This window comes from Streptomyces sp. NPDC047085 (genome assembly GCF_040643735.1).
Classification (GTDB): Bacteria; Actinomycetota; Actinomycetes; order Streptomycetales; family Streptomycetaceae; genus Streptomyces.
In genome coordinates this window covers 451,574-508,026 of record NZ_JBEYUW010000005.1, presented here as the reverse complement: position 1 = coordinate 508,026, position 56,453 = coordinate 451,574, and the positions used below count along the sequence as shown (strand labels likewise).

Below are 56,453 nucleotides of genomic sequence, written 5' to 3'. Positions count from 1 at the left end.
ACCTCGAAGCCGTCCTGGAGGAGCTGCGCCGGCTCCGGACCCGAGTGCCGCAGCTCACCGGCGCCGTCGCCGCCGGTGTCGACGGTCTCGTCGTCGCCCACGACACCCCGGGTGTCGACCCGGAGGGGCTGGCGGCACTCACCGCGGCCGCGCTCGGTGTCGCCGTCCGGATGGCCGACGCCACCGGGAACGGCGGCTTCCGGGAGCTGCTGGTGCGCGGCGAGGGCGGCTACGTCGCCACCTACGCGGCCGGGCGCACCGCCGTGCTGACACTGCTGGCCCAGGACCGGGTCAACGTCGGCCGGCTGCACCTGGAGGGCCGCCGCGCCGGCGCCCGCGTCGGGGACGTGCTCGACGCCGCCGAGGCCGCCGCACAGGCCTCCCGGGCGACCACCAGGACCACACCCGCACGGACCAGATCAACGCGCGCGGCTCGCACCACGACCGCCGAAGCGCGCACCGCAACCGACAGCTGAAAGGACCATCATGGCCAACCCCGAGACCTCGCTGAAAGAGGCGCTGACCTCCATCGAGGGCGCCACCGGCGTCGCGCTCGTCGACTACACCAGCGGGATGGCGCTGGGCACGATGGGCGGCAGCAAGAGCTTCGACCTGAACGTGGCCGCCGCCGGCAACACCGACGTCATCCGGGCCAAGATGCGCACGATGGAACACCTGAACCTCAAGGGCGAGATCGAGGACATCCTGATCACGCTGACGGACCAGTACCACCTGATCCGCCTGCTCAAGGGCCGTGGCGGCAACGGCCTGTTCCTCTACCTGGTCCTCGACTCGAGCCGGGCCAACCTCGCGATGGCCCGGCACCAGCTCAAGAAGATCGAGGAGGACCTCGAGGTCTAGGGCCTCCCTAGACGAGGGCGGCGGTACGGCGGCGGGTCCCGCCCGGGGCCGCGTCGCCGGCCGCGATGCCCGTAGCGCGCAGGCCCTTCACGGTCCTGCCCGCCGGGCGCCCGCCCCGCCCGTCCAGCCAGTCGACGCGCACCCACAGCAGCGCGTCCTGCTCCCGCTCCCGCCGGCCCAGCCACGCGGCCTTCAGCGCGAGGCCGGTGCCGGCGCCGGCGAGCAGGAGGCCGCCGGCCGCGGGCAGCGCGAAGGAGCTGCCGAGGGCGGCGGCGAAGGCCAGGAGGAGCCACCAGCGGTGGCCTCGGCGCCAGGCGCGGACGGTCACCGCTCGGTCCTGGAGGACGTCGTGCTTGCCGGCGCGGGCGGCCGAGCGGGCGAGGGCGGTGTAGCGCTTGCGGTGTGCCAGCGCCACGGCGGCCGCGGTGACCAGGAACAGCGCGGCCCCCGCGAGCACCCCGATCCGCCGGCCGGTGAGGCCGGGCGGCAGAACGCCGACTCCCGCGGCGAGCACCCCGCACCACCACAGCGGGGCGGCCCCCGCCCGTACGACGACGGCCACCCGGGCCAGTCCCTGTCCGCCACGTCCTGCGCGCGCCACGTCGGCCTCCCGTGTCACGTGTCCCAAAGCGCCTGTGTGTTCGCGCAGCACGCTAACGGCGGAAGGTGAGACGAGTCTGAGAGCACGCCGGACCCCGCCAGGTCACGCCGGGTCAGTCGACGAACAGCCCGCGGGCCGCCGCGGTGGCATCGAACTCCTCCAACCGGGACTGCGCGTCCGGCAGGTCGTCGCAGATCGCCTCCAGCAGCACCCGTCCGAGCAGCATCGGCGCGCACGCCGTGTCGAAGGCGAGCCCGGTGCCGACGGCGGCCGGCAGCAGCAGGTCGGAGTACTTGGCGACCGGCGCGAAGGCGGAGTCGGCGACCGCGACGACGGTCAGGCCCGCGTCCTTGGCGTAGGCGAGGGTGTCGATGACCTCGCGCGGATGCCGGGGCAGCGCGAAGCACAGCAGTGCCGAGGCGCCGGCGCGGACGGCCGCGTCGATGCGGTCCTGGATCATCGTGCCGCCCTCGTTGAGCAGCCGGACGTCCGGGTGGACCTTGGCGGCGAAGTAGGCGAAGCCGTACGCCTGCGAGGCGGCCGCGCGCAGTCCGAGCACCGGCAGCGGGCGGGACGCGGCCAGGATCCGGCCGGCCTTCTGCACCGGGCGGGGGTCGCCGAGCAGCTCCGCGAGGTGCCTGAGGTTCTCGATCTCGGCCTCGACGGCCTGCTGGTACTCGTTGTACGAGCCCGCCTCGGCGGCCGGTTCGACGGGCACCACCTCGCGCAGGTGCTTGCGCAGCGCCGGGTAGCCGTCGAAGCCGAGGGCGACCGCGAACCGGGTCACCGACGGCTGGCTGACCCCGGCCAGCTCGGCCAGCTCCACGCTGGACAGGAACGGCACGTCGGCGGCCCGGCGCACCATGCTGTGCGCGATGCGGCGCTGGGTCGGCGTGAGCCGGTGCCCCTCGAAGAGCGCCTGCAACCGGTTGGCCGGGCTGTCGGTCGCGCTCATGACGTACTCCCCCTCAGTTCTGCTCGACGCCCCGGGAGAGTACAGCGCCGAGGCCTGGACGGACACGGCCCACCTATTCAGAAGATGCGGCCCTGCATACCGTTATACAGGCGCGGCGCGGAGAACGCATGGGTGTATCCGCTGGTCGCACGGCGGAATGCGGCGCACACGCCGGAGCCGAAGGCGCATCCGCCGGGCGCCGATCAAGAGGCGGTATCGCAGGTCCGATGATCCGCCGACGAATCGGCCAAGTGTCGTTAAACGGCCACAGGGTGTGACCGAGTCGGTGCTTACGGTGAACATGCGCTACTGGCACGACTCCTGAGGAAGCGTCATGGCCTCCAACCGCAGGGCCTTCCTGGCGGCCACCGCCGCCGGGGCGCTGACCGCCGTTCCCGCGGCGGCCGCGCCCGCACCCCGCCGCCCCCACCCTCTCCCCGCCTCGGCCTCGCCCGACCCGGGGGAACCCCCTCGCACCGCGCGCACCGCCCTCGGCGAACTCCTCGCCGGCAACCAGCGGTACGCCGCCGGACGCCCCCGGCATCCGCACGACACCCCCGCCCGGCAGCACCTGTTGGCCGAGGCCCAGCATCCGTTCGCGGTGGTCGTCGGCTGCATCGACTCCCGGGTGCCGCCCGAGCTGGTCTTCGACCAGGGACTCGGCGACCTGCTGTGCATAAGGACCGCGGGCGAGGTGCTGGACGAGGCGGTGCTCGGCTCCGTCCAGTACGGCGTGGCGGAGCTGGGCATCCCGCTCGTGCTGGTCCTCGGGCACGAGCGCTGCGGTGCCGTCGCCGCCACGCTGGAGCATCTGCGCACGGGGGCGCCGGTGACGGGCCATCTGAGACGGCTGGTCGACGGGATCCTCCCCGCTGCCCGCCGCACCCGCGCACTGCCCGGCGACTGGGCGGAGCACACCCTGCGCGCCCACACCGCCCGGGTCCGGGACTCACTCCGCACGGACCCCGCGTTCGGCTCCGCCCGGATCGAGGCCGCGCGCTTCGACCTCGACACGGGCCTCGTGTCCCTGCTGCCCTGAACCGCCGCCCACCTTCCCGACACCTTCCCGACGCCTCCCCGGCACCTCCCCACTCCCCACGGCCGCCCCCCATGCCCGAAGGCACCATGAACCTCACCCGTGTCCTCGCCGTCCTCCCCTCCCCCGCCGACCTGCGCTCCATGACCCGCGCGCCGCGCCGCGACCTGATGTGCGGGCTGACCGTCGCCGTCGTCGCGCTGCCCCTGGCCCTCGGCTTCGGTGTCACCTCCGGACTCGGCGCCGCCGCCGGGCTGACCACGGCGGTCGTCGCCGGGGCGCTGGCCGCGCTGTGCGGCGGCAGCGCCCGCCAGGTCAGCGGCCCGACCGGCGCCATGACCGTCGTCCTCGTCCCGATCGTGCACCACTACGGCGCCGCCGGTGTCCTCACCGTCGGCCTGATGGCGGGCGTCCTGCTGGTGCTGCTCGCGCTCGCGCGGGCCGGGGCGGCGATGGTGTACGTCCCCGCCCCCGTGATCGCCGGTTTCACCATCGGCATCGCCTGTGTGATCGCCCTCCAGCAGGTGCCCGCCGCGCTCGGTGTGCCCGCCCCGGGCGGCGAGCAGGTCGCCGTGGTGGCGGCGCGGGCGGCCCAGGAGTTCGGGCGCGCCCCGCACTGGCCGGCCCTGCTGCTCGCGCTGGGCTCGGCGGCGCTCGTGTCGGCCGGCGCCCGCTGGCGGCCGACCGTGCCGTTCTCCCTCGCCGCCGTGGCCGTCGCGACCGTCGTGGCCGAGGTGCTGCGGTTGCCCGTGCCCCGGATCGGCGCGCTCCCCTCCTCCCTCCCCGCGCCCTCCCTCGCCTTCCTGGACCTCTCCCGCGTACCCTCCCTGCTCGCCCCGGCGGCCGCGGTGGCCGCGCTCGCCGCGCTGGAGTCCCTGCTGTCGGCGTCGGTCGCCGACGGCATGCGGCCGGGTGAGCGGCACGACCCGTCCAAGGAGCTGTTCGGGCAGGGCGTGGCCAACCTCGCGGCGCCGCTGTTCGGCGGGGTCCCGGCGACCGGCGCCATCGCGCGGACGGCCGTCAACGTCCGTACCGGGGCCGCCTCCCGGCTGGCCGCGCTCACGCACGCGGTGATCCTCGCCGGGATCGCGGCGGTCGCCGCCCCGCTGGTGGGCCGGGTCCCGCTGGCCGCGCTCGCCGGGGTGCTGCTGGCGACGGCCGTACGGATGGTGGAGCGGGGCGCTGTTCGGGCGATGGCGCGGGCCACCCGGGGCGACGCCCTGGTGCTGGTCCTCACCGCCGGCGCCACACTCGCCCTGGACCTGGTGCGGGCGGTGCTGATCGGCCTGGGCGTCTCGGTGCTGCTGGCGCTGCGCGCGGCGGTGCGCGGCACCCGGCTGACCCCGGCCGCCGCCGACGAACTCCCCGGCGAGGCGGGCACGGTGACCTACCGATTCGACGGCCCGCTGGTCTTCGCCGGCGCCCACCGCTTCCGGCGCGGCCTCGCCGACCTGCAGGAGGGCGTCTCGGCGGTCGATCTCAGGCTGTCGGGTCTGACGGCGGTGGACGCGACCGGCGCGCTGGCCCTGAAGGAGGCGGTGGACGAACTGCGTGGGCGGGGCGTCGCGGTCCGCATCAGCGAGGTGGACCGGGACCACCGCCGGGTCCTGGAGTCCTGCGGGGTCCTTACGGCGGCCGGCCCCAGCACGGACAGGGGGGTTCTCCCCAGTGCGGCGAGCGCCACGGCTCCCTAGGGTGGGCCGCATGAGCGCAACCGACCCGCAGCACGCCCGCCAGGCCGCGCGTGCCGGCCACGCCGACCGCCTCGACCGCCTGGATCGCCTCGACCACGTCGACCTCAAGAAGGACCTCGACGCCACCGTGCGGGCCCGCAGGGAACTGGGCGAGGAGTACGACTCCGCGCTGGTCGACTCCTTCCTGGAGAAGGTCGAGCAGCGGATCGACGAAACGGTCGACCGCCGGGTGCGCCGGCACCTGGCCGAGCAGCAGATGGCGACCGCGCGCGGGGGTCGGCGGCCGAGGCCGGCCGACTCGTGGGGCGAGCGCTACGGCTTCGCCCTGCTCACCCTGGTGCTGGCCATTCCGCTGTCCGCCATCGCCGGTGGTCTCGCGGGGATGCCCGGGATCGTGACGAGCTGGATCGGCATCGTCGGCGTCAACGCGGCCCAGGCCGTACGCCTCCACCCGGAACTGCTCCCGGGCCGCGGCTCCGGCCGTCCCGCCCGCGAGGACTGAGCGGACCGGCCGCCGCTCGGCTCACCCCGCACCCCGCACCTCTCATGCCTGCCGCGTCGGCAGGACCATGATCTGGCGCAGGTTGACGTGCCGGGGGCGGCTGGTGGCGTAGGCGACGACATCGGCGACCTCCGCCGCCGAGAGGCTCCCGATCGCCTCCAGCATGCCGTCCAGCTGCCCGGACAGCTCCGCGCTGTCGACGTGTGTCGCCAGCTCGGTCTCCGTCAGCCCCGGTTCGATGTTGGTGACCCGCACGTCACGCGGCCCGAACTCGCCGCGCAGGGACTGGGAGAGGTAGGTGACGGCCGCCTTCGTCGCGCCGTACACCGCGTAGTTGGGGAAGGTGATGTGGGCGCCGATGGACGACACGTTCACCAGGTCCGCGGTGCGGCCCTCGGCGGCCGCGGCCACCAGGTCGGCGGAGAAGGCGCGGATCATCCGCAGCACCCCGGTCACGTTGGTGTCGAGCATCCGCTGCCACTCGTCGAGCCGGCCGTCGTCCACCGGGTTCGGCAGCATCACGCCGGCGTTGTTGACGACCAGGTCGACGCGGCCGTAGGTCTGGTGGACGAGATCGCGGGCGGCCTCGACGGACGCGTCGTCGGTGACGTCGGCGACCACCACCAGCGCCTCGCCGCCCTCGGCCCGGATCTTCCCGGCGACGTGCTCCAGCCGGTCCGCGCGCCGGGCGAACAGCGCGACCCGGGCGCCCTGCGCGGCGAGCTGCAGCGCGACGGCCTCGCCGATGCCGCTGGCGGCGCCGGTGACGACGGCGGTACGGCCGGACAGGTTCTCGTACGACATGGGTGTTCCCCCTGGTGCGGTGGCCGGGGCGGATCCCCGGCCGGTGACACCACCCTCGCCGTCCCCGGCCGCCGTACCCAGGGATGCGCTTTTCCTGGGTCTGCCAGTACCAGGATGGCGGGCGGCCGCTCCCCTACGATCGAACCCATGGACGGGGACCTCGGAGACTTCCTGCGCTCACGCCGCGCCCGCATCCGGCCCGAGGAGGTGGGACTGCCCTCCCACGGCCGGCGCCGCGTACCGGGCCTGCGCCGCGAGGAGGTCGCCCAGCTCGCGGGCGTGAGCGTGGACTACTACATCCGCCTGGAGCAGGGCCGGGGTCCGAGCGTCTCGGATGCCGTGCTGGACGCGATCGCGCGGGTGCTGCGGCTGGACGAGACCGAGCACACGTATCTGCGCACGGTGGCCCGGCCGCGCGGGCGCCGTGAGCGCCGTCCGGCCACGCCCCGGGTACGGCAGGGCGTGCAGCTGCTGCTGGACAGCATGGAGCGGACCCCCGCGTTCGTGCTGGGCCGCCGGATGGACGTGCTCGCCTGGAACGCGCTCGGCGACGCGGTGGGCGGCTTCAGCCGCATGGCGCCGGGCGAGCGCAACATGCCGCGCCAGGTCTTCCTCGACCCCGCCGCCCGGGACCTCTACCCCGAGTGGGCCGCGGTGGCCGCCCAGACCGTGGCCAACCTGCGCATCGGCGCGGGCCGGTACGCCGACGACCCCGAGCTGTGCGCGCTGGTCGGCGAACTGTCCCTGAAGAGCGAGGACTTCCGCCGCCTGTGGGCGGACCACCAGGTCAAGGAGTGCGCGTACGGCGTCAAGAAGGTGCGCCATCCGGTGGCCGGCCTGCTGACCCTCCCGTACGAGACCCTGACGGTCCCGACGGACCCGGACCAGACGATCGTGGTGTACACCCCGGAACCGGGCTCGGAGACGGCGGAGCGGCTCGCTCTGCTCGGCAGCTGGGAGACGAGTACCGCCCGCTGAAAAAGACTGTCGCGGGGACCGCCGCACCCCCGTTTCCGGGGGGCGGGACGACGGCGGTCCCCGCGAGGGACGCGGGCCGGGTCAGGGCCGGGCTTCCGCATCCTTGGCGTCCATGGAGGTCCGGGAGCCGCTCCGGAGGTCCTTGGCGCCGTTCGGCGCCGGCCTGGGCGGGGAGCCGCTCCCGCCCTGCCGACACCCACCAATGTGCCGGACCCGTGTTAAGCGGGTGCTGCGCGCACGTGACGCGCTCGTACCACTTCCGCTACGGCGCGAACGGCCGCGGTCACCGCAAGTTCGCCGCCGACACAGGCCGTTCACCGGACGTTCGCTACTGCTTTCCGCCCTTGGCCAGGAAGGCCAGCAGGTCCTGCCGGCTGACCACGCCGGTCGGCTTGCCCTCGACCAGGACGATCGCCGCGTCAGCCGAACCCAGCACCTGCATCAGGTCGTTGACGGACTCACCGGAGCCGACCTGCGGCAGCGGGGCCGACATGTGCTTCTCCAGCGGGTCCTCCAGCGAGGCCCGCTTGGAGAACAGGGCGTCCAGCAGCTCGCGCTCCACGACCGAGCCGACGACCTCGGCGGCCATCACGTCCGGGTGGCCGGCGCCGGGCTTGACGACCGGCATCTGCGAGACGCCGTACTCGCGCAGCACCTCGATGGCCTGGCCGACGGTCTCCTCGGGGTGCATGTGCACCAGGGAGGGGATGGCGCCGTGCGCCTTGTCGCTGAGGACGTCGGCGACGCGGGCGCTGGGGCCCTCGTCCTCCAGGAAGCCGTAGTCGGCCATCCACTCGTCGTTGAAGATCTTGCTGAGGTAGCCGCGGCCGCTGTCCGGGAGCAGGACGACCACGACGTCGTCCGGGCCGAGCCGCTCGGCGACCTCCAGCGCGGCCACGACGGCCATGCCGCAGGAGCCGCCCACCAGCAGGCCCTCCTCCTTGGCGAGGCGGCGGGTCATCTGGAAGGCGTCCTTGTCGGACACGGCGACGATCTCGTCGGCGACGGTGCGGTCGTAGGCGTCCGGCCAGAAGTCCTCGCCGACGCCCTCGATCAGGTACGGGCGGCCCGAGCCGCCGGAGTAGACGGAGCCCTCCGGGTCGGCGCCGATGACCTGGACCTTGCCGGCGCTGGCGTCCTTCAGGTAGCGGCCGGTGCCGGAGATGGTGCCGCCGGTGCCGACGCCCGCCACGAAGTGGGTGATCTTCCCCTCGGTCTGCTCCCACAGCTCGGGGCCGGTCGAGTGATAGTGCGAGAGCGGGTTGTTGGGGTTGGAGTACTGGTCCGGCTTCCACGCGCCGGGGGTCTCGCGGACGAGCCGGTCGGAGACGTTGTAGTACGAGTCCGGGTGCTCGGGGGCTACGGCGGTCGGGCAGACGACGACCTCGGCGCCGTACGCGCGCAGCACGTTGATCTTGTCGGTGCTCACCTTGTCAGGGCACACGAAGATGCACTTGTAGCCCTTCTGCTGGGCCACGATGGCGAGGCCCACGCCGGTGTTCCCACTCGTCGGCTCGACGATCGTGCCGCCCGGCTTCAGTTCCCCGCTCTGTTCGGCGGCCTCGATCATGCGCAGGGCGATGCGGTCCTTCACGGAACCGCCCGGGTTGAAGTACTCGACCTTGGCCAGGACGGTGGCCTGGATGCCCTTGGTCACGCTGTTGAGCCTCACCAACGGGGTGTTGCCGACGAGGCTGATCATCGAGTCGTGGAATTGCACCGTTGTCTCCGGTTGCTTGCAAAAAACAGTGGTCGTAGTGGTCCAGCCAGCGTACGGCCCCCAGGTGACGTGCGGTGGGCGTTCACTCCCCGTTGAGATTGGCGCACGGTCCGTACGGGGCAAGGAGTGGATGTACGGCTACGAGGAGGTGGCGGCGACGCATGACGAACATGTCGAGGGCGCGGGTGGCCCGGCGCATCGCGGCCGGAGCGGCGTACGGCGGTGGCGGGGTCGGACTGATCGGCGCGGCGGCCGTGGGGCTGGTGCTGGCGGAGGTGCGGCTGGCCCGCCGTGCCGTGAACAACGGCAACCGGGGCGGCCGGGTGCCCCTGGCCGAGGGCCTGTACGGCAAGGGGTACGACGTTCCCGGTGAGCCGCCCCTCCGGCTGGCGATGCTGGGCGACTCCACGGCGGCGGGCCAGGGCGTGCATCGCGCGGGCCAGACGCCGGGGGCGCTGCTGGCGTCGGGACTGTCGGCGGTGGCGGAGCGTCCGGTGGAACTCCGGAACGTGGCTCTGCCCGGCGCCCAGTCGGACGACCTGGACCGCCAGGTCGCGCTGGTCCTGTCCTCATCCCGGCCCGTCCCCGACGTCTGCGTGATCATGATCGGCGCGAACGACGTGACGCACCGGATGCCGCCGACGCGCTCGGTACGGCATCTGTCGGCGGCCGTACGACGGCTGCGGACGGCCGGCGCGGAGGTGGTCGTCGGCACGTGTCCCGACCTCGGCACCATCGAGCCCGTGCAGCAGCCGCTGCGCTGGCTGGCCCGCCGGGCCTCGCGGCAGCTGGCGGCGGCGCAGACGATCGGGGTCGTGGAGCAGGGGGGACGGACCGTGTCCCTCGGCGATCTGCTGGGCCCCGAGTTCGAGGCGAACCCGCGGGAGCTGTTCGGGCCGGACAACTACCACCCCTCGGCGGAGGGGTACGCCACCGCGGCGATGGCGGTCCTGCCGACGGTCTGTGCGGCGCTGGGGCTGTGGCCGGCGGAGGAGGAGCGGCCGGACGTGTCCCGTCGCGAGGGCTTCCTGCCGGTTGCGCGGGCGGCGGCGGAGGCCGCCTCCGAGGCGGGTACGGAGGTCACGGCGGCGATGCCGACCGGGCCCCGGGGGCCGTGGGCACTGCTCAAGCGGCGGCGGAGGCGGCGCGTGCCGGAGGCCGAGCCCGCGACCCCGTCGGTGTGACGTCGGCGTAACGTCGATGTGACGAGGCTCACCTATCCGAGCCAAGCAAGCGCTTAGACAATTGGGTTCAGTGTCACACCGCCGCAGCGGTGCCCTGGGCCATACGTACGGGTAACTTCCCAACCGGCCCTGAACCCCTCGTACGCACTGGAGCCGTGATGCCCGAAGCCGTCATCGTGTCGACCGCCCGCTCCCCCATCGGCCGCGCCTTCAAGGGCTCGCTCAAGGACCTTCGTCCCGACGACCTGACCGCGACCATCATCCAGGCCGCGCTCGCGAAGGTCCCCGAGCTGGACCCGAAGGACATCGACGACCTGATGCTCGGCTGCGGCCTCCCCGGCGGCGAGCAGGGCAACAACCTCGGCCGGATCGTCGCCGTGCAGATGGGCATGGACCACCTGCCGGGCTGCACGATCACCCGTTACTGCTCCTCCTCGCTGCAGACGAGCCGCATGGCGCTGCACGCCATCAAGGCCGGCGAGGGCGACGTCTTCATCTCGGCCGGTGTCGAGATGGTGTCGCGGTTCGTGAAGGGCAACTCCGACAGCCTTCCGGACACGCACAACCCGTTCTTCGCCGAGGCCGAGGCCCGCACCGCCGCCGTCGCGGAGCAGGAGGGCACCACCTGGCACGACCCGCGTGAGGACGGGCTGGTCCCGGACGCCTACATCGCGATGGGCCAGACCGCGGAGAACCTCGCCCGCTGGAAGGGCGTCACCCGCCAGGACATGGACGAGTTCGGCGTCCGCTCGCAGAACCTCGCCGAGGAAGCCATCAAGAACGGCTTCTGGGAGCGCGAGATCACCCCGGTGACCCTCCCCGACGGCACCGTGGTCAGCAAGGACGACGGCCCGCGCGCCGGCGTCACCCTGGAGGGCGTGTCGGGCCTCAAGCCGGTCTTCCGCCCGGACGGCCTGGTCACCGCCGGCAACTGCTGCCCGCTCAACGACGGCGCCGCCGCGGTCGTGATCATGTCCGACACCAAGGCCCGCGAGCTGGGCCTCACCCCGCTCGCCCGCATCGTGTCGACCGGCGTCTCCGGCCTGTCCCCCGAGATCATGGGCCTCGGCCCGGTGGAGGCCTCCCAGCAGGCCCTGCGCCGCGCCGGCCTGACCATCGACGACATCGACCTGGTCGAGATCAACGAGGCCTTCGCCGCCCAGGTGATCCCCTCCTACCGCGACCTCGGCATCGACCTCGACAAGCTGAACGTCAACGGCGGCGCCATCGCTGTCGGCCACCCCTTCGGCATGACCGGCGCGCGCATCACCGGCACGCTCATCAACTCCCTGCAGTTCCACGACAAGCAGTTCGGTCTGGAGACCATGTGCGTCGGCGGCGGCCAGGGCATGGCGATGGTCATCGAGCGCCTCAGCTGACCCACCGACACCGTGCGTGACCGGCGGAGCACCCTACGTCGGACAACGGCCCGGAACCCGGGAAACGCCCGGGTTCTGGGCCGTTTTGTGATCCAATCTCCCTCAGGATGTGACCTATCTCGCTCGCCGGGGATACACCGCAGGTCAGCGCAGGTCAGAGCGGGGACACACGAACCCTGGAGCCGAAAGCCCTGTCCGTTTCGTGACGTTACGCACTGACAGAAGGTTAGTCCGCCCTTCAAGCTGATGTAGGAAGTCGGGGGTCGACTTTGAACCTGGGAGTACGTCAGTGAGCGCCATGCCGATCGCCCTGCTGCTCACCACGGCCGCCACGGGCGCCGTGGGCGTCGCCGTCCTGCGCACCGTTCTGAAGCTGCGCCGCCAGATCGGCGAGCTGCACACCCAGCTCGCCGAGAACCAGGCGGCCGCCATGCGTGCGCTGCTGCCGGCCGCCCGGACCACCGCCGACGCGGAGGAGATACGCGCCGCCGTGGCCGAGGCGCTGGCGGAGGAGCGGGAGCGGGAGCTGGCCGAGGCCCGCGCGTTCTGGGCCGCGCAGGAGGCCCGTGACGTCTCCGACGCGCCCTCGCTGCTGGGCCTGTCCGACGTCGACCCGTTCCTGCCCCGGCAGGCCGACTTCGCGGGCCTGGACTCGCTGGAGCCGGTCGCCGAGCCGGCCACCGAGACCGACGAGTTCGCCGGGGAGTCCCCGGAGCTGGCCGCGGCCCGCCGCCGCCACCCCTCGCACCCCGACTTCGTCCCGGTGCAGTCGCCTGCCGTGAACGACCACGAGCGAACGGTCACCACGCTGGAGCAGCTCTCCGCCGACCAGATCGAACTCGCCGACGTCCGCCCGGGTCCGCTCGGCACCCTCGACGTGTACGTCTTCGCCGACGGCACCACCCTGTGCATGACCCCGGGCCACCGCGAGACCGCCGAACGCCTGGCCGCGGCCCTGCGCGCCGGCGAGACCCCGTACCTCCTCGGCGGCTCCGGGATCTCCGGCGCCTACGCCCTCACCTTCGCCTGCGGCGAGGACACGGTCTACATCCTGGCGGACAGGGTCATCGCGTCCCTCTGACGGCCACGTGAGAACGGGGCCAGGAGAACGGGGCCGTGAGAACAGGGCCCTGAAAACGGGCTGTGAAAAACAGGGCGTGAGAACAGCGGTGGGTGAACGGCCCTAGACCCCCGCCCTCTTGCGCGCCTCCTCCACGAACCCCACCGCCTCGGCGACCTGTTCCTCACTCGTCAGCACCACGGCCAGGTCGTTCCCGGCCACGGTGATCTGATCGGCCACCGCGAACATCCCCGCGTCCGGCATCTCCCGGGGCTCCGTCCCGGGCTCCTCCAGCAACTGGGCCCGCCTGGAAAGCTCCCTGGCCGCAGCCAAGGCCTCCGCGGCAGCCCCCCGTTGCAGCCGGCTCTGCGGCGCCGCCCGCAACCGGTCGGCGAAGTGTTCCACTGCTTGGATCAGGGGCGTCGTATCAACCACGCGCCGAGCGTAACGCGCCGCACTGTTGCCAAGAGGCGAACGCTCAGGCACGGTGACGTGAAGGACCGGCTTACATCCCCTTTGCGTTCGGAGGCGCCGATGTCCCAAGTCTTCTCCGAAGAGACCCATCGCAACATGCTCGCCCGTATCCCGCACTGCACCGGTCGTGAAGTCTCCGACTGGCTCCGCACCGTAGAAGAAGGCCCCTCGCTCTTCCGCTTCGAAGAGAAGGTCAGCTGGCTCCGGCACGAGTACGACCTCGCGTACGGCCACGCCAAGGCGATCATCCATGAGTACGACCTGAGGAGGGCCGCGCGCAAGCTGCTCTGACGCCGCCGCACACCCATGACGACATGACGAAGGGCCCCCGGGACGTACCCGGGGGCCCCTCACGCGGCCACCTTTGCGGACTTCACGCGGACTTCACGCGCAGGGGTGAGCCCGCTAGTCGTTGTTGCTGAAGATCGCCACCAGGCGCAGCATCTCGACGTAGATCCAGACCAGGGTCAGGGTGAGGCCGAACGCGGCGAGCCAGGACTCGTTGCGGGGGGCGCCGTACGCGATGCCGTCCTCGATCTGCTTGAAGTCGAGGGTCAGGAAGAACGCGCCGAGCACGATCGCGATGATGCCGACGATCGCGCCGAGCGGGCCGAAGCTGCGCAGACCGCCGCCCTCGGCGACACCGAACGCGACGAGCAGCAGGTTGACCGCCATGACCAGGACGAAGGCGACGGCGATGGCCATGCCGATGCGGGCGTAGCGGGCCGTGACGCGGACCCAGCCGGCCTTGTAGACCAGCAGGGTGGCGGCGGAGACCGCCATGGTGCCCAGCACCGCCTGGAAGGGGGCGCCGCTCCAGCGGCTGTTGTACATCTCGCTGATGACGCCGAGGAAGACGCCCTCGAAGGCGGCGTAGCCCAGGATCAGCGCGGGCGACGGGGTGCGCTTGAAGCTCTGCACCAGCGCCAGGACCATCGCGATGATCGCGGAGCCGAAGGCCAGGCCGTAGCTCGTCGTCGAGACCGGAAGCAGCGCCCAGGCGAGGGCGGCGCCGATGGCGACCGTGCCGAGCGTGAAGGCCGAACGCATGACGACGTCGTCCATCGTCATCCGCTCGGTGGTGGCCGGGGCCTGCGGCGGGGCGCCGTACTGGACGCCCTGCTGGGCGTACGGGTTCTGCGCGTAGGGGTTCTGCGCGTACGGGTTGCCCTGCGCGTACCCGGCCTGCGCTGCGGTGTTGAAGCCGGCGTAGCCGTTGTCGCGGCTGAACCCACGTCGCGAGAAGACCGGGTTGCTGCTCCTCATTTCACTCCTCCATGGCTGCCGAGCGCAGCCTTGGCTCAAGAGTAATGGATTGGCAAAGGATCGACCCTCGTACCTGAGGAGGATCTTTCCCTCGTTGTGCTGCGCAACACGCTATGCGGAAGCCTTGTTCCCGCCTATGGAGGGTCGGTGTGGTTGAGCGATTAGCCCACCGGCGGGAGACCGGCGGGAGGTGACGGTGCGGGTCACCGGCGCCGGCGGATTCCCGTGCTTCGATCGCGTCAGGAGGCACACATGGCTGACGAGCGATCGCAGAGCATCCGTTCCCGACTCACCGCGTCCCGACTCACCGCGTCCCGGCGCCAGGTGCTGGCCGTGGCGGCCCTGGCACCGGTGCTCACCGGGGCGCCCACCGACGCCCGAGCCCTGTCCGGGCCGCGGGACCGCGCCCTCGTGGCACCGGTGACGACCAAACTGTCGGACTGGGCGGACGTGGGCGAGGCGCTCGGCCGACCCGGTGACATGAGGCGGTTCATGTACCACACGGGCCTGCCCCGCCAGGACCTCACCGTCTTCTCCCAGGGCATCCGGATCGACCCCGCGCTCGCCCTGGGGTCGCACATGTCCTTCGTCCGGTACGCCGACGGCAGCACGCTCCTGATGGGCGACTCCGTCGTCACCGAACGCGAACTGCAGCGGTTCGGCGACGTCCTGCAGCAGCACGGGATCATGCAGACCGCCATTCACAAGCACCTGCTCGCCCACGAACCGGACATCTGGTGGGTTCATGTGCACGCCCACGGCCACGATCCGGTCGCCATCGCCCGCGGCCTGCGCGCCGCGTTCGACCGCACCGGCACCCCGCCCGCCGAACCCGCCGCCCCGTCACAGCCGGTCAACCTGGACACCGCCGCCGTCGACGCCGTGCTCGGGGTCAAGGGCTTCCCCGACGGGAAGATCTACAAGGCCACCTTCGTCCGCCGCGAGACCGTCGCCGACGGCCCTCTGGCCCTGCCTCCCGGACTCGGCTCCACCACCTCCGTCAACTTCCAGCCGCTCGGCGGCGGAAGGGCCGCCCTCAGCGGTGACCTGGTGATGATCGCCGACGAGGTGCAGCCCGCCCTCATGGCTCTGCGGCGCGGCGGTGTCGAACTCGTCGAGCTGCACCACCACAACCTCATGGATGAGCCACGCCTTTTCTTCGTCCACTTCTGGGCCGTCGGCAACGCCGTCCGGCTCGCCCTGGCCGTTCGCCGGGCCGTGGACACCACCGACGTCGTACCCATGCCCGGACCTGGAGGAGCTGCCTGATGACCACGGATGACGCGCCCCTCACCTGCCCGTTCGCCTACAGCGAGGCCCTGGAGTTCGACCCCGTGCTCGCGGACCTGATGCGCCGGGACTCCCCCGCGCGGATCCGTCTTCCCTACGGCGACGCGGACGCCTGGCTGATCACCGGCTTCGACGGCGTCAAGCAGGTGACCACCGACAACCGGCTGAGCCGGGCGGGCATCGTCGGTCACGACTACCCGCGGATGACGCCGGAGCCCATCGTCTCGCCCGAGTCGGTCAACGTGATGGACCCGCCCCAGAGCAGCCGCGTCCGCCACCTCGCCTCGCAGGCCTTCACCCAGCAGCACGTCGAGGCCATGCGGCCCCGGATCATCCGGCTCGCGGACCGTCTGCTGGACGACATGGAGGAACACGGATCGCCGGCCGATCTGGTCGAGCACCTCTCCGACCCGCTCCCCCAGCACACCATCCTGGACCTGCTCGGCATCGAGCGGGAGGAATGGCCCCGCATCCAGGAGTCCGTGCACCGGCTCCTCGTCGTCGGCGAGGGCAACAAGGAGGCGGCCGCGCGTGCCAAGTCCGAGCTGACGGAGTACTTCGGGACACTCGTCGAGCAGCGCCGCGTCTCACCCGGCCCGGACCTCATCAGCGCGATGGCCGAGGCGCGGGACGGGAAGGAACGGCTCGACGACAAGGAACTGGCCGTCATGACGCTGATGCTGGCCCTCAGCGGCCAGGACACGGCGACCTGCCAGATCAGCAACATCGTCTACCTGCTGCTCACCCGTCCCGAACTGATGGACCAGCTCAGGAACAGGCCCGAGACCCTCACCGACGTCCTGCACGAGATGCTGCGCTGCATCCCGTTCCGCAAGGGCGTCGGCATCCCCCGAGTGGCCCTGGAGGACATGGAACTGGACGGCGCCCACATCCGGGCCGGCGACTACGTCCACGTCTCCTACCTGACGGCCAACCGCGACCCTGCCCGCTACCCCGACCCGCACACCATCGACCCCGCCCGCCCCAGCGCCCCCCACATGACCTTCGGCTGGGGCGGCCACCGCTGCATCGCCATGCCCCTGGCCATGGCGGAACTGGAAGTAGCCATCGGTCGCCTGGTGGAACGCTTCCCCACCCTGAAACTCGCCGTCCCGCCGGAGGACCTGCACTGGGACACCAAGACGATCAGACGCTTCCCGCTGGAACTGCCGGTGGCTTGGTAGGAACGCCCGCGAAGGGGCAGCGAGGTGGCGCCAACGGCTCCACCCGCTGCCACCGCGGATGCAACCGCACCAAGGGCGACCCCCAGGCGAACATTTAGGTCCGAGCCTCGTGCACCGGGCGTCGCATCGTGCCGTACTCGAAGTCCGCGTCCGTCAGTTCGTCGGCCGTTCGACTCGTCCGACCGGTCAGGAGGGCGCGCCGGCCAGGACTTCCACCTTGCCGGTGTCGAGCGAGTAGTAAGCGCCCACCACGGCAAGGGCACCCTTTCCCACAAGTGGGGCCAGGTCCTGGTTGGATCGCAGATCGGCCGCGGTCAACTTGACCTGGGCGCGGGCCATGGTCTCGACCGGGTCGGCGCCACCCTCCCGGACGGCCTGCTCGTACGCCGGCTGCAGGGCCTTGACGATCGCCTGCAGGTTGCCGGGCAGCGGTTTGCCGCCACGAAGGGACGTGTACGCCGCCTTGACGGCGCCGCAGCGCTGATGCCCGAGGACCACGATGAGAGGGGTGTCACTCGTCATAGGCCCGTACTCGACAGAGCCAGTGACCACCGGGCCGACCGCCTCCCCACCGGTGCGCATCACGTACAGGTCGCCCAGGCCGGTATCGAAGACGAGCTCAGGCGGCACTCGGGAGTCGATACACGAGAGGATCGCCGCAAAAGGCTCCTGCTCCTGGGCCACGAGCTGACGCCGGTTCGGATCCCGGTCGGGGTGTTGAAGGTCTCCGCTGACCCAGCGCTTGTTGCCTTCCATCAGCCGCGCGAATGCCGTGGCGGGCGTGGTGGGCCGCGCTTCCGGCGAAGCGCTGGTCGCCGACGAGGCGGCCCTCGTCGATGAGCATCCAGCGAGCGCGACCATGGCGCCCGAAAGTCCGCCGGCAAGCAGCGATCTACGATCCGGAGGTCCGGCTCTGTCCATCAGTCGGTTCCCCTCGATGCCGTTCAGACACGTCACTGCGTGTTGACCAGGCCAATGGTCCGCGCGGTGTGGGTGCCGTCGCAGCAGGCACAAGCGGGCGCGGGCCACATTGCTCCGGACAGCCCACAGAACCAGCTCGGGCGGCGGCGGCGTGAACCTCTGACGGCACGAGGATGATCGAGTCCCCGCAGTCGCACCCGCGGGACGGCGTCGGCGACGCCGTGCGCGGAAGGATACGGCGACCAGAGCTGCAACCAACGGGCCACTCCCGGACCACCCCAAGGGTGGCCCGCGACGCGCATCGCAGGCGCGGTGGTGCCCGGAGCCGGACTTGAACCGGCACGCCCGCGAAGGGGCAGCGAGGTTTAAGCTCGCCGTGTCTGCATTCCACCATCCGGGCAGGCCATGGGCTCCGCTTTCGAGGTCCCGAGCCTATCGGGATGCCTCCCCCGGACAGCCGTGGGGACGGGCCGATGTTGTCTTATTTTATTGATGTCTGAGGGTGCATCAGACCACGGTACGCGCCATCCGCACTTGCCAATAGCGTGACGTGGTGCCGCTGCGCGCGTACGCGGAATGACGGAATTTCACCTACCGAACGGGGGAGGTCCACCGGTTCTCGACGGCGTCGGGTGTCAGGGTCGCCCGTCCTCCCCAGGTATGACACGGCCCCGCTCCGTCCGACCGGAGTCGCCCCCCGGAACCGGAGCAGCGACTGACTACACGGGCACGTGCGGCCGGGACGATGGATCGGTCCCCATGAAGACACGTCGTCCCGACAGGAGCACCCTCCCGTGACCACCACACCCACCGCCGGCCGGACCACGGCCGTGGCCGCACGCGCCACGGAGCTGTCGAAGATCTACGGGCAGGGCGAGACCCGGGTGGTCGCCCTGGACCGGGTCTCCGTCGACTTCCGGCAGGCCGAGTTCACCGCGATCATGGGCCCCTCCGGTTCCGGCAAGTCCACGCTGATGCACTGCGTGGCCGGCCTGGACACCTTCTCCTCCGGATCCGTGCGGATCGGCGAGACGGAGCTGGGCTCCCTGAAGGACAAGCAGCTCACCAAGCTGCGCCGGGACAAGATCGGCTTCATCTTCCAGGCGTTCAACCTGCTGCCGACGCTGACCGCGCTGGAGAACATCACCCTGCCGATGGACATCGCGGGGCGGAAGGCCGACCGGGCGTGGCTCGACCGGGTCATCCAGATGGTCGGCCTGTCCGACCGGCTCAGCCACCGGCCCTCGCAGCTGTCCGGCGGCCAGCAGCAGCGCGTCGCCGTCGCCCGCGCCCTCGCCTCCCGGCCCGAGATCATCTTCGGTGACGAGCCGACCGGAAACCTCGACTCGCGCTCCGGCGCCGAGGTCCTCGGCTTCCTGCGCAACTCCGTGCGCGAGCTGGGCCAGACGGTGGTCATGGTGACCCACGACCCGGTGGCCGCGGCGTACGCGGACCGCGTGATCTTCCTCGCGGACGGGCGGATCGTGGACGAGATGTACGGGCCGACCGCCGAGACGGTCCTCGACACCATGAAGCAGTTCGACGCGAAGGGCCGTACCAGCTGATGTTCCGCTCCGCCCTGCGCAACGTGCTCGCGCACAAGGCCCGGCTCCTGATGACCGTGCTCGCCGTCATGCTCGGCGTGGCGTTCGTGTCCGGGACGCTGGTCTTCGCCGACACGCTCTCCAACGCCTTCCGCAACCAGTCGGCGAAGAGCTACGAGGACGTCGCCGTCGCCATCACCTCGCACGCCGACCCCGACAACGTCAAGGAAGAGCCCGGCCTCTCCCGCAAGACCCTCGACAGGATCTCCGCCGTGGACGGCGTCGGCGCCGTCTACGGCCGCGTCGACGGCTTCGCCGGGGTCGCCGACCCCGACGGGAAGCTGATCGGCGTCGGCTGGTCCAACAAGGGTTCGAACTTCGCCCCCGGCAAGGACGGCAAGGACCCGGCCTACACGTTCACCGACGGCTCGGGCCCGGTGAAGGACGATCAGATCGCCCTGGACAAGGACTCCGCGGCCAAGGGCGAGTACCAGGTCGGTGACCGGGTCCGGGTCGCCACGAACGGGCCGGTGAAGGAGTACACCCTCAGCGGTGTGTTCACCACCGAGGACGGTGCCGTGAACGCCGGCGGCAGCCTCGTCCTCTTCGACACCGCGGTCGCCCAGAAGCAGTACCTCAAGCCGGGCTACTTCGAGGACATCACCGTCACCGCCGCTCCCGGCGCGACCGACACGAAGATCCTGGACGCGGTCGAGCCGCTGCTGCCGGACACGGCGGAGGCCCGGACCGGCCAGGCACTCGCGGACGAGCAGGCCAAGCAGATCGAGCAGGGCATGGGCTCGCTCAAGCAGGTCCTGCTCGGCTTCGCGGGCATCGCGCTCTTCGTCGGGATCTTCCTGATCTCCAACACCTTCACGATGCTGGTCGCCCAGCGCACGAAGGAGATCGCGCTGATGCGGGCCGTCGGTGCGTCGCGCAGGCAGATCACCCGCTCGGTGCTCGCCGAGGCCGCGGTGGTGGGCCTGGTCGCCTCGGTGATCGGCTTCGTCCTCGGCGTCGGGCTGGCGGTCGGTCTGCGCTCCGGCATGGCCGCGTTCGGGATGAAGATTCCGGACGGGCCGCTGATCCTGTCCGTGACGCCGGTGATCGCCGCGATCGGCGTCGGCGTGCTGATCACGATGTTCGCCGCCTGGCTGCCCGGCCGCCGGGCCGCGAAGATCCCGCCGGTGGCGGCCATGAGCAGCGTCCACGCCGTGGCGACCACCAAGTCGCTGGTGGTGCGCAACTCCATCGGTGCGGCCGTCACCGCCCTCGGCGCGGTCGCGATCGTGGCGGGTGCCTCGACCGGCGGCGACGACGGCCGGATGTACATCGCGGCGGGCGCGTTCTTCGCGCTGATCGGTGTGATCGTCCTGATCCCTCTGCTGTCCCGGCCCGTGATCGCGCTCGTCCGTCCGCTGCTCGTCGGCCCCTTCGGGGTGTCCGGCAAGCTGGCCGGCCAGAACGCGGTCCGCAATCCGCGCCGTACCGGCGCCACCGCCTCGGCACTGGCGATCGGACTGACGCTGGTGACCGGCCTGTCCGTGCTCGGTGTCACGGTCGGCAGGGCCGTCGACAAGATGACCACGGACAACATCAAGGCCGACTACATGGTCTCGATGGCGAACGGCGGGGACCTCGACCAGTCCGCACTGACGGCGCTGGCGAAGGCCAAGGGCGTCTCGGCGGTCTCGCCGCAGCAGAGCGCCGACTTCCGGGTCGGTGGTGAGGACTACGTCTCCGCTTCGGCGGTCACCCCCGGCGACATCGAGAAGGTCCTGAGGGTCGACGTCGTCAGCGGCAGCATCGACTCGCTGGCCGAGGGCCGGATCGCGGTCGCCGAGAAGACGGCCAGGAGCAAGGGCTGGAAGCCCGGCGACAGCATTCCGGTCACCTTCGGCGACGAGAAGAAGGCCACGCTGACGGTCGGCGCCGTCTTCAAGGACAGCGAGTTCCTCTCACCCGTCCTCGTCGACACGAAGGTCGTGAACCCGCACGAGGTGCGGCCGTCCATCCAGCAGATCTTCGTGAAGGTGGACGGCGGCCAGTCCGCGGCGAACGAGAAGGTCCTCATCGACGCGCTGGGCGACAACCCCGCGATCACGGTCATGGACCGGCAGGACATCCGCAACGAGTTCGGCGGCGCCATCAACACCCTGCTGAACATCATGTACGGCCTGCTGGCGATGGCCCTGATCATCGCGGTGCTGGGCGTCGTCAACACCCTCGCGATGTCGGTCTTCGAACGGCAGCAGGAGATCGGCATGCTGCGCGCCATCGGACTCGACCGGCGCCGGGTGAAGCGGATGGTCCGGCTGGAGGCCGTGGTCATCTCCGTGTTCGGCGCGGTGGTCGGGATCGGGCTCGGCTCGTTCCTCGGCTGGGCGATCGGCGAGACCTTCGCGGACAAGATCCAGGGTTACGCGCTGGTCGTGCCCTGGGACCGGATCGGGATCTTCCTGGTGCTGGCCGGTCTGGTGGGCGTCCTGGCCGCGCTGTGGCCGGCCCGCAACGCCGCGAGGCTGAACATGCTGAACGCGATCAAGGCCGAGTGACCACGTCCCGCCCCACCGAAGGGCCGGGCTCCCCCGTCGTGGGGAGCCCGGCCCTTCTGCTGGCGTGCCGGATCAACCGCGCTCGTGCTCAACCCACTTGCGGGGCCGCAGCGGCATCCCCGAGGCACCGGATTCGGGGGTCCTCACGGCCAGCACCTGGTTGACGCCGATGCGGTTGCGTTCGAAGGCGAGCGCGCAGGCGGCCATGTACAGGAGCCAGACGCGGGCACGGCCGGGGCTGGTGAGGCGGGCCGCACGGTCCCGGTCGGCCTCCAGGTTGGCGACCCAGGCGCGCAGGGTGCGGGCGTAGTGCTCGCGGATCGACTCCACGTCCCGCACCTCGAAGCCGGCGCGCTCCAGCTGGGTGACCGTGGTGCCGATCGGGGCCAGCTCCCCGTCGGGGAAGACGTAGGCGTCGATGAACTCGTCGACCTCGTACGACGTCTCGTCGCGCTGCGGGCGGCGGGCGATCTGGTGGTTGAGCAGCCGGCCGCCGGGCTTCAGCAGGGCGAACAGATCGCTCGCGTACCCCAGGTAGCGTTCGGCGCCGACGTGTTCGGCCATGCCGATGGAGGAGATCGCGTCGTAGGGCCCGTCACCGACGTCCCGGTAGTCCTGGACCCTGATCTCCACCCGGTCGGTCAGACCCTCCTCCGCGACGCGCTTACGGGCGTACGCGGCCTGCTCCTGGGACAGGGTCACCCCCACGACGCTCACGCCGTGCTCGCGGGCCGCGTGGATGGCCATCGAGCCCCAGCCGCAGCCGACGTCCAGCAGCCGCTGTCCCTCCCTCAGGCCGAGCTTGGCGCAGATGAGTTCGAGCTTGTCGCGCTGGGCGGACTCCAGGGTTCCGCCGTCTTCGACGGCCTCCCAGTAGGCGCACGAGTAGACCATCGACGGGCCGAGGACCAGCTCGTAGAAGTCGTTGCCGACGTCGTAGTGGTGGCTGATGGCCCGCCTGTCGCTGTGCCGCGTGTGCAGATGGCGGCGCCGGCGGACCTCCTCGCGCGGCGGGGCGGGCGGGATCGGCGGCCCGGCGAGCCTCAGCAGCTCGCGGGCGGCGGCCCGTACGTCGGGGTCGCGCAGCGCCTGGGCGAGGGTACGGGCGTCCTCGTCGCGCTCCCAGACGAAGCCGGCCATGGCGTCGAGCGCGCTGTACAGGTCGCCCTCGATGTCCAGGTCACCGGAGACCCAGGCCCGGGCCAGGCCCAGTTCGCCGGGTTTGAACAGCAGTCGGCGCAGGGCGCGTCGGTTGCGCACGACGAGCGCGGGCGCGTCCGGTGGGCCGGCCTGGGACCCGTCCCAGGCCCGGATCCGCACCGGGAGCGGCGCTCCCAGCAACTGCTCCCCCACACTCACCAGCCGCGACGCGGCGTCGGCCATGGTGCACACCTCCAAGACGACGATCCCGGATGCCTGTTACCACGTAAACACCGCGGAGCCCCTGGCGCAGTCCCGCAAATGAGTTACACAGCGCCGTTTTTGCCGATTCCGCCGGTCCGGCCGATTCCGCCGGTCCCGCCGGTCCGCCCGCCGCGCCGGAACGCAGGAACGCCGAAGGACCCCCCGCACCACGGATAGCGGGAGGTCCTTCGGGTGAGTCACCGGCCGGGGGCCGGAGGGTGCTGCCCGGGGAGGGTCAGGAGGCCTTGGCCTTCTCCTCGGTCTTGGCGGCGGCGACCGGCGCCGGCTTGGCGGCCTCGTAGAACTCCTCGCGGGGGTTCTCCATGGCGCCGAGGGAGACGACCTCACGCTTGAGGAACATGCCCAGGGTCCAGTCGGCGAAGATGCGGATCTTGCGGTTCCAGGTCGGCATCGCCAGACCGTGGTAGCCACGGTGCATGTACCAGGCGAGGCGGCCCTTGAGCTTGATCTTCATCTTGCCCATGACGATCATCGCCACGCCCTTGTGCAGGCCGAGACCGGCGACCGCACCCTTGTTGGCGTGCTCGTACTCCTTCTGCGGGAAGCCCCGCATACCGGAGATCACGTTGTCGCCGAGGACCTTGGCCTGGCGCAGCGCGTGCTGGGCGTTCGGCGGGCACCAGGCGTTCTCGTTGCCCGCCTTGCGGCCGACGAGGTCCGGAACCTGGGCGTTGTCGCCCGCGGCCCAGATGTAGTCGGTGCCGGCGACCTGGAGCGTGGGCTCGCAGTCGACGTGGCCGCGGGGACCGAGAGGCAGGCCGAAGCGGGCGAGGGCCGGGTTCGGCTTGACGCCGGCGGTCCAGACGATCGTGTTGGAGTCGACCTCGAGGCCGTTCTTCAGCACGACGTGGCCGTCGACGCAGGAGTCCATGGAGGTGGAGAGGTAGATCTCCACGCCCCGGCTCTCCAGGTGCTCCTTGCCGTACTGGCCGAGCTTGGGGCCGACCTCGGGCAGGATCTTGTCGGCGGCGTCGACGAGGATGAACCGCATGTCCTCGCGGGACACGTTGGTGTAGTACTTGGCCGCGTCACGGGCCATGTCCTCGACCTCGCCGATGGTCTCCGCGCCCGCGAAGCCACCGCCGATGAAGACGAAGGTGAGCGCCTTGCGGCGGATCTCCTCGTCGGTCGTGGAGTCGGCCTTGTCCAGCTGCTCGAGGACGTGGTTGCGCAGGCCGATGGACTCCTCGATGCCCTTCATGCCGATGCCCTGCTCGGCGAGGCCGGGGATGGGGAAGGTGCGGGAGACCGCGCCCATCGCGATGACCAGGTAGTCGAAGGGCAGCTCGTACGCCTCGCCCACGAGGGGGGCGATCGTGGCGACCTTGCGGTCCTGGTCGATGGTGGTGACCCGGCCGGTGAGGACCTCCGCCTTGGGCAGGACGCGCCGCAGCGGGACGACGACGTGCCGGGGGGAGATGCTGCCGGCGGCGGCTTCGGGGAGGAAGGGCTGGTAGGTCATGTACGACCGGGGGTCGACGACCGTGACGGTCGCCTCGCCGTAGCGCATCTTCTTGAGAATGCGCCGAGCTGCGTACAGGCCTACGTACCCACCGCCTACTACGAGGATCCTGGGACGCTCCGTGGTGCTCATGCCATCGAGTATCCACCCGACATCGGGGGGTCGCTCGTGCGCCCCTTCACAAGCTTGGAGAGGGCCTGTGTTATCCTCCGCCACCCACGTGACGCAGGTCATGCGGCCGAACGGGAACCCCTGACCGTTCTGACCCGGTGTCAAGGCCGCGTGAGCTGCCTCTCTGGTCGATCGGGGGGCGTGTGAGCACCACGCAACACACCTCGGACACCCGCTTCCGGAGCCCCGCTCCGCCCACTATCTGAACATGTTCAAAGGGCCCGGGAGGTCCCGGAAGGGCCCATCGGCCCCTTTTCCCGCTGCCATGAGGCGGAATTCCTTGTGAAGAACTTCACGAACTTTCCCGGGCGGCCGTCACCGAGGGGCCCTCGAGGGGCCCCTCAGCCCCGCTCAGACGTTATCCGACCTGCTCAGCCGACGACTACCGGCCGGTAACAAAAGAGAGCTACGCCACCGACCACGCGATGCCGTCGAGGATGTCGTGCTCGCTGACGACGACCTCCTCGGCACCGATCCGCTCCATGATCGCGAGCAGCACGAGGGCGCCGGCGCCGATGACGTCGACCCGGCCCGGGTGCATGGACGGGATCGCCGCGCGCTCGGCGTGCGTGGAGCGCAGCAGCCACTCGGTGATCTGGCGGACGCGGCCCTGGGTGACACGGGAGTGGTGGATGCGCTCGGAGTCGTACTCGGGCAGTTCCTGGTCGATCGCGGACACGGTCGTGACCGAGCCGGCCAGGCCGACCAGGGTGCGCGCCTCACGCAGCGGGACCGTCTCCTCCGCGAGGTCCAGGGCGGCCTCGATGTCGGCCCGCATCGCGGCGATCTGCTGGGCGGTGGGCGGGTCGCTCACCTTGCCCTCGTGCACCAGGTGCCGCTCGGTCATCCGCACGCAGCCGACGTCCACGGACCGCGCGGCCCGCACGTGGTCGTCACCGACGACGAACTCGGTGGAGCCGCCGCCGATGTCCACCACCAGGTAGGGCCTCGCGACGTCGTCGCGGCCCGCGAGCTCCTTCGTGGCGCCGGTGAAGGAGAACTCGGCCTCCTGGTCGCCGCTGATGACCTCGGGCTCGACACCGAGGATGTCGACGACACCGCGCACGAACTCGTCCCGGTTCTCCGCGTCCCGGGAGGCGGAGGTGGCGACGAACCGCACGTTGGTGGCGCCCAGTTCGCGGATGACGTCCGCGTACTCACGGCACGCCGCGAAGGTCCGCTCCAGCGCCTCAGGAGCCAGCCGGCCGGTGCGGTCCACGTCCTGGCCGAGCCGCACGATCGTCATCCGCCGGTCCAGCTCCAGCAGCTCGCCGGTGGCCGGGTTGACGTCGGCGACGAGCAGCCGGATGGAGTTCGTGCCGCAGTCGACGGCGGCGACACGGGTGAACCCCTCGGCGACCAGGGGCCGGTAGGCGAAGAAGCCGCGGCGGTCCTCGGTGACGTCGAGGACCACGCCGTCCTCGCCCGGGTGCTCGTCCGCGGGATCGGGCGCCACCAGGGGCTGCACGCACGGCCCCTTGCGCCACCACTCCGGCAGCATCGCGATCGCCTCGTCGCCGAGCGGGTTCACGCCCGGTCCGGCGGCCAGCGAGTGGGCCACCAGGACGTGCAGGCACTTCACCCGGTCCGGCATGCCGCCCGCGCTCGGGAAGCCCTCCAGGACCTCGATCTCGTCCCGGCGCCGGATGTAGTCCTCGTGCGCGGCCCGGTACGCGGCGGCCAGCTCGGGGTCGCTCCCCAGCCGTTCCGTCATCTCCTTCATGACGCCGTCCGCCTCCAGCGTGCCGATCGCCGAGGCGGCGCGCGGGCACGTCAGGTAGTACGTCGTCGGGAAGGGCGTGCCGTCCGGCAGCCGCGGAGCCGTCTCCACGACGTCCGGCTGCCCGCACGGGCACCGGTGCGCGATCGCCCTCAGCCCGCGCGGCGGACGCCCGAGCTGCTGCTTGAAGGCCTCGACGTCCGCGTCGGTCGGCTCGGTGCGCGGAGTGGAGGGCGGAGGCGTTTCCATGACTGTCTTCAGCTGTCTTTCTGTCGGTTCACTGGTCGGAGGCGTCGGACTTGTCGACCCCGTCCCAGACGTTCGCGTACCAGGGCCGGTGGGCGGCCCCGAAGTCGGCGCGGGACTGCTTGGCCGCACCCGGGTCGATCACGACATACCCGGTCTCACCGGGCATCACATAGTGCAGCCGACGCCGGATCTCCTGCTCGGCGTAGGCGTCGTCCTGCCAGCGGGCCTTGAGGTCCCGCAGCTGTTCGACCCGCTCGCGCGCCTGTTCCTGCTGCCGCTGGAGGTCGGCGATCTCCGCGCGCTGGGAGACGTACTGCCGCATCGGGTAGGCGAGCGCGACGATCAGCGAGCACAGCACCAGCGCGAGCAGCGCCGCGCGGCCGGTGAGCCGTGAGCGGCGGGCCTGCCGCTTGGTCTGGGAGCGGTAGACACGGGCCGCGGTCTGTTCGCCGAGCAGCCGCAGCCTGGTCGTGGTGGAGAAACGGTCCCGGTCCTTCGTGGCCATCTTCCCCGCCTCCCGTTTGCACACGCGCGTACGTCCCCGCACACGGTACGGGACCGGGTACGGGGACGTACGTACGACTGGCTAAGCCTTACGCCGGGTCGGGTCAGCCCTTGGAGATCTCCACGTTCCCCTTGAAGCGCGGGAACGCGCTGCGGCCGGCGTACACCGCGGCGTCGTCGAGGATCTCCTCGATGCGCAGCAGCTGGTTGTACTTGGCGACGCGCTCGGAGCGGGCCGGGGCGCCGGTCTTGATCTGGCCGCAGTTGGTGGCGACGGCCAGGTCGGCGATGGTGACGTCCTCGGTCTCGCCGGAGCGGTGGGACATCATGCACTTGAAGCCGTTGCGCTGGGCCAGCTCGACGGCGTCCAGGGTCTCGGTGAGCGAACCGATCTGGTTGACCTTGACCAGCAGGGCGTTGGCGGCGCCGTCCTCGATGCCGCGGGCCAGGCGCTCGGGGTTGGTGACGAACAGGTCGTCACCGACGAGCTGGACCTTGTCGCCGAGCTTGTCGGTGATGACCTTCCAGCCGGCCCAGTCGTCCTCGAACAGCGGGTCCTCGATGGAGACGAGCGGGTAGGCCGCGACGAGCTCCTCGTAGTACTCCGTCATCTCGGCGGCGGAGCGCTCCTTGCCCTCGAAGAGGTACGTGCCGTCCTTGTAGAACTCGGAGGCGGCGACGTCGAGCGCGAGGGCGATCTGCTCGCCGGGGACGTACCCGGCCTGCTTGATGGCCTCGAGGATGAGGTCGAGGGCCTCGCGGTTGGAGCCGAGGTTCGGGGCGAAGCCGCCCTCGTCGCCGAGGCCGGTGGACAGGCCCTTGGTCTTCAGGACCTTCTTCAGGGTGTGGTAGACCTCGGTGCCCCAGCGCAGCGCCTCGGAGAAGGACTCCGCGCCGATCGGGGCGATCATGAACTCCTGGATGTCCACGTTGGAGTCGGCGTGCGAGCCGCCGTTCAGGATGTTCATCATCGGCACCGGCAGCAGGTGCGCGTTCGGGCCGCCCAGGTAGCGGAACAGCGGCAGGTCGCTGGCCTCGGAGGCGGCGTGGGCGACGGCGAGGGAGACGCCCAGGATGGCGTTGGCGCCGAGGGAGCCCTTGTTGTCGGTGGCGTCCAGGTCGAACATCGCCTGGTCGATCAGGCGCTGCTCGGTGGCGTCGTAGCCGACCAGCTCCGGGCCGATCTGCTCGATGACGGCGAGAACGGCCTTCTCGACGCCCTTGCCCTGGTAGCGGTTGGGGTCACCGTCGCGCAGCTCGATGGCCTCGAAGGCGCCGGTGGAGGCGCCGGACGGGACGGCGGCACGACCCGTGCTGCCGTCGTCGAGGCCGACCTCGACCTCGACCGTGGGGTTGCCTCGGGAGTCCAGGATTTCCCGGGCTACGACGACGTCGATGGACGGCACGAGCATCTCCTTCTTGGATGTGACGCTGGAAGTGCGGGGCTTTGTGCCTTACGGCTGTGCCTTGCGACTAGAGCCTAACCGTCCCAGGGGCGTCGGCCACCGACCGACCGTCCCGTGGACAGGGAGAGACAGGGCGAGACAGGGAGACGGTACCCATTGTTCCCGCCCGGAACAAAGGGGGACCGGGAAAGGCGCAGAAAAAAGCCCCGCCCCGGTGCGTACGGGGGAACACGCACCAGGGCGGGGGGCCCGTGGGGACGGGGGGTGACCCTCACGGGGGCTCTATCGGGGGAAGTCGCCGTGAGGACGCTGTGGCCGGGCCGGCCGGCCGCGCCTTACTTCAGGTGCAGCTGCTGGCCGGGGTAGATCAGGTCGGCGTCCTCGACGATGTCCTTGTTCAGCTCGAAGAGGGTCTTCCAGCCGCCCTTGACGTTGTGCTTCTCGGCGATGGTGCCGAGGGTGTCGCCCTTGACGACCTTGTACTCGCCGTCACCCTTCTTGACCTTCTTGCCGGTCGGGGTGGTGACGGTCTTGCTCGGGGCCGGGCGGGTCGCCGAGCGGGAGGCGGCCTGCTGGTCGGTGGAGCGGGTGGTGGTGCTGCTCGAAGAGGTGGTCTTCGAGGAGGGGGCGGCGGTGCCGCTGTACGGGGTGCTCGACAGGCCCGTGCCGCAGACCGGCCAGGCGCCCTTGCCCTGGGCGGCGAGGACCTTCTCGGCCACGGTGATCTGCTGCTGCTTGGTGGCCAGGTCGGCGCGGGAGGCGTAGGCCGTGCCGCCGTAGGCGGCCCAGGTGGAGGCGGAGAACTGCAGACCGCCGTAGTAGCCGTTGCCGGTGTTGATGGACCAGTTGCCGCCGGACTCGCACTGGGCGACCTTGTCCCACTCGGAGGCGGTGGCGGCGGAGGCGTTGCCGGCCGCCATCAGCGGGGCGGCGACGACGGCGCCGGTGACACCGACGAGCGCGATGGCGCGGGTGGCCTTGAACGGACGACGGTGCTTGCCCTTGCCGGAAAACAGCATGGATCGATCCCCTCACCGACGCCTGCGAGGTGAGCTGTCGGGTTCGGGCCGGTTGAGTTGCCCGGCCACTCCTCCCTCGTGGGAGGCGTGGCTTCACCCCAAGCCGGTCGCGGCATCAACTGCCGGATCCGGCGCTTACCTTGGGTCCCCCGCTCCTGCCTACGGCGCGTGACGCGTCGACTGTTCCCGGGCAACCGCTGGCAGGATTCGGCGTTGCGAGTGCCGGGGCTCGTGGTGACGAGCGGTCCCGACCGTAGACATGCGCTCGGCGGAATTTCAAAGACGATCAGGGCTTCTGAGACTCATCCCACACTTTCACCAAACCGGACATTAGCCCTGAAAGCGGGGCGTCAACTCCCGCTACTCCGCGCCCGCTTCGGAACCGACGTCCAGGGTCTGACCGGGGGCGATGTGGTCCGGGTCGGCGCCAATGGCCTTCTTGTTCTGGCTGTAGAGCGCGTGCCATCCGCCGTCGACGTCAAGGGAGTCGGCGATGGAGGCGAGGGAGTCGCCTTCACGGACCGTGTAGGTACCCGCGTCACGGGAGGCGTGACGGCCCGAGGAACGGGTGTCCTGACCGCTTGTCAGGCTTTCGTCCGCACTGCCGCCCCGGTGACGTCCGCCACTGCTGAGCGCACCGGTGTCGACCAGGCTCCAAGAGCCGCCGGTCTGCCACGAATTGTCCGAGTCGTCGACCGCGGGGTCCGGGGCGGCCGAAACGCCACTCCCCTGCGTGGGCTCGGAGTCGGGCAAGGCGGACTTGTCGGACTTGGGAGCATTCGCACCCTCGTCGGAGCCGGCGGAGTCGGCGGAACCGGAGCCCTCGCTCGCGCTCGGGGACGGCGTGACGGTCGCGTCCGAGGAGGAGCCGGACGACGGTGACGAGGGCGACGAAGCCGAGGAATCCGGCAGATTGGACGAGTCGGACTTACCGGTGGAACCGGAGGAGGAGTGCCCGGAGTCCGCCTTGCCCGATTCGCCGGAGCCGGCGCCGACACCCGTGTCCACGTCCACCGAACCGGAGTTGGAGGTCAGTCCGGAGAGCAGGGCGCAGGTGGCCCAGGGGGTGGTGCCCTGGTCGGCGAGGATCTTCTCGGCGACCGCGATCTGCTGCGAACGGCTCGCCTGGTCGGCGCTCGCGGCGTACTGGGTGCCGCCGTACGTGGCCCAGTCCGCCTGCGATATCTGCAGGCCGCCGTAGTACCCGTTGCCGGTGTCGGCGCTCCAGGAGCCGCCGCTCTCGCACTCGGCCACCTTGTCCCACGTGGTGCCGTCGGCCGCGTTGGCGCTCGCGGCGCCCAGGAGAGGGAGGGCGATGGCGGAGCCGGTCACTCCGGCCGCGACGATGAGTGCCGGAGCCTGACGGGGGCGACGGTGACGACCGTTCCCGGAGAGCATGCGGAGGCCTTTCGTGCGACAGCAGGACCGGCGCGGCGGGTGATGCTCAGGGCCACGCTGATGGGTGAACGTAGCGGCACACGATCACTTGTCACAAGTTCATGCCGCACAGATCACGTGAAGATCACATAGTTGAACGTCGCTCACGTCGTGTCCGCTTGTCCGCGTCCGTCCCCCGTGCCCGGTTCGCGTGCCGGCTCAGGAGACCGGCTGAACTCCACCGGGAGCGTGCGCAGACCGCGCATGATGAGCCCGCCGCGCCAGCGCAGTTCGGCCGGATCCACCGCGAGCCGCAGGTCGGGCAGGCGGGTGAGCAGGGTGGCCAGCGCGGTCTGGCCCTCCAGCCGGGCGAGCGGGGCGCCGAGGCAGTAGTGGATGCCGTGCCCGTACCCGAGGTGCTGGTTGTCCCGGCGGGCGAGGTCCAGCACGTCCGGGTCGGCGAACCGCTCCGGGTCCCGGTCCGCGGCGGCCAGCACGACGAGCACCGGGTCCCCGGGGGCGATGTCCTGCCCCCCGATGGAGAGCGGCCGGGTGGCGAACCGCCAGGTGGCCAGCTCCACCGGGCCGTCGTAGCGCAGGAGTTCCTCCACACCGGTCGCCAGGAGGTCCCGCTCCCCGGCGGCGAGGGACCGCTGGAGGCGGTGGCGCTGCTCGGGGTGGGTGAGGAGGGCGTAGGTGCCGTTGCCGATGAGGTTGACGGTCGTCTCGAAGCCGGCGAACAGGAGGATGAAGGCCATGGCGGCGGCCTCGTTCTCGGTGAGGTGCTCGCCATGGTCGGAGGCCCGGATGAGGCCCGAGATCAGGTCCTCGCCCGGGGTGGGCTCGGCGGGCAGTGCCTCCCTCTTCTTGTGGATGAGTTCGGCGAGGTAGCCGCGCATCTTCTTGACCGACCGCGCGACCCCGCCCCGGGGCCCGCCGCCGTGCCGGATCATCATGCCCGCCCAGTCCCGGAAGTCGTCCTGGTCCTCGCGCGGGACGCCGAGCAGGTCGCAGATGGCGTAGATGGGGAGCGGGAAGGCGAACTCGTGGATGAGGTCGGCGGAGCCCCTCGCCGCGAACCGGTCGATGAGGTGATCGGTCAGCTCCTGCACCCGGGGCGCGAACTCGGCGACACGGCGGGGCGTGAACGCCTTGCTGACCAGTCGGCGCAGCCGGGTGTGGTCCGGCGGGTCGATGTTCAGCAGATGGGTCATCAGCTCGGCCTTGCGCTCGCCGGGGATGCCGGTCTTGCCCTTGGCGTGCGCGGGCTCGTCGTGATGCTCCGGGTTCTTGCTCAGCCGCTGGTCGGCCAGGGCCTGCTTGGCGTCGGCGTACCGGGTGACCAGCCAGGCCTCCACCCCACTGGGCAGCTTGGTCCGGTGCACGGGCGCGTGCTCGCGGAGCCAGGCGTAGGCGGGGTAGGGGTCGGCGGCGAACTCCCAGGTGAAGAGGTCCGGGGCGGGGGCGTCGGGGGCGGGCTGGTTGGTCACTCCTCGACGGTATCCGGCCCCTCTTCCTTCTTCTCCCCCGGCTGCACGCCCTCCGCCGACGCCGGCCGGGCACCCTCCGCCGCCCGTATCGCGTCCCGGTAGACCCGTGCCGCGGCGCGCAGCGCAGCCTCCGGGTCGACCCCGTCCGCCTCGGCGCGCACCGCCAGGGCCAGCAGTTCGTAGCCGACGCCCTCGCCCTGTGGCAGGGGCACGGCCAGGTCGGCCATGCGGGCGCGGGAGGCGAGCTTGGCGGTGAGGGCGAGGCCGGGCTGGCCGAGGGGGACGCCCTCCGTCACCGAGGTGCGCCGCTTCTCCTCGGCCTTGGTGCGCAGCCAGTGCTCCTTGACGTCCTCCGGTGTCTCCGCCTTCTCCTCGCCGAAGACGTGCGGGTGGCGGTGGATCAGCTTGGCGACGATGCCGCCGGCCACGTCGTCGATGGAGAACGGCGCGTCCGGGTCCTCCTCGGCGATCCGGGAGTGGAAGACGACCTGGAGCAGGACGTCGCCCAGCTCCTCCCGGAGTTCGTCGCGGTCGCCGGCCTCGATCGCCTCGACCAGTTCGTACGCCTCCTCGATGCCGTACTTGGCCAGGCCCAGGTGGGTCTGCCGGGAGGACCAGGGGCACTCCTCGCGGATGCGGTCCATGACCTGCACGAGGTCGAGGAGACGGGCGCCGGGCAGGTCGTAGGAGGCGGGGAGCAGCTCCAGCTCGGGCATCCGCACGCGGCCGGAGCCGGCCAGCCGGGCCAGCCCGTCGGTGAGGGCCGGCTCGCCCTCGCCGGTGGCCACGACGACCACGGTCCGCCCGCCGGCGCAGGCGTCGACCAGCTCCTGCGCGGTGGGGGACGCCTCCGCCACCGCTATCCCGGCCTCCCGCAGATACGGCAGCTGCGGATGGGCGCCGTCCGCGCACAGCACGGCGTCGGCGGTGCGCAGGGCCTGCCAGGCGGGCCAGGACAGCAGGCCGGGGGCGACGCGGTGGCTGGTGGTGAGCAGGACGATGCGGCCGGGGGCGGCGTCCGGACCAGTGGCGGTGTCCGGGCCGGGGGCTTCGGGGCGGGTTGCGTTCACCATCCGAACGTAACCCACGGCGCCGACGGACGTGATCGGTTGTCCACAGGGGCGAGGGGGTCGTGTGATCGTATGACCGGCACCTCTTCGCCGGATCGTTCCGGCACCCCCGGCGCGGCCCCGCTACGCCGGCTGCTGCTCGGTTCCCGGTGCCGTGACCTCGCGCACCCACGGGGTCTTGGCATCGGTGCGGCTGCTCTTCGCCACGTCCCAGGTGCCGTAGCGCGGGTTGAGGTCGATGTGGAGTTCGCGGGACGCCTGGGAGAGGGCCTTCCAGAAGGCGGGCTGGGTGGTGTCGGTGCCGAGCTTCGTGGCGAGCTTCTGCGCCTCGATCTGCAGGCGGAGGTTCTCGTCCAGCCGCTCGGGGGCGATGCCGTACTTCTGCAGCCAGGCCGTCTGCAGCCCCTTGGATCCGCCGGCCTGCTGCTCCAGGCCCGCGCGCATCTGCTGGGTCTCCTTGCGGGTGACCGTGATGCCCTGGTCCTGGGCGGCGCGGTGCAGGACCCGGTCGAGGACCATGTTGTGCAGGGTGTCGCGGGTGAGGCTGCCGGTGGAGGCGAGGACCTGCTGGTACTGGGCCTCGTCCGGCACCGCGGCCCGCTGTGCCGCCCGTACCTCGTTCACCCGGTTCTCCAGCTGGGCGACGGTGATCCGCTGTCCTCCGACGACGGCCGCCGCGCCCGGGTGCGCTTCGTTTCCGCAGGCGGTGAGGACGGGTGCCGCGGCGGCGAGCGCGGCGGTGAGGAGGAGCGCGGTGCGACGGCGGCGGTGCAAGGAAACCTCCCGAGGAGATTGTGCGACGGTGCACAAAGTTCTTGCGGTGATCGATGGTAGGCAGTGGGCAGGCTGCGGCCAACCCATTCGACCAACGATTCGCAAGCGCTTCGGGCACCGCCGCGCCGCTCCCGGACCGGTTCCGGACCGCTTCCGGACCGGCTCCGCTCAGCCGGTGATGGCCACCGGCGCGTCCCAGGCGTCACGGTCGACGGTGAGCGTGACGCCGCCGTGCGTCTCCTTGCTGTTGACCATGTACTGGTGGGCGCGGCTGTGGTTGGTGAACTGGGTGGCGCCCCAAGGCCAGTCCGTGGTCGTGGTGTTCTGCTGGTCGTACAGCGCGTACCAGAGGTTGCCCGGCAGGTCGGTCTTGTCGGACGCGGTGGCGATGGCCTTGGCGCTGGAGCTGGTGAAGCCGTAGTAGCCGGCGCGGTACGTCTTGGCGTGCAGCCCCTTGTCGAAGGCGCGCACGTACGTCAGCACGGCGTCGTTGCACGCCTTGTTCGTGATGTCGTACGCCTCCATGTCCAGGTAGATCGGGCTGCCCGCCTTCATGCCGAGCGCGGAGGCCTTGGCCACGGCGTCGGAGGCGTCGGCGGCGCCGAGGGAGGCGGCGGTGGAGGCGGTGAGCTTCTCCGGGTTGGAGCCGGACTGGCAGGGCGGCTGGGCGCCGACGTAGATCGGGACGAGCTTCCAGCCGATCGAGCTGACCGACTTGACCCAGGAGGCGGTGAGGTTGGGCTGGTTGCAGCCGCGGTTCTTGCCGCCCACGTAGACGGCGGCGGCGCCGTAGAAGCCGGTGTGCCAGGCCTTCATGGTGGACAGGGAGGGCGCGGTGCAGGTGTCGAAGGCGCGGCCGGTGAAGGTCTTCTGGGCGGGCCAGGTGGTGGCGGCCATGGAGGTCTGCGCGGCGATGCCGGCGCCCGCGAGGACGGCCGCCCCGGCCACCGCCCACGTGATGTACCTGCGCTTCTTCGACTGCCGATGGCCGGCCATCTTCCCCACCCCTGAACGTGCGTCATCCGGAAAAACGAAGCGCAACCTATCGGGCGACGGTCACGTGTTCGGAAAAGGCAATCTCCCGAAGATCACAAGAGTCCGTCAGGCAACGGCAAAATCCGGAAGACACCCCCTAGCCGCGCACCTGCCCCAGCCACTGCAGGGTCCGCCGGATCTCCACCGCCAGCGGGTGCCCGGGGCCGTGCAGGCGCTCCACGTCCAGCACGAGCCGCGCGAGCGTGTCGTGGGCGGCCGGGCGGTCGCCGAGGGCGAGCAGCAGGTGGCCGATGCGGCGGCGCACGTCATGAGCGAGCTGCGGGTCGCCGGAGACGTACTGGTTCTCGTAGTACGGCAGCAGGGCGCGGTACTCGGCGAGCGCCGCGGCCGGTTGGCCGAGCTGCTCGAGACACTGGGCGGCGTCGTAGCGGAAGCGCAGGGACTGCGGGTCGGCCTGGCCGGCCTCGGCGCCGCGCTCGTCGGCGAGGCGGCGCAGCTCGGGCAGCGCGCGCCGGTACTGGCCGTCGTCCATGAGGGTGGCCGCGTACTGCTTGCGCAGGGTGCGCACGACCGGGGAGTGCTCGCCGTGCTGTTCCGCCGCGGCGGGCAGGATCGCGCCGAGTATGTCGACGGCCTGGGTGATGCGGCCTTCCCCGAGGAGCCGCTTGACCTCGTCGACCGCGGCGGCGACGTCCGGCTTCTCGGCCACCGGGGGCGCCGGCGCGAGGGGGGCGGGCTGGGGCGCGGGGGTCCGCGCGCGGTCCGGCCAGGGGGCGTGCGGACGCAGGAAGGGGCGCGTGGGGTCCAACGGCGCCCCGGTCGGGGTTCCGCGCGCCGGCAGGAGCAGCGCCAGGTGCTCGTACACCTCCTGCGCGGAGGCCGGGCGGTGCTGCGGATCCTTGGCCAGCAGCCGCAGCACGAGGGCTTCGAGCGCCTCCGGCACCTCGGGGCGGATCCGGCGCACGGGCAGCGGGGGCTCGTACAGGTGCCGGTGCAGCACGCCGAGCGCGGTGGTGCCGACGAACGGCACGTCGCCGCTGAGCAGTTCGTGCATCAGCACGCCGAGCGCGTACAGGTCGGTGTACGGGCCGACCGCGCCGCCCATCGCCTGCTCGGGCGCCATGTAGGCGGGCGAGCCGATCGGGGAGCCGGTGTGCGTGAGGCGGGTGGTGTCGGTGTCCATGACCGAGGCCACGCCCAGGTCGAGGACGGTGACCGTGCCGTCCTGCTTCACCATCACGTTGCGCGGCTTCAGGTCGCGGTGGACGATCGGCACGGCGTGCACGGCGCTCAGCACGGCGCACAGTTGCGCGGCGACCGCGACCGCCCACTGCCACGGGTACGGGTCGTGCTCGGCGAGGTGGTCGGAGAGGTCGGCGCCGTCGACGTACTGCATGACGAGGAACAGCTCCTCGCCCTCACTGCCCGCGTCGTGCACGGTGACCAGGCCGGGGTGGTCGACCTGCGCGGTCACCCGGCACTCGCGCACGAACCTGCGGCGCAGCTCGTCGGCCTCCTGCCCGGCCACCTTGTCCGGGCGCAGCAGCTTCACGGCCACGCGCCGGTCGAGCCGCTGGTCGTAGGCCGTCCACACCTGGCCCATGCCGCCCTGCCCGATGAGCGTGGACAGTTCGTACCGGCCGGCGACGACACGTCCTTGCGCCACGGTCACCTTCCGCCCTCATGGCCGTCGTGCTTGCGCAAGTAGTCGCTCAGCTCGTCCAGTTCGGCGCGCACCTGGTCGATCCGGGCGGGCGCGGGGCGCTGCGGCGGGGTGAGCGGGGTGGCCGGCGGAGGGCCGGGTATCGGGGTGTGCGGCATGGGAGGCGGGGTGCGCGGAGCGTGCGGGGGGCCGGGTATGGGGGTGTGCGGCCCCACCGAGGACACCGGGGCCACGGGGGTGGTCGTGGTGGTGAACGGGGCCGCGGGGCCCGGGTAGCCGTACGACGTCGGTACGGTCTGGGCGTGCGGAGGCGCGTAACCCGCGGGCGGCTGCTGGGTGGTGGAGTGGTGCCGGACGTCCGTGACCAGGAAGTGGACGGTCGAGACGACGCCGAGGATCAGCACCGTGGCCAGCGCGACGTCGCCCCGCGGGTCGCTCTCCGGCACCACGCCGACCACCGCGAAGCAGGCGATGCCCAGCGGCAGGCTCACCCAGGCCGCCAGCCAGTCGAACCACCGCCCGCGCAGGAACGCGACCCGGAAGAGCGGCGCGCACGCGAGGATGCCGCACGTGAGCAGGCTGCAGGCGGCGAACAGCACGCGCAGGGTGATGACGTATCCCGCGCCGCGGGTGGGCGGCGCCGCGCCGTGGCCGTACATGAGTGCTCCTGGGCCGGATTTCGATATCGGACTCCGAGCGTATAGGCCGACACCGACAAGGGGTTACGGGATGTACCGAACCGTTGTCGTGCTGATCGCGTCCGCCATGCGACCGCACCGTCCGGTCCGTCGGCCGGACACCGCTCCTCCGGTTTGTGAGTCCGGCGCCATCGTCCCGTCCGTCAGTCCGGGGCCACCGTGCCGTCCGTGAGCCCGTCGTACATGCCGCGGACGAGCTGGTCGCCGAGCCGGCTCGCGTGGCGCACCGCCCGCTCGAACTCGTCGAGGGCGCGGAACCGCGCGCCGTAGCGCCGCTGTTCGTCGAGCGGCAGCCGGGGCAGCTGGAGGCGGCGCACGTCCAGGCGGGTGGCCGTGGAGGCGTAGCTGCTGGCCTGCCGGTTGTTGGCGGTGCCGCGCAGGAACCCGGCGAGGAACCAGGGGTCGAGCGCCGCGGCATCGGGGCGCAGGAGCACGAGGTTGCGCCCCAGGGCGGCGCCCCCCGTCGCGTCGTCGATCACGCGCGCCACCGAGCCGCCGCCCAGCACGGGTACGACGACGTCGCCCGGCTCGGTCAGCACCGCCTCCTCGTCGCTCTCCGGGAGCGTGCCGGAGGGCGCCGTTCCGGCGAGGACGTCGTGGTCGGTCAGCACGGGCACGCGCGCGCGGCCGCCACTTCCGCCGGTGCGCAGCACCAGTGCGCCCCCGCGCGCGAGTTCACCGACGGTGGTGAGCGTCCAGCGCGCGTGCGGGGCCGGGGCGGCGGGCGGCGGGGTGAGGTCGGCGGTCAGGCGCAGGGTCTCGCCGAGGCGCTCGCGCACCGCCGTGAGCTGCTCCGCGCCGTCGGCCGCGGCGGCCGGCGGCAGATGCCGGGCGGGGGCGAGGTCCACGTCGTCGTCGAGGAGTTCGATGACCGGCACGGAACGCGCGAGACCCGGCCGCTCGGCCAGCCGCCCGTCCCGGGCGAAGGCACGCCAGGCGTCGAGGACGGCCTCGCGCACCGCCTGCCAGTCCGGGCCGCCGCGCGCCTCGCCGGCGAACCGCCCCGTGTCCACGAGCAGCACCTCGGGCGCCGCGGGCGTCCGGTCCGGGCGGCGCAGCACCCACACGTGCAGCGGGATGTTGTACGGCGGCGCCGCCCCGACCGGCAGCGCGACCACGGCCCGCAGCGCGCCCCGGCGCAGCAGGTCGGCGCGGATCCGGCGCCCGGAGCGGCGGGAGGCGGCGGCCGGCGGCATGAGCAGGACCGCGGTGCCGCCGTCGGCGAGCCGGGCCAGGGCGTGCTGCACCCAGGCCAGCTCGGACTCGGTGCGCGCGGGGAAGCCGTACTCCCAGCGGGGGTCGTAGGCGAGCTCGTCGTGGCCCCAGTTGCGCTCGTTGAACGGCGGGTGGCACAGGACCGCGTCGGCGTGCAGGTCGGGGTAGGCGTCGCCACGCAGGGTGTCGCCGACGGCGCCGCGCACGGTGGCCCGGGCGTGCAGCGCGAGCCGCAGCGCGGTGAGCGCGGCCAGGTCGGGGGCGCTGTCCTGGGCGTACAGCTCCTGGTCGGGGCGGGTGTCCACGGCGCGTAGCAGGGCGCCGGTGCCGCAGGCGGGGTCGAGGACGGTGCGGGCGGGGCCGGCGAGGTCGGCCATGAGTCGGGCGAGTTCGGCCGGGGTGAGCGTGTACTGGCGCGGGTTGGCGTCCAGGTGCCGGCCCAGCAGGAACTCGAAGGTCTGCCGCGCCCCCGCGTCGGCGGCCAGTTCGGCGGCGCCACGGAGGAGGGGGGCGGAGGGGAGGAGTTGGGGTCCGGAGGGGGTGTGGAGGGCGGGGGCGGGGGGTGCGGGGGGCTTGGGGGTGGTGTGGGGCTCGGGACTTGGGGGCGCGGATGGGGTGTGGGCGACCGACGGGGTGTTCACAGCTGGCGGGGTGTTCACAGCGGGTCGCCCCGGGGTGGCGGGCGGGGTGTGACCTGACGCCCCGGTGTTCACAGGATGTGGACGGTTCACAGCCGCCGAGCCGCTTTCGGGCCGGGCCGTGTGAACACCGGGCTCGTGCGTGACGCCGAAGCGCGGGCCGAGCACCTGGTCCAGGGCGCCGGGCAGCATCGCGGCGAGCCGCGCGTCGGAGCCGGCGCTGACGTCGAGCCAGACCGTGGGGCGTTCGTGGATGAGCAGCAGGACGCAGCCGACGTGCACCAGGGCGGTGACGGGCCCCTCGGGATGTCCGGCGAGCTGCTGCCAGACGCGTTCCCGCAGGGGGACTTCGGCGAGCTTGCCCTGCCTGCGCAGCCAGGACTCGACCTCGGCGAGCGCGAAGGACGGGCTGGTCTCGGTGCCGCCGACCGGCTTGGGGAAATCGGCGTGCCGGCGGCGCCAGTTGCTCACGGCGGCACGGCCCACTCCGGCGAGCCGCGCGATACCGGCCGCGGTCACCTCTGTCGTGTTGTCCTGCACCGGCCCCGCTCCCCTCATCCCGTGTGTGCACCGAGCATACCGACGTACACAAGACCCACGCCTTCACGGACGTGTACACAATGAATCCTGTGAATCGTGTTGACTCGGTTCACAGGCTCTGCTCTTATTGACCCAGCGAACGAGCGGCCAGCCGGAGGGGGCGGCCGCCGCATCGGGGAGGGAGCCCGTCATGGGCATGAAGGGCAAGATCGCGCTGGGAGCCGTCGTCGGGATCGTCGTCATCGGTGCCGTCTCGGCGAACGCCGGCAGCGACGGCACGGACGGCAAGGACAGCGGCTCCAAGGGCAGCTCGACCTCCGCCGACCACAAGTCCGGCGACAAGAAGTCTTCGGGCGGCGACAAGGCGAGCGAGAAGAAGAAGGTCGCCTTCTCCGGTGACGGTGACTTCTCCGTCGGCTCCGACGTCAAGCCCGGCATCTACCGCTCCACCGGCAACACCGACGACATGTGCTACTGGGAGCGCGCCAAGGACGCCTCGGGCGACCCGGAATCGCTGCTGGCCAACGACAATGTCAGCGGCACCAGTTACGTGACCGTCAAGCCCACCGACAAGCTGTTCAAGTCCAGCGGCTGCAAGGACTGGGAAGCCGTCGACCCGAAGGCGAAGGGCACGCCCGCCTCGTCGATGGCCGGCAACGGGGGCATGTTCAAGGTCGGCACGGACATCGCGCCGGGCACCTACAAGTCGACCGGGAACGCCGACGACTCCTGCTACTGGGAGCGCACCAAGGACGCCGAGCACGGGCTCGACTCGATCCTCGCGAACAACAACGTGACCGGCACGGCCGTCGTCACCATCCGCGCCACGGACGCCTACTTCAAGACGACCGGCTGCGGCGACTGGAAGAAGACGGCCTGACCCGGCTGCCGTACGAGGCCCCCCGGCCGGCGCGGGACGTTCCGCTCACGTCCCGCGCCGGTGGCGCCCGAGCCCGCCCGGCCTCGGGCGCCACCTCGCACCACTCAGGTTCTCCACCTCTCAACACCCCCAAGGAACTGTCATGCACCTCCCGTCCCGCCTCGTCCAGGTCCTCGCCGTCGCGGCGCTCCCCCTGGCCCTGACCGCCTGCTCCACCGGTTCCTCCGACTCCTCCGACGCCAAGGCGCCGGCCAAGACGGCGAAGGCCAAGGACCCCAACGCGGGCCTGCTGACGGGCAGTCGCCTGAAGAAGGCACTGGCACCCGCGTCGGTGTTCCCGCCCGAGCTCACCCCGGTCGCGGAGGGTGCCGTGGACAGCGGTGGCCAGTTCCTCGCCCCGGCCGTCCGGAACACGGCGAAGCCGGACTGCACCAAGTTCGAGAACACCTCGTGGCTCGACGTCACCGGCTACAAGGGGGGCGTGTCGTTCGCGCAGGGCGACTACGCGAACAAGGACCAGACCGAGGAGATGGTCCAGGAGATCGACGAGTTCCAGGGCACGACCGCGACGACCGTGATGAAGGAGGTCCGGAACGCGGCCACCGCGTGCGCCACGTTCACGGACCCCAGCGAGCACGCCAAGGTCAAGCTCTCCGGGCGTTCCACGTCCGGACTCGGTGACGAGGCCTACACCATCACCCTCACCAGCGGTCAGTGGGAGAACGGCACGACCCTGGTGGCCGCCCGCGTGGGCACCTCCGTGGTCACCGTGATGTCCACGGCCGGCGGCGACAACGGCGCCGCCACCGCCGCCAAGCTGGCCGGCCACGTCGTGGGCTCGCTGAAGGCCGCGGCCGGCACCTCCTGATCACCAGGCCCGTTCACCGGACCCGTTCACCCGAGTCCGATCACCGGGTCAGAGGGGATGACGCATCCATACGTTGGGTTCGACGTAGACGGCGTATCCCCGCTCCGGCTCGCAGCGGACCGGGACCAGCGCGCCGGGCACCTCGACGTCTCCCGGCGCGTCGAACGGCAGCCCGGTCCAGCGGCGCCACTCCTCCAGGGAGGCACCCACGGTCATGGAGGCGGGGGCGACGGAGTCGATGGTGGCGCCGGCCCGGGCGTGGACGCGCAGCCACGGATCCTCCGGCAGCCCGTCGGGCCGTACCCGGTGGGCGTATTCACCGATCGGGGTATGCGGTTCGCGGTGCTTGGCGTTGGGGCGGGCGGGAGCGACGACCTCGCTGAAGCCCCGGGCGCGGGCGTTGTCCCGCATCGCCGAGAGCATGACGGCGGACAGGCCGTGGCCCTGGGCGTGCGGGGCGATGACGACCGAGACCGCGCTGACCGTGTCGGGGCGGGTGCCGCGGCGCAGGTCGGCGAAGGCCCAGAGCAGGATCTGGTCCCAGCCGCGGGCGGGCAGGGTGCCCCGGCCCTCGGCGGCGAGAGCGAAGGGCACGCTGAAGGCGTGCGCGACGATCTCGCCCCGCTCGTCCTCGGCGAACAGCGCGTATTCGGGCAGTTCGACGGGGATGCGGCCGTAGTGGGCCGTACCGACCGGGTCGTTGGTGACGAACTCGGGCCAGGTGTCGGCCATGCCGAGCACCGCCGACAGCCGGTCGGGCCGCTCGGCGAGGCTGCTCACTGTGACGTCCATAGTGATCACGCTAGGCGGCACGCACCCAGCGCGGAAAGCGAATTGGCCGATCTGAATCCGCTGGTCAGGGACGGCCCGGTTTCAGGACCGGGTTCAGGACCGGGTTCCGGACCGGGTTCCGGACCAGGTAACGGCCTGGGTTCCGGCCCGGGTAACGGCCTGGATGCCGGTCGTATGCCGTCCCTCGGCCCGGTTCATCGTGCCCGGAAGCGTTCCGGGGCCTTGGTCGGGTTGCCGCCGGTGGGGAGTTTCTGGTCCGGGCAGGTGGCGAGGACGTTCTTCATCGCCGTCTTCTCGGCGGCGGTGACCCACAGGCCGTACTTCTTCTTGACGGCCACCTGGGCGGCGACATAGGTGCAGCGGTAGGCCTTGTTGGGCGGGATCCAGGTGGCCGTGTCGCCGTCGCCCTTGCCGCGGTTGGTGCTCGCGTCGACCGCGACGAGGTTGAGCGGGTCGTTGGCCAGGGCTATGCGCTTGCTGGGATCCCAGTACTTGGCGCCCTTCTGCCAGGCGTCCGAGAGGGCGACGACGTGGTCGATGTCGACCAGGCTGCGGCCGCGCCGGTAGGTGACGTCCTTGCCGGAGTAGGGGTCCGGTTCCAGCAGGCCGTAGGTGACCTTGCAGGTGCCGCCGGTGAACTTCACCTCCTTCAGATCGCGCTTGAGGATGTCGTCGCGGGTTATCTACATCCCCCTGTTGCCTGCGATTTACGTGAGTGACAGCCGTGTCCTCTCGTTGTGCCTCGCCGTTATCAGTCACACCAAGAGGCACATGAGCGACATGCTCGGACAGGGGATGGATCAATGGTGTTACGTACGGAGAAGGCCGTCTCGCCGACCACAGGAGAGGTCACGTGGTTACTCGTCGACGAGGCGACGTACCACCCTCATCCCGAGGCACGGGAGTTCTCGCTGTACCTGCGGGGCGCCGGGCGCTCACCGCAGACACAGCGCGCCTACATTCCTCGGATCGGACGCTTCCTCAACTGGTGCGCAGGGCGGGGTACCGACTGGAAGACCGTTGGGCTCGGCGACATGACGCGATTCAAGTTCCACGTCGAGCGGACACCGGCCCGGCAGGGGCAACCGCCGTCGGGCAAGACCGTCAACGCGGTTCTCACCGCCGTCTGTGAGTTCCTCCGGTTCTGCGCCGTCCAGGGGCACATTGCCCACGAGGTCGCCGCCCGGCTGAGCGAGCCGCGCTTCCTGACGTCGCCGCCGGCCGGCTTCGATCTGGGTGAAGGCGGACAGCACCTCATGGTGAAGGCCCGGATACTGAAGGCGCCGGAGATCGAGATGGCGCCAGCGGCACTCACCCCGTCGCAGGTAGCCCAGGTACTCGACAGGGCGCGCACCGCCCGCGACCGACTGCTCCTGACCGTGCTCGTGGAAGGTGGACTTCGGATCGGCGAGGCTCTCGGGCTACGCCGCGAAGACATGCACCTGCTGCCCGATTCAACGCACTTGGGCTGCCGAACCCGTGGTGCACACCTGCATGTCCGGCCGCGCCAGGACAACGTCAACGGGGCGCGTACGAAGGCGGGTCGGCACCGCATGGTGCCGCTCACGGAAGTCGCCGTCCACCGTTACCGCGACCTTCTCGCCGAGCGTGAGAATGTGGCCGAGGCCTCCCACTGCGACTACGTCTTCGTGAACCTGGTCGGCGCCCATGCCGGCAGGCCCATGACGTACTCCAACGCGAAGCAGATCGTCGAACGGATCGGCAGGCGGTGCGGTTTTCGTGCTCGGCCCCACATGATGCGACACACGGCAGCGACCAACTGGATTCGCGGCGGTGTCGCCTCTGACGTCGTACAAGCGCTTCTGGGGCATGCGTCGTCAGCCAGCACCGCCGTATATCTGCACGCCCGCGACGAGGACCTGCGTGCGGCCGTTGACGGCACCACCTCGGGGTCCGAGCGGTGACCCGGTTGATCGGCACGGCCGCCCTGAATGTGCCCCGCTCGCGGGAACCCGAATGGGCCGACTGGCTTGCACAACGGCTGGTTCCCGGGTGGCGGGCGACAGAATGGAACCCCGCCCTGTCGCGATTCACAGCAGACCCCGCTAACCCCGCAACGAGCGTGTTCACCTGCGCCGTGGCGGCATGCTCGACCCACGTCGGCAGCAATGGGAGCCGCTGCGACGCCTGCCGCCGCGCCCGCTGGCGCCAGGGGCACCCGGCGGGCTTCGACTCGACCTACGTCCCTGTTGCAGCTCGTCGCAGACCCAACAGCACCGCTGCGGCTGTGCCCGGTGTGTCGCAGTTCTCGCTGAGCGAGGTGTCTTTCGCCGTACGCCACGAGGTGTTGTACGGCCTCCAGCAGCGTGACGCCGCCGGGATCAGCCTGGTTCCGCAGCGCATCCGTCGTGTCATCGCTGCTCTCCCCTCCGGGTTGCCCACCCTCCTGGATCTCGATGAGTCGTTCGTGCGCGGGCTGTCAGCAGAGCTTGCGGGGATGCTGAACGGCATCCTCCAGCACGTCCGACGCGCTCGTCTGGAGTACGACGGCATCGACCCGACGTCGGGGGACGTCTGGGAATGTGCCTTCGTCGGGCTCACTGCCGGACGAGGCCGGAAGTACACGGCTGTGCACGGCGTCATCGACTTCCGGCCGGTCCGCCAGTCGTGGCTACGCGAGTTGGCCAAGGAGTACGGACGTGCAGTCCGCCCCAATGTCTTCGACCTGCGTCAGACCGTGTACGCCGTGACGCTCGCGTCCCACGCCCTGGCCGACCGCCCCCACGGCAACAGCCCGGAAAGGTTGTCGATGGCGGACATGAGCGCCGTGGTGGACACCTTTCGCATCGCCAGGCGTCCCGAGGACGGCCGTGACTACTCGACGAGCCACCGGCGGGCGCTGCTTCGCCTGTGGCGGGCGTTTCTCGACTACGCACGACAGGCCGGACTGATGGACCACGTGCCCGGTGGTTTCGCCCTGAATCCGAAGCTCCACGCCATCGTCGCGGTCGAGGTCTCCGAGGACGAGATCGGCCGTGCCATCCCGGAGCACGTCATCGCCCAACTCGACGCTCACATCGAATTGCTCGGAACATCCACCGCGTACGAGAGCGGTGGCTGGACTGCTTCGGACTTCGCGCGGATGTATCAAGTGGCCTACACAGTCCTTCGGGACACCGGTCGGCGTCCTGGTGAGGTGACCAGCCTGCGCCGCGACTGTCTGGAGTGGGTGGACGGCAAACCGACTCTGATCTACGACAACCACAAGCGACGCCGACACGGCCGCCGCCTGCCCATCACCGAGGCGACTGCCCAGAAGATCGAGTCCTGGCAGAAGGAGCTTCAGCGCCTGCCTCCGGTACCGGCATGCGAGCAGTGGCTGTTTCCGTCACCGGGCCAGCGCAACCGCCCTCGGCGCGGTCACTTGACCACCGCGCAGTTCTGCAACCGGATCTTCCGCGACTGGGTCGACGAGCTCATTCCTGTACTCGTCGACGAGCGCCTGGACGACGACGGCGAGCCCTTGGCCTACGACCGCACCCAGATCGTCCCCTACGGGTTCCGCCACGCCTACGCACAGCGCCACGCGGACGCCGGCACCCGCCCCGATGTCCTGAAGGAGCTCATGGACCACCGCTCCCTCGACGTCACGATGGGGTACTACAAGGTCTCGCTGGGCAGGAAGCAGGAAGCCGTCAGGACGGTCGCCCGGCTGGCCGTCGACCGCCACGGCACACCCAGGGGCTTCGAAGACCCGTTGGCCTACGAGGTCGAGAGTGTCGCGGTCCCCTACGGAGGCTGCACAGAGCCCAGCAATGTCAAGGCGGGCGGGGGACACTGCCGTATTCGCTTCCAATGCGCCGGATGCGACTTCTACCGGCCCGATCCCTCCTATCTCCCCGCCTTGGAGCAGCAGATCGCCGGGCTGCGGGCGGACAGGGAAGCCGCCCTGGCCATGGATGCGGCGGACTGGGTGGTGCGCAACTTCGACGATCAGATCCGGGCCTACGCCAGATCGGCCGAAGAGATGCGACGGCAACTTGAAGAGATGCCCGTGGAGGAACGGGCCACAGTCGAGGCCGCCTCACGCGAACTACGCAAGATCCGCTCAGCTGCCGCGTTCATCCCGGTGCAGTCCCTGACCTCCCGGAGCACCTCATGACTCGTATCCCCTCTCATGACACCGCGGGCAAGGAGGCGCGAGTCCGGCGCCTTCGTGCCGCCCGTGTCCAGGACAGTGAAGCCAAAACGGCTCGCGCTCTGGATGTCGTTCGCGACCTCCTCGCCTCCGGACAGCGGATCACCTGCGCCCGCGTCGCCCGCGAAGCCTCGGTGTCCACCTGGTTCGTCTACAACCAGCCGCAGGTGCGCGATACCGTCCGGGCCGCCATGCACGAACAGCGTGAGCATGGAAGCCGGACCATTGCCGCGCCAGGCCCGGGGCAGGTCACACCCGCCGGCTTGCACACCGAACTCGCCCTGGCCCGGGAAGAGATCAAAGACCTGAAGAAGGAGCGGGACCGTCTCCGTGAACGCGTACGGCTCTCCCTGGGCGCGGAACTGGATGACGTGGACCGCCGTCAGTTGGTCGAGCGGATCCGGCAGCTGGAACAGCAGAACACGGAGCTGAAGCGTGAGCTGTCAGAGGCCAGGGACCGCCTGACCGACTCAGAACGGCGCCTGCACGAGGCGGAGGATGACCTCACCGCCGCCAGGGCAAGTCTTCGTCGCGCGATGCGGGCGGTTCCTTCGAAGTGACCAATGGCCGGAACCGGTATCAGATCCGCCGCTGACCACGTTGTGGTAGGCAGGGTTCATGATCGGCCGACTCCCTCTCGACCAGCAACTTGAGTCCCTGCGCGGAGTGCTGTCCCGAAACGAGGTGTTGACGGAGGTACTGGCGCGCACCGCGACGTTGGGTCTGCCCGGGTGGTATGTGACGGCCGGGTGCCTGTTCCAGACCGTATGGAACGTGGTCACGGGCAGACCGCCGACCAGCGGCATCAAGGACTATGACGTCTTCTACTTCGACGCCGACGATGTGTCCTGGGAGGCGGAGGACGCTGCGATCAAGGCCGGAGAGGAGGTCTTCTCCGGCCTGCCCGCAGAGGTTGAGATCCGGAACGAGGCGCGGGTGCACCTCTGGTACGAGGACAAGTTCGGAGTGGCGTGTCCGCCGTACGAGTCCACCGAGGCGGCGATCGACAGTTTCGCCGCGACGACCTGCTGTCTAGGGGTGCGTGCGGAGGCGGACGGCAAGTGGCGTGTGTATGCGCCACATGGGCTGTCCGACGTGTTCAACCTCGTCGTCCGACCGAACCCGGTGCTCGCGCCGAGGTCGGTCTACGAGGCCAAGACGGCACGGTGGCGCGATCAATGGCCCGAGCTGACCGTCCTTGAGTGGCCCGCCACGAACACCACGACTCCCTCAACCGGCGGCTGATGCGAGCTGCGTCCGTCTCTATCAGCCGCCGCACTGCGTCAGCATCATCCGCTTGTCCGCGACCGTCACAGGAAGGTCGTACTTCAGCGACACCTGAGCGAAACGCACCACGTAGGAGCAGCGGATCTGCTTGTTCGGGGGCAGCCATGTCGCGGGCCCGGAGTCGCCCTTGGCGCCGTTGGTCGGGCCATCCACGGGTATCAGATTGAGCGGATCGTTGGCAATGTCCTCCCGCTTGCCCTTCGTCCAACGGGACGCACCCATCTGCCAGTCGTACGACAGCGGCATGACGTGGTCTATCTGCACCGTCGCGGCGTGGGACTTGGTCCACTCAATGGCTTTACCGGTGTACGGATCGTGCAACGTCATGGAGGTGACGACGCAGTCAGATCCGGCCCGAAAGCGAATACTGTCGCCATCGCGTTTCAAGAGATCGTTTCGCGAGTCACAACCGTTGTGAGCAAAGGGGATGCTGCCCGGAGCCGAGTCCATCCAGGCGTAGCCGAACTTGTCCCTCTCGTACCCCGTCTTAGGTCCGCGTCCCTTCGTCGCCACTTTTTCGATCAACGACCGCGCCTTCGCCATGTCCGCGCTGGAGGTGATCGCCGCCAGCCCCGGTTTCGTTCCGTCCGGATTGTCCAGCGGGTTCACAGCCCGGCCGTTGCCAGCGGTCGAGACGGCGGAACCTGAGGGTCCGCTGTCCGCGGGTGGAGAAACGCCCTTGCAGCCAGCGATCAGGATTCCGGTGGCCACCGCTGCGGATGCCAGAACAGCACGCCGACTCCCAGCACTGTGCCACATGTGCCTCTCAGTACGCACAGCGCACCGCCCCTCGAACGAGCTGCGAAAACCCTGCTATCACGCCACGCAGCATAGAGATAACGCGGGTGTCGCAGGAGTTGGAGTCGGTGTCGGCCCAGGCGGAGCCGAATCGGGCGCGGGAGTAACCGGTTTTCGGTGCGCGCCCCTTGATGGGCAGCGAGTCGGCGGCCGCCAGGGCAGCGCCCCCGCCGCCGGTCCGCTCGGGCCCGGAGGACCCCGTGGTGTGGTCGTCCGTGCAGCCGGCCACGGCGACCATCACGACCGCAGCGGTGACCGCCCCGCCCCTCAGACGCGTCACGTGCATCCCCCTCGCTCGCCCTGGTCCGCCCCCGCATGCGGGGGCGGATCGTTCCGCCTACCACCGTAATGGCCTTACGGCTCTCGCCCGATGGGGCCTGAAGGGGCGTTTCCGGGTAAACGGTGGTTGCGTGGGGGCATGTGACGCCCTGAAGCGCGCAGGAGGTCGGCGGGTACGCCCCCGCCGCCATGGCGCCCCGTTTCAGACTTTGCCTATGCCGAGGGTGGATTCGGAGGGCAGCAGCCCGGAGGACAGGACCGCGACCCAGTAGTCGCCGAGCAGGTCGGCCAGGCGGTCGGTGCCGGAGCGGCCGAGGGTCTGCCAGGGGCCCGCCGCGAGTCGGTCGGTGTGGTCCTCCACGGTGCGGCGCAGGGCGCGGCCCGCCTCCGTGGCCGTACCGTCCGCCTCGACCAGGCCTCGCGCGGCCAGCCGGGCGCGGGCGGCGGACCACTGTTCGCGGCTCCAGCCGCGGCTCTCGAACCGCTCGACGGACGCGGCGCCTATCGCGGCGAAGGACACCAGGGACTCGACGGGGTCGAGGTCCGCGACGAGCAGGGCGGCGAGGTGGCCGTCGCCCCGGTGCTCGCGCAGGATCGTGGCCGCGTGCCACAGCTGGAGGTGCGGGGCTTCGGGCCAGGTCAGTTCGGCGTTGGCGGCGGCGAGCGGGCGGCCCTCGGTGCCGGCCGCCTCGGCAGCGCGCCGGGCGAGTGCGGCGGCCTCGGCCAGTGCGGGGTCGTCGACTCGGTCGCCCAGGATCGCGCGGTACGCACGGTCGATGCCGCGCAGACGCGCCGCCAGCACCTCCTGGGGGCTCGCGACGCTCCAGGCCGAGCCGATGTGCCGGGCGACCATGCGCGGGTCGAAGCTGTAGAAGGCGGAGGCCACCCGCTCCGCGCCGACCGGGCCCAACGGGGCCGCGCGCAGCGGGAAGTAGCTCGGCCAGCGGTCCGTGGTGTCGTAGCCGAGCGCGGCCGCCTCCTCGAAGACCTCGGGTGCGTAGTACAGCACCGCGTGCAGGGGCTCCAGCAGATGCCAGAGCTGACGCACCCGTGTCGGTTCCACGGACGGCTCCGCGCCCCCTGCCGCCTCCCAGCTCTCCGCACTCGTCCCAGGCACCGCTTCCCCCTCAACGACTTCGGCGACTTCGCCCGTGTACTCGGACATGACGCAGCCCTCCCCGTATCCAGCTCCTGCACGATCACCAGAACTTGACACTGACAAGATTGCCCGAGCAGACGCCAACTTGTCAATGCCTAGATGCCGCGTAGGCTGCTGCTCATGAGCCCCACGAAGTCCGCACCCGCATCGGAACGGCCGTACCACCACGGCGACCTGCGCCGTGCCGTGCTCACGGCCGCGCTCGACGTCATCGCCGCCGACGGCCCCTCCGCGCTGAGCCTGCGTGACCTCGCGCGCCGGGCCGGGGTCTCGCACGCGGCCCCCGCGCACCACTTCAAGGACCGCACCGGGCTGCTCACCGCGATCGCGGCCGAGGGGTACGGGCTGCTGGCGCAGACGATCGGGGAGGCGTCCGACCTGCGCGAGGCGGGCGTGCGCTACGTCCGCTTCGCCCGCGAGCACCCCGCTCACTTCCAGGTGATGTTCACACCGGGGCTGCTGCGCGCCGACGACCTCGAACTCACCACCGCCCGCACCCTGGCCGGGGACGCCCTGCGCGCCGCCGTCGCCACCGTCGACCCCGGGGACCGCGGCCCCGACGCCCGCCTCGCCGGTGTCGCCGCCTGGTCCCTGGCCCACGGCTTCGCCACCCTGCTCCTCGGCCACAACCTCGACGGCCCGGTCGGCGACCAGGACCCGGAGGAGGTGTTCCGCGCGCTCACGGCGATGCTGTTCCACTCGGCGGACCGCTGAGTCCTTCGGTGGACCGTTAAGCCTTTCGGCGGACCGCTGAGCCCTTCGGCGGACCACTGAATCGCGCAGCGGTCCGCCGGAACGCCCGAAGCCCTCGCCGTCTACGACCCCAGGATCGAGGCCAGGAACTCGCCTACCCAGCCCAGCAGTTCGCGGCCGACGAGCGGCTTGCCGCCGACCTTCGCGGTCTTCGGGCGCGGGACCAGGACCTGGTGGACCGTCGGCTTGATGACGGACCCCGGGTACAGCCGCTTCAGCCGCAGCTCCTGCGACTCGCGCAGCTCGACCGGGGCGAAGCGGATGTTGTTGCCCTGGAGGACGATCTCGCCGACGCCGCAGGCGCGCGCGAGCATGCGCAGGCCGGCGACCAGCAGCAGGTTCTCGACCGGCTCGGGCAACTTGCCGTAGCGGTCGGTGAGTTCCTCGCGGACGGCCTTGATGTCCTCCTCCGAGTTGGCGGAGGCGATGGACCGGTAGGCCTGGAGGCGCAGGCGCTCGCCGGGCGCGTAGTCGTGCGGGACGTGCGCGTCGACGGGCAGCTCGATCTTGACCTCGAGCGGCGGCTCCTCCTCGATCTCGCCGGTCTCCAGCTGGCGCCGGTAGTCGGCGACGGCCTCGCCGACCATGCGGACGTACAGGTCGAAGCCGACGCCCGCGATGTGGCCGGACTGCTCGCCGCCCAGGAGATTTCCGGCTCCTCGGATCTCCAGGTCCTTCATGGCGACGTACATGCCCGCGCCCATCTCGGTGTGCTGGGCGATGGTGGCCAGGCGCTCGTGGGCGGTCTCCGTCAGCGGCTTCTCCGGGGGGTAGAGGAAGTAGGCGTAGCCGCGCTCGCGGCCTCGGCCGACGCGGCCGCGCAGCTGGTGGAGCTGGGAGAGGCCGAAGGTGTCGCCACGTTCCACGATCAGGGTGTTGGCGTTGGAGATGTCGATGCCGGACTCGACGATCGTGGTCGAGACGAGCACGTCGAACTTCTTCTCCCAGAAGTCGACGACGACCTGCTCCAGGGCCGACTCGGACATCTGGCCGTGGGCGGTGGCGATGCGCGCCTCGGGGACGATGTCGCGCAGCCGGGCCGCCGCGCGGTCGATGGACTCGACCCGGTTGTGGATGTAGAAGACCTGGCCCTCGCGCAGCAGTTCGCGGCGGATGGCGGCGCCGATCTGCTTCTCCTCGTACGGGCCGACGAAGGTCAGCACCGGGTGCCGCTCCTCGGGCGGGGTGGTGATCGTGGACATCTCGCGGATGCCGGTGACCGCCATCTCCAGGGTGCGCGGGATCGGGGTGGCCGACATGGTCAGCACGTCGACATTGGCGCGGAGCTTCTTCAGCTGCTCCTTGTGCTCGACGCCGAAGCGCTGCTCCTCGTCGACGATGACCAGGCCGAGGTCCTTGAACTTGGTCTCCGAGGAGAACAGGCGGTGGGTGCCGATGACGACGTCCACCGCGCCCTCGCGCAGCCCCTCCAGGACGGCCTTGGCCTCGGTGTCGGTCTGGAAGCGGGACAGCGCCTTCACGTTCACCGGGAACTGCGAGTACCGGTCGGAGAACGTGCCGAAGTGCTGCTGCACGAGCAGGGTCGTGGGGACGAGGACGGCGACCTGCTTGCCGTCCTGTACGGCCTTGAAGGCGGCGCGGACCGCGATCTCGGTCTTGCCGTAGCCGACGTCACCGCAGATCAGGCGGTCCATGGGAACCGACTTCTCCATGTCCTCCTTGACCTCGGCGATGGTGGTGAGCTGGTCGGGGGTCTCCGCGTACGGGAAGGCGTCCTCCAGCTCGCGCTGCCAGGGTGTGTCGGCGCCGAAGGTGTGGCCGGGGGCGGCCATGCGGGCGCTGTAGAGCTTGATCAGGTCGGCGGCGATCTCCTTGACGGCCTTCTTCGCGCGCGCCTTGGTCTTCGTCCAGTCGGCGCCGCCGAGGCGGTGCAGGGTGGGGGCCTCGCCGCCGACGTACTTGGTGATCTGCTCCAGCTGGTCGGTGGGGATGTAGAGGCGGTCGCCGGGCTGGCCGCGCTTGGCGGGGGCGTACTCCACGACCAGGTACTCGCGGGTGGCACCCTGCACGGTGCGCTGCACCATCTCGATGTAGCGGCCGACGCCGTGCTGTTCGTGGACGATGTAGTCGCCCTGCTCCAGGGTGAGCGGGTCGATGGTCTTGCGGCGGCGGGCCGGCATGCGGGCGCCGTCCTTGCCGGCGGCCTTCTGGCCGGACAGGTCGGTCTCGGTGAGGACGGCGATCTTGAGCGCCGGGTCCACGAAGCCGTAGTCGATCGAGCCGCAGGAGACGTGCACCAGGGACGGGCTCAGCTCGGCGAGGTCGGCGTCCAGGCGGGCGGGGACGCCCTCGCCGCCGAGCACCTCCACGGTGCGGGCGGCGGGGCCGTGGGCCTCGGTGACGAAGATCGTGCGCCAGCCGTCGGCGAGCCAGCCCTTGGTGTCGGCGAGGGCCTTGGCGGTGTCGCCGCGGTAGGTGTCGGGGGCGTGCATGCCGAGCTTGAGGGTGTCCGCGTCCAGCTCTTCGTCGGCGGCGAAGGGCGAGACGGACCACCACATCATGTCCAGCTCGCGCGCGTGGTCGCGGACGTCGGCGATGGACCACAGGGAGGCCGCGCCGACGTCGATGGGGGCCTCGCCGCCGCCCGCGGTGGCCGCCCAGGATGCCTGCAGGAACTCCTGGGAGGTGGCGACGAGGTCGGCGGCACGCGTGCGTACCCGCTCCGGGTCGCATACGACGGCCATGGCGCCCTTGGGGAGCACGTCCAGCAGCAGCTCCATGTCGTCGACCAGGACGGGAGCCAGGGACTCCATGCCCTCGACCGCGATGCCCTCGGCGATCTTGCCGAGCAGTTCGCCCAGCTCCGGGTGCTGTTCGGCGAGGGCACGCGCGCGCGTGCGGACGTCCTCGGTGAGCAGGAGTTCGCGGCAGGGCGGGGCCCACAGGCCATGCTCGGCGACTTCGAGGGAGCGCTGGTCGGCGACCTTGAAGTAGCGGATCTCCTCGACGTCGTCGCCCCAGAACTCGATGCGCAGGGGGTGTTCCTCGGTGGGCGGGAACACGTCGAGGATGCCGCCGCGTACGGCGAACTCGCCGCGCTTCTCGACCAGCTCCACGCGCGCGTAGGCGGCGGCCGCGAGGGCTTCCACGACCTCGTTCAGGTCGGCGGTCCGGCCGGTCTTCAGGGACACCGGCTCCAGGTCCCCGAGGCCCTTGACCTGCGGCTGGAGCACGGAACGGATGGGTGCTACGACCACGGAGACCGGGCCGGTCTCGGGGTCGTCGGGGCTCGGGTGGGCCAGGCGGCGCAGGACGGCGAGGCGGCGGCCGACGGTGTCGCTGCGCGGGCTGAGGCGTTCGTGCGGAAGCGTCTCCCAGGAGGGGTACTCCACGACGCCCTCCGGGGGCAGCAGCGAGCGCAGGGCCGCCGCCAGGTCCTCGGCCTCGCGGCCCGTCGCGGTGACCGCGAGGACCGGGCGGGAGGCCTCGCGGGCGAGCGCGGCGATCGCGAAGGGGCGGGCGGCAGGGGGGCCGACGAGGTCGACGTGCATGCGGTTGCCGTCCGCGGCCGCGGTGATCGCTTCCGCGAGGGCGGGGTCCTTGACGACGGCGTCGAGCAGACCGTGCAGGCTCATGGAGGAGGCTTTCCGTCCTGGTGTGGGCAACGCGAAACGCCCGACGCTGGTCGCGGCCGGGGGTGTCCAGCGTACGACGCTGCGCTCGCTGGTGCCGGGGGCTGTGGATAACCCCGCTTGCCGGTTGCCGGTGCTGCAGCGGGCCCCCAGGGGGCTCCGCCCCCTGGACCCCCGCTTGCCCACCCACCCACCCGTCTCGGTCAGCTGGAAAGCGGGCCTCAGGGGGTCCGGCACGGGTGGGTATGAGGCGGCCGGTCCCAGGGGGCCGGAGGGCGGGTGTGTGGTGGGTGGGCGGGTGACTCGGGCCGCGGGCGGGTGGGTGTGAGGCGGGGCCGGTTCCCGGGGCCGTGGGTGGGAGGGCGGGCGGGTGTGAGGCGGCTGGCCCCGGGGGCGGAGGGCGGGTGGGCGGGCGACTCGGGCTGCGGGCGGTTGGGGGTGGCCGATCCCGGGGAGGGAGGGGCGGCGACGCGGGGGGCGCGGGCCGCAGTGGGTTGGCGACTCGGGACGCGGTGGGCGGGCGACTCGGGCTGCGGGCAGCCGGGGTGGGGCGGCCGATCCCGGGGGCCCGGGGCGGTGACGTGGGAAGTGGATGGGGGGTGACGCGGGCCGCAGTGGGCTGGTGACTCGGGCCGCGGCGGGCGGGTGGCCCGGGGGAGGGCTGTGCGATGCGCGTCGGAAGACGGCAAAGAACCCGGCACCGGGAAGTCCGTCAAGACTTCCCGGTGCCGGGTTCTCCCCCGCAACCCCCGTATGCGGTGGTCTTTCCCCGCGCCCCCTGTGCGGTGGGCTTTCCCTGCGAACCCACTGCGCGGTGGCCGTTCCCCGTCCCCGTATGCGGGGCTCGTGCCGTCGGCCGGGCCTCGGGGGTCAGTCCGTGGCGATGGCGTTCAGGACGTTCATGCGGCCGGCGCGGAAGGCGGGGACGAGGGCGGCGAAGAGGCCGACGAAGGCCGAGCCGATGAAGACGGTGGTGATCGTGCCCCAGGGGATCTCCAGGACGTTCAGGCCTTCCAGGGCGAGGAGCTTCTGGGCGGTGGCGCCCCAGCCCATGCCGAGACCGAGGCCGAGGAGGGCGCCGAAGAGGGCGATCACCACGGACTCCAGGCGGATCATGCGGCGCAGCTGGCGGCGGGAGAGGCCGATCGCCCGCATGAGGCCGATCTCGCGGGTGCGCTCGACCACCGACAGGGCGAGGGTGTTCACCACGCCGAGGACGGCGACGATGATCGCGAGCGCGAGAAGGCCGTAGATCATGTTCAGCAGCTGGCCGATCTGGTCCTTCAGGGCCTTCTTGTAGTCGGTCTGGTCGCGCACCACGTACTGCGGGTACTGGTGCAGCGCCGACTTCAGGGCCTTGTAGGCGGCGTCCTTCTGTCCGTCCTTGGCACTGGCGAAGACCAGCACGTCGAGCGGCATCCTGTCGGCCGGAACGTACTTGGCCACCGTGGCGATGGAGG

Annotated in this window: 47 protein-coding genes, 1 tRNA gene, 3 pseudogenes and 1 riboswitch (2 of these 52 running past the window's edge); of the genes and pseudogenes, 21 read left to right on the top strand and 30 right to left on the bottom strand. The window is 71.2% G+C overall.

Annotated elements, in window-relative coordinates; genetic code table 11:
* Positions 1–476, top strand: the 3' portion of a protein-coding gene (locus tag ABZ865_RS21000) for a roadblock/LC7 domain-containing protein (RefSeq protein ID WP_361232105.1). It extends 16 nt beyond the left edge of the window; 476 of the gene's 492 nt are visible here — the last part of the coding sequence; its start codon lies off the left edge, out of view; its stop codon occupies positions 474–476.
* A 10-nt stretch (positions 477–486) separates the two neighbouring features.
* Complete coding sequence (locus ABZ865_RS20995) at positions 487–861, top strand: hypothetical protein (RefSeq protein WP_361232102.1); 375 nt, start codon at positions 487–489, stop codon at positions 859–861.
* Positions 862–868: 7 nt separating this feature from the next.
* Here ABZ865_RS20995 and ABZ865_RS20990 read toward each other — a convergent pair whose 3' ends face one another.
* Complete coding sequence (locus ABZ865_RS20990) at positions 869–1,462, bottom strand: hypothetical protein (protein WP_361232100.1); 594 nt, start codon at positions 1,460–1,462, stop codon at positions 869–871.
* Positions 1,463–1,574: 112 nt separating this feature from the next.
* Positions 1,575–2,417, bottom strand: coding sequence for a MurR/RpiR family transcriptional regulator (locus tag ABZ865_RS20985; protein ID WP_361232097.1), 843 nt, complete (start codon positions 2,415–2,417; stop codon positions 1,575–1,577).
* A gap of 334 nt (positions 2,418–2,751) precedes the next feature.
* On the opposite strand from ABZ865_RS20985, the gene ABZ865_RS20980 reads away from it, so the two are divergent.
* From ABZ865_RS20980 to ABZ865_RS20970, 3 genes are all read left to right on the top strand, one after another.
* Positions 2,752–3,456, top strand: coding sequence for a carbonic anhydrase (locus ABZ865_RS20980; RefSeq protein WP_361232095.1), 705 nt, complete (start codon positions 2,752–2,754; stop codon positions 3,454–3,456).
* Between the two features lie 71 nt (positions 3,457–3,527).
* Positions 3,528–5,147, top strand: a complete 1,620-nt coding sequence (locus ABZ865_RS20975) for a SulP family inorganic anion transporter (RefSeq protein WP_361232093.1) — start codon at positions 3,528–3,530, stop codon at positions 5,145–5,147.
* Between the two features lie 10 nt (positions 5,148–5,157).
* Positions 5,158–5,649 carry a hypothetical protein gene (locus ABZ865_RS20970; protein ID WP_361232091.1) on the top strand — a complete coding sequence of 164 codons (492 nt, stop codon included), beginning with the start codon at positions 5,158–5,160 and terminating at the stop codon, positions 5,647–5,649.
* 42 nt (positions 5,650–5,691) lie between these two features.
* Here the strand turns inward: ABZ865_RS20970 and ABZ865_RS20965 are convergent, their stop codons facing one another.
* Positions 5,692–6,453 (bottom strand): SDR family oxidoreductase, encoded by a 762-nt coding sequence (locus tag ABZ865_RS20965; RefSeq protein ID WP_361232089.1) that lies wholly within the window; start codon positions 6,451–6,453, stop codon positions 5,692–5,694.
* Positions 6,454–6,600: 147 nt separating this feature from the next.
* Between ABZ865_RS20965 and ABZ865_RS20960 the strand changes: the two genes are divergently transcribed.
* Complete coding sequence (locus tag ABZ865_RS20960) at positions 6,601–7,431, top strand: helix-turn-helix transcriptional regulator (RefSeq protein ID WP_361232086.1); 831 nt, start codon at positions 6,601–6,603, stop codon at positions 7,429–7,431.
* A gap of 328 nt (positions 7,432–7,759) precedes the next feature.
* On the opposite strand, the gene ABZ865_RS20955 is transcribed toward ABZ865_RS20960, so the two are convergent.
* On the bottom strand, positions 7,760–9,151 hold the full coding sequence (locus ABZ865_RS20955) for a cystathionine beta-synthase (RefSeq protein ID WP_361232083.1): 1,392 nt from the start codon (positions 9,149–9,151) through the stop codon (positions 7,760–7,762).
* A 161-nt stretch (positions 9,152–9,312) separates the two neighbouring features.
* Here ABZ865_RS20955 and ABZ865_RS20950 point away from each other — a divergent pair, with 161 nt between their 5' ends.
* The 3 genes from ABZ865_RS20950 (at position 9,313) to ABZ865_RS20940 (ending at position 12,795) form a co-directional block, all read left to right on the top strand.
* The gene (locus ABZ865_RS20950; protein WP_361232080.1) at positions 9,313–10,335 is read left to right on the top strand and encodes an SGNH/GDSL hydrolase family protein; all 1,023 of its coding nucleotides are present in this window, start codon (positions 9,313–9,315) and stop codon (positions 10,333–10,335) included.
* 158 nt (positions 10,336–10,493) lie between these two features.
* Positions 10,494–11,714 (top strand): acetyl-CoA C-acetyltransferase, encoded by a 1,221-nt coding sequence (locus tag ABZ865_RS20945; RefSeq protein ID WP_361232077.1) that lies wholly within the window; start codon positions 10,494–10,496, stop codon positions 11,712–11,714.
* A 298-nt stretch (positions 11,715–12,012) separates the two neighbouring features.
* Positions 12,013–12,795, top strand: a complete 783-nt coding sequence (locus tag ABZ865_RS20940; RefSeq protein WP_361232311.1) for a hypothetical protein — start codon at positions 12,013–12,015, stop codon at positions 12,793–12,795.
* 102 nt (positions 12,796–12,897) lie between these two features.
* On the opposite strand, the gene ABZ865_RS20935 is transcribed toward ABZ865_RS20940, so the two are convergent.
* Complete coding sequence (locus tag ABZ865_RS20935) at positions 12,898–13,179, bottom strand: hypothetical protein (protein WP_361232308.1); 282 nt, start codon at positions 13,177–13,179, stop codon at positions 12,898–12,900.
* 129 nt (positions 13,180–13,308) lie between these two features.
* Between ABZ865_RS20935 and ABZ865_RS20930 the strand changes: the two genes are divergently transcribed.
* Complete coding sequence (locus ABZ865_RS20930) at positions 13,309–13,539, top strand: DUF4287 domain-containing protein (RefSeq protein ID WP_100826629.1); 231 nt, start codon at positions 13,309–13,311, stop codon at positions 13,537–13,539.
* Between the two features lie 114 nt (positions 13,540–13,653).
* On the opposite strand, the gene ABZ865_RS20925 is transcribed toward ABZ865_RS20930, so the two are convergent.
* Complete coding sequence (locus tag ABZ865_RS20925) at positions 13,654–14,514, bottom strand: Bax inhibitor-1/YccA family protein (RefSeq protein ID WP_361232074.1); 861 nt, start codon at positions 14,512–14,514, stop codon at positions 13,654–13,656.
* A gap of 252 nt (positions 14,515–14,766) precedes the next feature.
* On the opposite strand from ABZ865_RS20925, the gene ABZ865_RS20920 reads away from it, so the two are divergent.
* Both ABZ865_RS20920 and ABZ865_RS20915 read left to right on the top strand, forming a co-directional pair.
* The gene (locus ABZ865_RS20920) at positions 14,767–15,783 is read left to right on the top strand and encodes a DUF1259 domain-containing protein (RefSeq protein ID WP_361232072.1); all 1,017 of its coding nucleotides are present in this window, start codon (positions 14,767–14,769) and stop codon (positions 15,781–15,783) included.
* Complete coding sequence (locus tag ABZ865_RS20915) at positions 15,783–16,988, top strand: cytochrome P450 (protein WP_361232070.1); 1,206 nt, start codon at positions 15,783–15,785, stop codon at positions 16,986–16,988. The genes ABZ865_RS20920 and ABZ865_RS20915 overlap by 1 nt, the downstream gene beginning before the upstream one ends.
* 186 nt (positions 16,989–17,174) lie before the next feature.
* On the opposite strand, the gene ABZ865_RS20910 is transcribed toward ABZ865_RS20915, so the two are convergent.
* Both ABZ865_RS20910 and ABZ865_RS20905 read right to left on the bottom strand, forming a co-directional pair.
* Positions 17,175–17,849 carry a carbonic anhydrase gene (locus ABZ865_RS20910; protein WP_361232067.1) on the bottom strand — a complete coding sequence of 225 codons (675 nt, stop codon included), beginning with the start codon at positions 17,847–17,849 and terminating at the stop codon, positions 17,175–17,177.
* 373 nt (positions 17,850–18,222) lie between these two features.
* Positions 18,223–18,309: transfer RNA gene (locus ABZ865_RS20905), tRNA-Leu, on the bottom strand.
* A gap of 394 nt (positions 18,310–18,703) precedes the next feature.
* Here ABZ865_RS20905 and ABZ865_RS20900 point away from each other — a divergent pair.
* Entirely contained in the window at positions 18,704–19,474 is a 771-nt protein-coding gene (locus ABZ865_RS20900; RefSeq protein ID WP_361232065.1) for an ABC transporter ATP-binding protein, read from the top strand.
* On the top strand, positions 19,474–22,008 hold the full coding sequence (locus ABZ865_RS20895; protein WP_361232063.1) for an FtsX-like permease family protein: 2,535 nt from the start codon (positions 19,474–19,476) through the stop codon (positions 22,006–22,008). The genes ABZ865_RS20900 and ABZ865_RS20895 overlap by 1 nt, the downstream gene beginning before the upstream one ends.
* Positions 22,009–22,080: 72 nt before the next feature.
* Here the strand turns inward: ABZ865_RS20895 and ABZ865_RS20890 are convergent, their stop codons facing one another.
* The 15 genes and pseudogenes from ABZ865_RS20890 to ABZ865_RS20820 form a co-directional block, all read right to left on the bottom strand.
* Positions 22,081–23,391, bottom strand: a complete 1,311-nt coding sequence (locus ABZ865_RS20890; protein WP_361232061.1) for a class I SAM-dependent methyltransferase — start codon at positions 23,389–23,391, stop codon at positions 22,081–22,083.
* Positions 23,392–23,647: 256 nt separating this feature from the next.
* On the bottom strand, positions 23,648–25,027 hold the full coding sequence (locus ABZ865_RS20885; protein ID WP_361232059.1) for an NAD(P)/FAD-dependent oxidoreductase: 1,380 nt from the start codon (positions 25,025–25,027) through the stop codon (positions 23,648–23,650).
* Positions 25,028–25,472: 445 nt separating this feature from the next.
* The gene (locus ABZ865_RS20880; RefSeq protein ID WP_361232305.1) at positions 25,473–26,429 is read right to left on the bottom strand and encodes a Ppx/GppA phosphatase family protein; all 957 of its coding nucleotides are present in this window, start codon (positions 26,427–26,429) and stop codon (positions 25,473–25,475) included.
* A gap of 156 nt (positions 26,430–26,585) precedes the next feature.
* Positions 26,586–27,035 (bottom strand): annotated as a pseudogene (locus tag ABZ865_RS20875) (DUF501 domain-containing protein); the annotation flags it as partial.
* Positions 27,036–27,063: 28 nt separating this feature from the next.
* Positions 27,064–27,540 carry a septum formation initiator family protein gene (locus ABZ865_RS20870; protein WP_361232057.1) on the bottom strand — a complete coding sequence of 159 codons (477 nt, stop codon included), beginning with the start codon at positions 27,538–27,540 and terminating at the stop codon, positions 27,064–27,066.
* A gap of 103 nt (positions 27,541–27,643) precedes the next feature.
* Positions 27,644–28,951 (bottom strand): phosphopyruvate hydratase, encoded by a 1,308-nt coding sequence (eno, locus tag ABZ865_RS20865; protein ID WP_361232055.1) that lies wholly within the window; start codon positions 28,949–28,951, stop codon positions 27,644–27,646.
* Positions 28,952–29,280: 329 nt separating this feature from the next.
* Positions 29,281–29,964, bottom strand: a complete 684-nt coding sequence (locus ABZ865_RS20860; protein ID WP_361232053.1) for a transglycosylase family protein — start codon at positions 29,962–29,964, stop codon at positions 29,281–29,283.
* A 4-nt stretch (positions 29,965–29,968) separates the two neighbouring features.
* Positions 29,969–30,141: riboswitch (cyclic di-AMP (ydaO/yuaA leader) on the bottom strand.
* 183 nt (positions 30,142–30,324) lie between these two features.
* Positions 30,325–31,362 carry a transglycosylase family protein gene (locus tag ABZ865_RS20855; RefSeq protein WP_361232051.1) on the bottom strand — a complete coding sequence of 346 codons (1,038 nt, stop codon included), beginning with the start codon at positions 31,360–31,362 and terminating at the stop codon, positions 30,325–30,327.
* A 143-nt stretch (positions 31,363–31,505) separates the two neighbouring features.
* On the bottom strand, positions 31,506–32,831 hold the full coding sequence (locus ABZ865_RS20850; RefSeq protein WP_361232049.1) for a cytochrome P450: 1,326 nt from the start codon (positions 32,829–32,831) through the stop codon (positions 31,506–31,508).
* Entirely contained in the window at positions 32,828–33,904 is a 1,077-nt protein-coding gene (locus ABZ865_RS20845; RefSeq protein WP_361232047.1) for a nucleoside triphosphate pyrophosphohydrolase, read from the bottom strand. Before ABZ865_RS20845 ends, ABZ865_RS20850 begins: the two co-directional genes overlap by 4 nt.
* Positions 33,905–34,024: 120 nt before the next feature.
* The gene (locus ABZ865_RS20840; RefSeq protein WP_361232045.1) at positions 34,025–34,675 is read right to left on the bottom strand and encodes a SurA N-terminal domain-containing protein; all 651 of its coding nucleotides are present in this window, start codon (positions 34,673–34,675) and stop codon (positions 34,025–34,027) included.
* Positions 34,676–34,843: 168 nt separating this feature from the next.
* Positions 34,844–35,671, bottom strand: coding sequence for a glycoside hydrolase domain-containing protein (locus tag ABZ865_RS20835; RefSeq protein ID WP_361232043.1), 828 nt, complete (start codon positions 35,669–35,671; stop codon positions 34,844–34,846).
* 136 nt (positions 35,672–35,807) lie between these two features.
* Entirely contained in the window at positions 35,808–37,301 is a 1,494-nt protein-coding gene (locus ABZ865_RS20830; RefSeq protein ID WP_361232302.1) for a serine/threonine-protein kinase, read from the bottom strand.
* A gap of 38 nt (positions 37,302–37,339) precedes the next feature.
* Complete coding sequence (locus ABZ865_RS20825) at positions 37,340–37,993, bottom strand: hypothetical protein (RefSeq protein ID WP_361232041.1); 654 nt, start codon at positions 37,991–37,993, stop codon at positions 37,340–37,342.
* Between the two features lie 182 nt (positions 37,994–38,175).
* Positions 38,176–40,425, bottom strand: a complete 2,250-nt coding sequence (locus ABZ865_RS20820; protein ID WP_361232039.1) for an N-6 DNA methylase — start codon at positions 40,423–40,425, stop codon at positions 38,176–38,178.
* Between the two features lie 190 nt (positions 40,426–40,615).
* Between ABZ865_RS20820 and ABZ865_RS20815 the strand changes: the two genes are divergently transcribed.
* Complete coding sequence (locus tag ABZ865_RS20815) at positions 40,616–41,305, top strand: hypothetical protein (protein WP_361232037.1); 690 nt, start codon at positions 40,616–40,618, stop codon at positions 41,303–41,305.
* A gap of 142 nt (positions 41,306–41,447) precedes the next feature.
* Positions 41,448–42,173 carry a hypothetical protein gene (locus ABZ865_RS20810; protein WP_361232035.1) on the top strand — a complete coding sequence of 242 codons (726 nt, stop codon included), beginning with the start codon at positions 41,448–41,450 and terminating at the stop codon, positions 42,171–42,173.
* A 48-nt stretch (positions 42,174–42,221) separates the two neighbouring features.
* On the opposite strand, the gene ABZ865_RS20805 is transcribed toward ABZ865_RS20810, so the two are convergent.
* Together ABZ865_RS20805 and ABZ865_RS20800 are read right to left on the bottom strand one after the other, a co-directional pair.
* Positions 42,222–42,965 carry an N-acetyltransferase gene (locus ABZ865_RS20805; RefSeq protein WP_361232033.1) on the bottom strand — a complete coding sequence of 248 codons (744 nt, stop codon included), beginning with the start codon at positions 42,963–42,965 and terminating at the stop codon, positions 42,222–42,224.
* Positions 42,966–43,159: 194 nt separating this feature from the next.
* Positions 43,160–43,645: pseudogene (locus ABZ865_RS20800) on the bottom strand (HNH endonuclease family protein); the annotation flags it as partial.
* A gap of 123 nt (positions 43,646–43,768) precedes the next feature.
* Between ABZ865_RS20800 and ABZ865_RS20795 the strand changes: the two are divergent.
* From ABZ865_RS20795 to ABZ865_RS20780, 4 genes are read left to right on the top strand one after another with little or no spacing between them, the layout of a single operon-like run.
* Positions 43,769–44,890 (top strand): tyrosine-type recombinase/integrase, encoded by a 1,122-nt coding sequence (locus tag ABZ865_RS20795; protein ID WP_361232031.1) that lies wholly within the window; start codon positions 43,769–43,771, stop codon positions 44,888–44,890.
* Positions 44,887–47,088 carry a site-specific integrase gene (locus ABZ865_RS20790; protein ID WP_361232029.1) on the top strand — a complete coding sequence of 734 codons (2,202 nt, stop codon included), beginning with the start codon at positions 44,887–44,889 and terminating at the stop codon, positions 47,086–47,088. The genes ABZ865_RS20795 and ABZ865_RS20790 overlap by 4 nt, the downstream gene beginning before the upstream one ends.
* On the top strand, positions 47,085–47,684 hold the full coding sequence (locus ABZ865_RS20785) for a DUF6262 family protein (RefSeq protein ID WP_361232027.1): 600 nt from the start codon (positions 47,085–47,087) through the stop codon (positions 47,682–47,684). Before ABZ865_RS20790 ends, ABZ865_RS20785 begins: the two co-directional genes overlap by 4 nt.
* A gap of 58 nt (positions 47,685–47,742) precedes the next feature.
* The gene (locus ABZ865_RS20780; protein WP_361232025.1) at positions 47,743–48,369 is read left to right on the top strand and encodes a nucleotidyltransferase family protein; all 627 of its coding nucleotides are present in this window, start codon (positions 47,743–47,745) and stop codon (positions 48,367–48,369) included.
* 21 nt (positions 48,370–48,390) lie between these two features.
* Here the strand turns inward: ABZ865_RS20780 and ABZ865_RS20775 are convergent, their stop codons facing one another.
* The 3 genes and pseudogenes from ABZ865_RS20775 to ABZ865_RS20765 form a co-directional block, all read right to left on the bottom strand.
* On the bottom strand, positions 48,391–49,170 hold the full coding sequence (locus ABZ865_RS20775) for an HNH endonuclease family protein (protein ID WP_361232023.1): 780 nt from the start codon (positions 49,168–49,170) through the stop codon (positions 48,391–48,393).
* 82 nt (positions 49,171–49,252) lie between these two features.
* Positions 49,253–49,489: pseudogene (locus ABZ865_RS20770) on the bottom strand (hypothetical protein); the annotation flags it as partial.
* A 201-nt stretch (positions 49,490–49,690) separates the two neighbouring features.
* A complete protein-coding gene (locus ABZ865_RS20765) occupies positions 49,691–50,551 on the bottom strand; it encodes a hypothetical protein (RefSeq protein WP_361232021.1) in 861 nt (286 codons plus the stop codon).
* Positions 50,552–50,767: 216 nt separating this feature from the next.
* On the opposite strand from ABZ865_RS20765, the gene ABZ865_RS20760 reads away from it, so the two are divergent.
* On the top strand, positions 50,768–51,361 hold the full coding sequence (locus tag ABZ865_RS20760; protein WP_361232019.1) for a TetR/AcrR family transcriptional regulator: 594 nt from the start codon (positions 50,768–50,770) through the stop codon (positions 51,359–51,361).
* A 101-nt stretch (positions 51,362–51,462) separates the two neighbouring features.
* Here the strand turns inward: ABZ865_RS20760 and mfd are convergent, their stop codons facing one another.
* Both mfd and ABZ865_RS20750 read right to left on the bottom strand, forming a co-directional pair.
* A complete protein-coding gene (mfd, locus tag ABZ865_RS20755; RefSeq protein WP_361232017.1) occupies positions 51,463–54,996 on the bottom strand; it encodes a transcription-repair coupling factor in 3,534 nt (1,177 codons plus the stop codon).
* An 867-nt stretch (positions 54,997–55,863) separates the two neighbouring features.
* Positions 55,864–56,453, bottom strand: partial view of an FtsX-like permease family protein gene (locus ABZ865_RS20750; protein ID WP_361232015.1) — the 3' portion only. 1,996 nt of this gene lie beyond the right edge of the window; 590 of the gene's 2,586 nt are visible here — the last part of the coding sequence; its start codon lies beyond the right edge, outside the window — the gene reads right to left on this strand; the stop codon is at positions 55,864–55,866.

What these genes read in the sequence shown, in the direction of transcription:
- ABZ865_RS20995 (WP_361232102.1), top strand. Translation starts at nt 487, where the DNA reads ATGGCCAACCCCGAGACCTCGCTGAAAGAGGCGCTGACCTCCATCGAG.
- ABZ865_RS20985 (WP_361232097.1), bottom strand. Translation starts at nt 2,417, where the DNA reads ATGAGCGCGACCGACAGCCCGGCCAACCGGTTGCAGGCGCTCTTCGAG.
- ABZ865_RS20980 (WP_361232095.1), top strand. Translation starts at nt 2,752, where the DNA reads ATGGCCTCCAACCGCAGGGCCTTCCTGGCGGCCACCGCCGCCGGGGCG.
- ABZ865_RS20975 (WP_361232093.1), top strand. Translation starts at nt 3,528, where the DNA reads ATGCCCGAAGGCACCATGAACCTCACCCGTGTCCTCGCCGTCCTCCCC.
- ABZ865_RS20970 (WP_361232091.1), top strand. Translation starts at nt 5,158, where the DNA reads ATGAGCGCAACCGACCCGCAGCACGCCCGCCAGGCCGCGCGTGCCGGC.
- ABZ865_RS20965 (WP_361232089.1), bottom strand. Translation starts at nt 6,453, where the DNA reads ATGTCGTACGAGAACCTGTCCGGCCGTACCGCCGTCGTCACCGGCGCC.
- ABZ865_RS20960 (WP_361232086.1), top strand. Translation starts at nt 6,601, where the DNA reads ATGGACGGGGACCTCGGAGACTTCCTGCGCTCACGCCGCGCCCGCATC.
- ABZ865_RS20950 (WP_361232080.1), top strand. Translation starts at nt 9,313, where the DNA reads ATGACGAACATGTCGAGGGCGCGGGTGGCCCGGCGCATCGCGGCCGGA.
- ABZ865_RS20945 (WP_361232077.1), top strand. Translation starts at nt 10,494, where the DNA reads ATGCCCGAAGCCGTCATCGTGTCGACCGCCCGCTCCCCCATCGGCCGC.
- ABZ865_RS20940 (WP_361232311.1), top strand. Translation starts at nt 12,013, where the DNA reads ATGCCGATCGCCCTGCTGCTCACCACGGCCGCCACGGGCGCCGTGGGC.
- ABZ865_RS20930 (WP_100826629.1), top strand. Translation starts at nt 13,309, where the DNA reads ATGTCCCAAGTCTTCTCCGAAGAGACCCATCGCAACATGCTCGCCCGT.
- ABZ865_RS20925 (WP_361232074.1), bottom strand. Translation starts at nt 14,514, where the DNA reads ATGAGGAGCAGCAACCCGGTCTTCTCGCGACGTGGGTTCAGCCGCGAC.
- ABZ865_RS20920 (WP_361232072.1), top strand. Translation starts at nt 14,767, where the DNA reads ATGGCTGACGAGCGATCGCAGAGCATCCGTTCCCGACTCACCGCGTCC.
- ABZ865_RS20915 (WP_361232070.1), top strand. Translation starts at nt 15,783, where the DNA reads ATGACCACGGATGACGCGCCCCTCACCTGCCCGTTCGCCTACAGCGAG.
- ABZ865_RS20910 (WP_361232067.1), bottom strand. Translation starts at nt 17,849, where the DNA reads ATGGTCGCGCTCGCTGGATGCTCATCGACGAGGGCCGCCTCGTCGGCG.
- ABZ865_RS20895 (WP_361232063.1), top strand. Translation starts at nt 19,474, where the DNA reads ATGTTCCGCTCCGCCCTGCGCAACGTGCTCGCGCACAAGGCCCGGCTC.
- ABZ865_RS20890 (WP_361232061.1), bottom strand. Translation starts at nt 23,391, where the DNA reads ATGGCCGACGCCGCGTCGCGGCTGGTGAGTGTGGGGGAGCAGTTGCTG.
- ABZ865_RS20885 (WP_361232059.1), bottom strand. Translation starts at nt 25,027, where the DNA reads ATGAGCACCACGGAGCGTCCCAGGATCCTCGTAGTAGGCGGTGGGTAC.
- ABZ865_RS20870 (WP_361232057.1), bottom strand. Translation starts at nt 27,540, where the DNA reads ATGGCCACGAAGGACCGGGACCGTTTCTCCACCACGACCAGGCTGCGG.
- eno (WP_361232055.1), bottom strand. Translation starts at nt 28,951, where the DNA reads ATGCTCGTGCCGTCCATCGACGTCGTCGTAGCCCGGGAAATCCTGGAC.
- ABZ865_RS20860 (WP_361232053.1), bottom strand. Translation starts at nt 29,964, where the DNA reads ATGCTGTTTTCCGGCAAGGGCAAGCACCGTCGTCCGTTCAAGGCCACC.
- ABZ865_RS20855 (WP_361232051.1), bottom strand. Translation starts at nt 31,362, where the DNA reads ATGCTCTCCGGGAACGGTCGTCACCGTCGCCCCCGTCAGGCTCCGGCA.
- ABZ865_RS20845 (WP_361232047.1), bottom strand. Translation starts at nt 33,904, where the DNA reads ATGGTGAACGCAACCCGCCCCGAAGCCCCCGGCCCGGACACCGCCACT.
- ABZ865_RS20835 (WP_361232043.1), bottom strand. Translation starts at nt 35,671, where the DNA reads ATGGCCGGCCATCGGCAGTCGAAGAAGCGCAGGTACATCACGTGGGCG.
- ABZ865_RS20825 (WP_361232041.1), bottom strand. Translation starts at nt 37,993, where the DNA reads ATGTACGGCCACGGCGCGGCGCCGCCCACCCGCGGCGCGGGATACGTC.
- ABZ865_RS20815 (WP_361232037.1), top strand. Translation starts at nt 40,616, where the DNA reads ATGGGCATGAAGGGCAAGATCGCGCTGGGAGCCGTCGTCGGGATCGTC.
- ABZ865_RS20810 (WP_361232035.1), top strand. Translation starts at nt 41,448, where the DNA reads ATGCACCTCCCGTCCCGCCTCGTCCAGGTCCTCGCCGTCGCGGCGCTC.
- ABZ865_RS20805 (WP_361232033.1), bottom strand. Translation starts at nt 42,965, where the DNA reads ATGGACGTCACAGTGAGCAGCCTCGCCGAGCGGCCCGACCGGCTGTCG.
- ABZ865_RS20795 (WP_361232031.1), top strand. Translation starts at nt 43,769, where the DNA reads ATGGTGTTACGTACGGAGAAGGCCGTCTCGCCGACCACAGGAGAGGTC.
- ABZ865_RS20785 (WP_361232027.1), top strand. Translation starts at nt 47,085, where the DNA reads ATGACTCGTATCCCCTCTCATGACACCGCGGGCAAGGAGGCGCGAGTC.
- ABZ865_RS20780 (WP_361232025.1), top strand. Translation starts at nt 47,743, where the DNA reads ATGATCGGCCGACTCCCTCTCGACCAGCAACTTGAGTCCCTGCGCGGA.
- ABZ865_RS20775 (WP_361232023.1), bottom strand. Translation starts at nt 49,170, where the DNA reads ATGTGGCACAGTGCTGGGAGTCGGCGTGCTGTTCTGGCATCCGCAGCG.
- ABZ865_RS20760 (WP_361232019.1), top strand. Translation starts at nt 50,768, where the DNA reads ATGAGCCCCACGAAGTCCGCACCCGCATCGGAACGGCCGTACCACCAC.
- mfd (WP_361232017.1), bottom strand. Translation starts at nt 54,996, where the DNA reads ATGAGCCTGCACGGTCTGCTCGACGCCGTCGTCAAGGACCCCGCCCTC.